Origin of the sequence: Flavobacterium foetidum, assembly GCF_004634245.1 — a bacterium.
GTDB lineage: Bacteria > Bacteroidota > Bacteroidia > Flavobacteriales > Flavobacteriaceae > Flavobacterium > Flavobacterium foetidum.
This window is the reverse complement of record NZ_SJTF01000002.1, coordinates 288,357-346,027: the sequence shown is the minus strand read 5'-3', so window position 1 is coordinate 346,027 and position 57,671 is coordinate 288,357. Positions and strand designations below refer to the sequence as shown.

Sequence of the window (57,671 nt, the reverse complement as noted above, 5' to 3'; positions counted from 1 at the left end):
CTTTTGCAGAAATTATTCTGCCATTTTTTGCATCATCGAGCGATTGGTCAATCTCTTTATTAAATTGCTCTATACTCATTGATTTCATTTCTCGAGCTAGCAATTCAACTTTTTGTGTATGAAGAAGATTTTCAAGACGGATAACTATTTCCTCACTTTGAAGTCTTAAGAATTCTTGGATAAACGATATTTTGCGAGTTTCTAAATCCATGATGTTTAATTTTTTTAAAGATACAAAATCAGACAAAATGTTTTAGGTCTATATTTCTTCTATTGTTAAAGTTCTTTTGGTAGACTTATAAATTTTAAATATTCAAGCGACATTTTAAATTTAATGCCGCTTGAATATTCGTATAACAATGTCTTATCGAATCCCTCCAACAAACTCTTCAATCTTCCTACTTCCGCTTTCGCTTAAATGTTTAATAAAAGCGCTTCCGATAATCGCTCCTTTCGCATATTTTGTAGCTTGATTAAAGGTCTCTTTGTTCGAAATTCCGAAACCAACGATTTGAGGGTTTTTCAAGTTTAATTTTGCAATTCTTTCAAAGTAATTTTCCTGAACGTCTCCAAAACCACTTTGAGAACCCGTAACGCTTGCAGAACTTACCATATAGATAAATCCGTTCGAAACGCTGTCGATAAAACGAATACGTTCATCAGAGGTCTGTGGCGTAATCAAAAACACGTTTATTAAACCGTATTTTTCGAAAATCGATTTGTATTCGTCTGCGTAAACATCAACAGGAAGATCCGGAATAATTAAACCGTCAATTCCGATTTCGGCGCATTTTTTACAAAAAGCCTCAACACCATATTGTAACATCGGATTAAAATATCCCATGATAATCAACGGAATTTTCACGCTTTCGCGGATGTTCTGCAGCTGATCAAAAAGAATTTGAGTGGTCATTCCGTTATGTAGCGCCTGAGTCGAACTCGCCTGAATTGTAGGTCCGTCTGCCAAAGGATCGCTGAAAGGAAGCCCGATTTCGATTAAGTCGACCCCGTTTTTTTCTAAATCCTGAATAATCTGTACCGTATCATTTAGATTAGGATATCCGGCAGAGAAATAAATCGAAAGTATCTTTTTATCTTCTCCTAATTTTTGAGTTATTCTGTTCATTTTTAGTATATTTTTCCCCTGCAAGGTTTTCAAAACCTTGTAGGTATTTTTATGTTTTTTAAGTGATTTATACCTACAAGGTTTTGTAAAACTTGCAGGATTTATGCTAAGCGATAATAACTTTTGTTGTCCAAGTATCATTTACTTTTTCAACCAATAATAATCCAGAGTCTGAATCATTCATCTGGCCAATTAATTCTCCTTTGTTGTTCCAAAAAGCACTTTGTCCTGCTGATGGCGATCCCCAAGATTCTCCGCTGAAATTCGACATCAAAACATTGATTTTGTGTTTTTCGGCATAATTTTGCAGATTTTTATAAGCGCTCGGAATTCCGTTCGGCGAGAAGAAAATACTGGCTATATAAATATCTGTATCTCTGTTGCTTGCTTTTTCAGGATGTTCAGAATGATAAATATCAGCACAAATAGCAAAAGAGATATTTTGATCTTCTATAGTAATCATCGGGTCATAATCAAAGGAGGATTGAAAGAATTCGTCTTCACCTTCATGTAGAAATTGTTTTGTGTAGATTGATACCGAATCATCCGGAGCAATAATAAATTCGCCAATATACATTTTCGAATCGATAACGACTGGAGCTCCAACAACAATTACGATATTATTTCTAACGGCTAATTCTTTTAAATGATCGATTCTATAATCATCTTCTGTAAAAACTAAAGCTTCTGCATGTTCTCTTTCATAGCCAGTAATCGACAATTCTGGAAAGACAATCAAATTTACGTCGTTTTGAGCCGCCAATTCAATAAGATGATAATGATTCAATAAATTAGCAGATATATCTCCGCGTTTTGGTTTTGTTTGTGCTGCAGCTAAAATCATTTTCTATACATTAATTTTCGATATAAACCCAAGCCGTCGCTCCAGACTGTAAAGTTACCTGGACTCTTCTGTAAGCATTTGATTCAAATAAATCTACTTTAGCAAAATCTGCAGTCGTAATATTGAAAACAACACCATGTATAACATCGGTAGGATTTTCGCTTGCTACTGCAACTACATAATCAGCCATTCCAAATTCTTCCTCTATTTTGAGGCTTTTTAACTTATATCCTAACAGCTGATCTGCAGTGCCAGTTAGTATTTTATTAAAAAGACGCATTTGAATTTCTTTTGATCGTAAAGTTCCGTATGAGAATAACTTTTCCATAATTACTTATTTTTCTCTTTAATTGTTGTGGTTTGATACCTATTTTGAGTGTTATTCAAAAGTATAACTTTTATTACAATTTAAAATATTCTATATAATTATCTAAATCTTTATCTCCACGACCAGAAAGGCTGATTACGACAACGTCGGTTGGTTTGAATTTCTTTTGATCTAAAACAGCAAAGGCATGCGCACTCTCGATAGCCGGAATAATTCCTTCCAATTTGGTCAATTGAAGCCCTGCGTTCATCGCATCATCGTCGGTAACAGAGAAAAATTCTCCTCTTCCTGATTGCGCCAAATGTGCGTGCAAAGGCCCAACTCCAGGATAGTCTAATCCTGCCGAAATAGAATAAGGTTCTGTAATTTGTCCGTCTGTAGTTTGCATTAAAAGCGTTTTGCAACCGTGTATAACACCAACTTTTCCTAATTTGCTGGTGGCAGCGCTATGCCCGCTGTCAACACCTTTCCCAGCAGCCTCAACAGCAATGATGCCAACTTCTGGTTCGTGCAGAAAGTGGTAATACGTTCCTGCGGCGTTACTTCCTCCGCCGATACATGCTACCACATAATCAGGATTTTCACGACCCTCTTTTTCTTTTAACTGCCATTTGATTTCTTCGGAAATAATACTCTGAAAACGGGTTACCATATCCGGATAAGGATGAGGCCCAATTGCCGATCCAATGATATAATGGGTATCAACAGGATTGTTGATCCAATCGCGGATTGCTTCGTTTGTGGCATCTTTTAAAGTTCTTGAACCCGAAAGTGCCGGACGAACTTCTGCACCTAGCATTTTCATACGTGCCACGTTTGGTGCCTGACGCGCAATGTCGATTTCGCCCATGTAGACAATACATTCAATTCCCATAAGCGCACAAACTGTTGCGGTTGCCACGCCATGTTGCCCAGCGCCAGTTTCGGCAATAATTCTTTTTTTGCCTAAACGTTTTGCTAGTAAAATTTGTCCAATAGTATTGTTTACTTTGTGGGCTCCGGTGTGATTTAGATCTTCTCTTTTTAGGTAAACTTTGGTATTGTACTTTTCCGATAAACGTTTTGCAAAATACAGCGGACTCGGGCGTCCTACGTAATCTTTCAGCAATTGGTTAAACTCTGCTTTAAAATCAGGCTCGTCCATTATGCTTAAGTATTTCTGGCGTAATTCTTCTACATTTGGATATAACATTTCAGGAATGTAAGCTCCTCCAAATTCTCCGTAATATCCTTTTTCATTGACGTTAAAACTCATTTTTTTATAAATTTTAAATGTTTACAATTTCAAATTTGCGTTTAAAATTGCTTAATAGATTTTTATTTTTTAGCCCTGGTTCGATTTCAAATTTACTATTTACATCGACCGCATAAATCGGCAGTTTGGTTTTTGAAATCTCTTCAATGGCTCTTAATTCGTTCATCCCGATACCGCCACTTAGAAAAAACGGCTTTTGAGAATTGTATTTTTTTAAGATGCTCCAGTCAAAAGTTGTTCCGTTGCCGCCTGGCAGTTTTCCTTTGGTGTCAAATAGAAAATAATCACAGACATTTTCAAACGGTTTTATTGTTTCGAAATCAAAAGTTTCATCAGCCGAAAATACTTTAATAATCTCGATTTTCTTAGGAAGTTTTGCTTTTAATTCTGAACAAAATTCAACTGATTCTTCTCCATGAAGCTGAACGGCTTGTAAATTGTATTTTTCGACTTTCTCTAGAATTTCTTCCTGACTTTGATTGACAAAAACTCCAGTTTTTTTGATTGTTTTTATCAATTCGGGAACATTCCCGTTGCAATATCTAGCGGACTTTTCCCAGAAAATAAATCCCATATAGTCGGGCAGGAGCGAGCCTACTTCGAGGATGTTTTCTGGATATTTCATACCGCATATTTTAAGTTTCATTTTTTATTTGTTTTTTGCCACGAAGGCGCTAAAGACACTGAGTTTTTTTTCTTTTTGCCGCAAAGACACAAAGGCACAAAGTTTTTTTATTTTTTTGCCACGAATTACACTAATCTCCACGAATTGAATTAGCGTAATTTGTGAAATTCGTGGCAAACTAAATTTAAAGCTGTTTAATAAAATCCGTTGCGGCTTGTCCTGCGTTGTCGGTTTTCATGAAGTTTTCTCCAATTAAAAAACCTTTATAACCATAAGGTTTTAATTCTTGAATGGCTTCGATTGATGAAATACCGCTCTCGGAAACTTTTACAAAATCATTCGGAATCTGCGATGCCAATTCTTTGCTGAAATCTAAGCTTACTTCAAACGTTTTTAGGTTTCTGTTATTCACTCCAATCATGTCTAAAGTCGGCATAATTGACTTTTCAAGTTCTTCTTGATTGTGAACTTCCAGCAAAACTTCTAAACCTAATTTCTTCGCAAATTCTGATAAAGATTTGATTTCATCGCGGGTTAAAACCGCTGCGATTAACAAAATCAAATCAGCTCCGTGTGCTTTTGCTTCTAAAATCTGGTATTCGTCTACAATAAATTCTTTTCGCAAAAGCGGAATATTTACTGAAGCTCTGGTCAAAAGCAAATCGTCTAAAGACCCGCCGAAATATTTTCCATCGGTTAAAACAGAAATGCCACAAGCACCGGCATCTTCATACCCTTTTACCACTTCTTCAACCGTAAAATTATTGTTGATGATTGATTTTGAAGGCGAACGACGTTTGTGTTCTGCAATAATTCCGGAATTGCTTTCTTTTAATTTCTGACTAAGAGAAATGGTTTGTTTTCCAAAAAATACTGAAGCTTCCAATTGAGAAACCGGAATAATTGATTTCTTCAGAACAACTTCTCTTTTTTTATCGATTATTATTTTATCTAAAATGTTCATTGTTGTTGTTTTGCCACGAAGTCACAAAGACGCAAATTAATTTGTGCTAATTCGTGAAATTTGTGTTTGTTTTTTATTTACTTAATTCTTGTAGTTTCTGTAAAGCTTTTAATCCTTTTCCAGAAAATAAACTTTCTTTTGCCAATTCAAATCCTTCTTGCGGAGAACATTTGTTAACCGTTGCAATCGCCATTGCTGCATTGGCACAAACCACATTATTCTGTGCATCGTTTCCTTTTCCTGAAATAATATTCGTAAAAATTTCTGCCGATTCTTCAATTGTTTTTCCGCCTTCAATTTCGGTTTGAGATAAAAGGCGTACGCCAAAATCTTCTGGTTTTATCATGCCTTCCATATTGCTGGTGATGATTTTTGTCGGACCTGTCAACGAAATTTCGTCATATCCGTCAAGCGAATGAAGAATGGTAAAGTTCGTATCTGTATTTTGATACAAGTATGCGTACATTCTAGCCAACTCTAGATTGAAAACTCCAACCAATTGATTTTGTGGAAACGCCGGATTTACCATTGGTCCCAACATATTAAAGAAGGTTTTTACCGCCAATTCTTTTCGGATTGGTCCGACATTTTTCATAGCTGGGTGAAATAGGGGAGCGTGCAAAACGCAGATTCCGGCCTGATCGATACATTTTTCTAAGAAATCGGGATCGTTACTGAATTTTATTCCCATTTTTTCCATTACGTTGCTTGATCCAGAAATCGATGAAACTCCGTAGTTTCCGTGTTTTGCCACTTTTATTCCGGCTCCAGCCGAGACAAAAGAAGCTAAAGTCGAAATATTGAAAGTATCTTTGCCGTCACCGCCCGTTCCGCATAAATCGATTGTGTTGTATGCTGATAAATCAACACGAATGCATAATTCTAATAAAGCTTCACGAAATCCTGAAAGTTCATCGATTGTTATGCTTCGCATCATAAAAACGGTCAAAAATGCCGAGATCTGGCTTGGATTGTATTGACCGCTTGAAATATTAATCAAAACGTTTTTTGCCTCTTCTTTAGAAAGTACTTCGTGATTGATTAATTTGTTTAATATAGTTTTCATTTTTTTTTAAGATTCTAAGTTGCTAAGGTTCTGAGATGCTAAGATTTGTTTCAGGTTTCAAGTTTCAGGTTTCAGGTTTCACGTTCCAAGAACCTGAAACTTGAAACAAAAAAAATTAACTCTTAATCCAATTCTCTAAGATCCTTTTTCCGTTTGGGGTTAAAACGCTTTCTGGGTGAAACTGAACACCTCTTACATCATAATTTTTGTGACGCAAAGACATGATTTGTCCATTTTCGTCAACAGAAGTTGCTTCTAAATCTTGTGGTAAATTGGAATCGACAACCCAAGAGTGGTATCTTCCTACTTCGAATTCGGTTCCTAATCCTTCAAATAAAATTTCGTCTGAAACTACTGTTTTTACATTTGTCGAAACGCCGTGATACACTTTATCAAGGTTCGATAGTGTTCCGCCGAAAACTTCACCAATTGCTTGCTGTCCTAAACAAACGCCCAAAATGCTTTTTGTTGGACTGTATTTTTCGATTACTGCTTTTAATAAACCCGCTTCGTCTGGAATTCCAGGTCCAGGAGAAAGCAATATTTTTTCGAAAGAAGCGATTTCATCAATTTCGAATTCGTCGTTTCTGTAAACGGTTACTTCGCAGTTCAAATCTTCTAGATAGTGCACTAAATTGTAAGTGAAGCTATCGTAATTGTCTATAACTAAAATCTTTTTCATTTTTTTTAAGTTTCTAAGTTGCTAAGGTTCTGAGACACTAAGTTTTTTACTGAAAACTGAGACTGAGACTGGCAACTAAATTTTATTTTTCTCGAACGTATTTCTCAATTATAATATGATCTACGCCTAATTTTTCTACTTTTTCTATTCCTTTTTGAATTAGAGTGTCGTTTTGGACTTTCACTATAAATTCGAATTTGTTGTTTTCCCAGTCGCGGTTGTTGAAATATTCCAGATTTTCGGTGTAAATGCTGTCTTTCAAAGTATATTTTCCGCCTCCTGCGAAGTACAATGCTGTGGTGGAATCTTTTCCGTTTTTTAAATCATGATTCAAAAAAGCAAAATGTGTTTCATTTATAATCTTAATCATTTTGGTGTTTGCATTAAAAGTCGAAAAAGTCGAATCCTTATCTGTCGTTTCAGCTGATACTAGACGCCAAGTCCCGATAATTGGATTTTTCTTCTCAGAATTACAAGCTGAAATTGTACTAATTAAAATTAAAACTGAAATTGCTTTTTTCATGGTTTTTGGTTTGTTTGTTAGTTGTTTCAAGTTTCAGGTTTCAGGTTTTGTCAATCTTTGTCTCCAACGGTTGGAAACCGTTGGCTATATTTCTAAATTATTCCTTATAATCTGCTTTTCAAACATAGCTCGTTTCAACCTCAAGGACATATTGCTTATCATGGAGTGATATAGTAACTGCGACTGATAATTTGACTGAACACTAAAAAAACAGAACACTGATTACTAAATTTTCTCTGCCATCTCCAGCGCTGTATTCAAAGCTCTTAATTTATTGTAGACTTCCTGCATTTCGCTTTCTTCATCAGAACTTGCTACGATTCCGGCGCCAGCCTGACAATGCAATTGGTGGTTTTTAGAAAGGAAAGTTCGGATCATGATTGCGTGGTTAAAATTCCCCTCAAAATCCATAAAGCCAATTGCGCCTCCGTAGAAATTACGATTTGTTTTTTCATAATCTTCAATTAACTGCATCGCTCTGTGTTTAGGCGCACCGCTTAAGGTTCCGGCCGGAAAAGTATCGGCAACGACCTGCATGGTTGTCGCTTTTTCGTGCAAATGGCCTGTAACTTTTGAGACTAGATGAATTACATGAGAGAAAAACTGCACTTCTCTGTATTTTTCCACATTTACATCATGTCCGTTGCGACTTAAATCGTTTCTGGCCAAATCGACCAGCATTACATGTTCGCTGTTTTCTTTTTTGTCTTCAGAAAGCTCTTTGGCCAAAAGCGCATCGCGTTCGTCATTTCCCGTTCTTTTGAAAGTTCCAGCGATTGGATGAATTTCGGCTTTTCTGTTTTTTACAATGATTTGCGCTTCTGGAGAAGAACCGAATATTTTGAAATCTCCATAATCAAAGAAGAATAAATACGGAGATGGATTAATACTTCTTAAAGCTCTATAAACGTTGAATTCGTCTCCTTTGAAACCTTGGGTAAAGCGGCGTGATAAGACCAATTGAAAAACGTCGCCACGGAAACAATGTTTTTTGGCTAAAGCCACATTATGCTTGAATTCTTCGTCGGTTAAATTTGAAAAACCTTCGCCTTCTTTGGTAAATTTATAAGAAGCGATATTTCTGGATTGCAGTAATTGCTCGATTTCGGCAATATTATTTTTTCCGTCTACGCTGTGGCAGAAAATGTACGCTTCATTCTTAAAGTGGTTGATGGCAATGATGTTTTGATACACCGCATAAAACACATCTGGAATTGAAGTCGCATTGTCTTTTTTTGCAATCGAAACTTTTTCAAAATAACGAACGGCATCATAAGAAATGTAGCCAAATAATCCGTTGTTTATGAATTTGAAATCGTTTTTCTCTGATTGAAATTTAGCCGAAAACTGCTGGATTACTTCAGGAATATTTGTGGAAGCATCGATTGAAATAGTTTCTGAACTTCCGTCCGGAAATGTTTTTGAGATTACTTCGTTTTCGATTTTGATAGTAGCAATCGGATTGCAGCAGATATAAGAAAAACTGTTGTCATTTCCGTGATAGTCACTACTTTCCAACAATAAGCTGTTTGGGAATTTATCTCTTATCTTAAAATAAATACTTACTGGCGTAATGGTGTCTGCCAGAATTTGTTTGTAGTGTGTGTTGAGTATAAAAGGTTTCAAAGTATATAGATTTTATTTTTTTTCTACTGTTTAGGTGTTTCAATTTTAATCCAAAAAAAAAGGCTTGTCGTGATGACAAGCCTTTTATATTTATAGTTTTTACAATACCATAGGAAGCTTCGTTCACGACGTCTGACGTAAATTACTCCACCACCAAGTATTGTTTAAAATTGTTCTCATTTTTTTTTTTTTTGTTGAAGCAAAGATATAAATGTAATTTTAAATAGCGTATATAAATTTTGAAAAAAATCTATTCGAATTTTTGAAATTTGTTAAATTTTATAGATTAGTTTAGCTTCAACAGCTTAATTACCAATAGCTATTGTATTGTTTACATTCAATCTAAAATCTGGATTTCCTTTGATATTTGGCAATGCAAAAAGCTCGTTATTTTTCATTTTTGTGAATTGTACTCCAAAATCTGGATTGCTGTAATAGCTTTTTAGTCCTGGATTGTTGCTTGCCGATTCGCTGCTTATTTCGCCTGTGCAATTATTGGCAACTACATTTTTCAAAGCAATCTTAGAAAGATTTGCTTCTCCGTTTCCGATGCTTCCTTCTAGCAGAATGAAAGGAGTAAAACCGGAAACCACACTGTTTGAAAGATTAAAAAGCGTGTTTTCTTTTACATAAACAGACTCTCTTACCAATCCTTGATTATTTTCTTCCAAATTGATCAGCGTAATGTTGGAAGCATTTATTTGGGTCATTGGTTTGGTCATATCGGTATTGGCTACTTTCTCATACGAATCTACCTCGAAACATCTTGAGCCCGAAATATCCGAAGAGAAAGGATGACGAATGGCAATACTATTCGTAATGTTGATTTGCGCACCTTGCGTAAAATCGAAGTCGTCGTCTGTAGTTCTATACGAAATTAAATTATTCATATTTAGATTACCGCCGTAACATTCAAAAGAATCGTCATTCGAAAAACTGATTTGTATGTGGCTTACTAATGTCTTTTTGCCTACACCTGCAAGAGAAAGACCGTTTAACTCTTTTTGTGCGCTCAATTTTCTTCCAGCATATTCAATTCTGATATATTTTAAGATTCCTGAATAATCTTCAGCATCTTGACCTCCGTAATGGTTTAAGGTCGGTTCTAAGTCAAACGGAAGTGTTTGTAAGCCTCCCAAAGTATTGATTGGAGCCTTACCCATAACAATAATGCCGCCCCAGTCGCCTGGTTTTCTTTCTGTTTTTTCTTTGTTGGAGGTAAAAATAATAGGATCTGTTTCCAATCCTTCGGCAATAATTTTAGAACCGTTTGTAATCACAAGTGTGCCGCAAGTTTTGTCGTCTCCGCGAATGACAGTTCCGGGCTCGATAGTTAAAGTGGCATTATTGGTAACATACACTACACCAACCAGCTGGTAAGTATTGCGTTTAACCAGTTTGGTATCTTTCTCAATAGTTCCGGCAATTATGTTGGTGGCTTCGTTATATTCGTTAGCGGCAGGTTTAAAATTGGTCCAATTGTTCAGCCAGTTGCTGGTTCCAATAATTCCTTTTGGCTGTTGTTGGGCGTGTAGAAACAGACTGTTAATTAGGATAATAAGAATAACTTGTACTTTTTTTTTCATAACTATGATTTTTAATTTCTAGTTTTTGATTTTTTAATTGACCCAAAATTAGACCGCTTATGTTAATCAAACTCCTGCTGATTATTACCAATATGTTATGTGAGTATTAAGAATGTTATTATTTTGAAAACTTTGCAAAAAAGAAACCCCAATAGCCAAAACTATTGGGGTTTCTTAAATTTATGAACTAGTAAGCTTCTAATATTAGAATTTTAAAGATACAGCTAATTCGAATTCGTCATTGATAGTTTTGTCTCCTAAACCATCAAAGAAACTTCCTGAACCGTATTTAATGTCGTATTTAGTTCTGTCAACTTTGAAAGCAGTTGTAGCAGTGTTTCCTTTTACTGTGATGTCAAAAGATACCGGTTTAGTGATTCCTTTGATAGTTAAGTCAGCAGTTACACTGTAAACATCAGCAGATTTTGCGCTGATAGTTTTGAAAACTAGTTTTGAAGTTGGGTATTTATCAGTTCCGAAGAAATCGTCAGCTTTTAAGTGCCCGTTCAATTTTCCTTGATATTCTCCAGTTAAATCTGTTGCAGTCAAAGATGTCATGTCTACTGTAAAGCTTCCTCCAGTTAATTTTTTTCCTTTAAAAACTACAGCTCCGTCTTTAAAGTTTACAGTTCCAGAGTGCTCTCCTGTTACTTTTTTACCTACCCATTTGATAGTAGACGCTTTTACGTCGATTTTTTTAGTTTGTGCGTTTACTGAAACGCTAGCCACTGCTACGAATAATGCTATTGCAAATGTTTTAAAATTTTTCATTTTGTTAAAATTGATTTTGGATTAATAATAATTATAGAGTGATAAATAATTCTTCGTTTGATTTTCTAACTTTTTTCAGGTGTTGTGACTTGTCTTCGTCGTGTCTGTAGCCTACTGTTGCAATTACTGAAGCATTTAAGCCTAATTTGTCAAAACCTAAAATTTCGTTGAAAGATGCTGCATTATAACCTTCCATTGGAGTAGCGTCAATTTTTAACTCTGCCGCTGCATTCAATAAGTTTCCTAATGCTAGATAAGTTTGTTTGGCTGTCCAGATGTGTTTTGCATCTTCAGTCAAATTTGCGATTACATTTTTCATCATATCGCTAAATCCGCCCAAAGCTTCTGCAGGAACGCCTCTTACTTCACTGATATTGGTGATGTATTTGTCAACAGAACCAGCGTCAAGGTTTAAGTCGTTTGCGAAAATGAATAGGTGAGAAGCATCTGTAATTTGAGATTGTCCCCAAGCGGCTCCTTTTAATTTTTCTCGTAATTCTGGATTTTCAACAATGATTACTTTATAAGGTTGCAATCCGTATGAAGAAGCGCTTAATCTAACGGCTTCTTTTAATGTATTTAAATCTGTGTCTGATATCTTTTTTGAAGCATCAAATTGTTTGGTTGCATATCTCCAATTTTGATTTTCTAAGAAATTGCTCATAGTCTATATTGTTTTATTTATTGGTTCTGTATTTTTCTAATAACTGGTTTAAAAAAACTAATTCATCGGGTTTTAGATTATTAGCAAATGCGCGTTCGTGCTCATCTACTTTTGGATCTAATTCTTCTAAAACATCCAATCCTTTCTGGGTAATCAAGACTTCGATTTTTCTTCGGTTGTCTGGACAAACGTTTCTTGTTACAAAATCCTTTAATAATAATTTGTCTACCAGTCTTGTCGTATTGCTTGTTTTTGCCAGCATCCTTTCCTGTATCACGCACATATTGGCCGGATTTCCTTTTTGCCCTCTTAATATACGCAACACGTTATATTGCTCTCCAGACAGATCATACGGTTTGATTAACTCGTTGAAATGATCCTGAATCACATTCTGTGTGTACATGATATTCAGAATAACTTTTTTCGCATTATCCATCTTAACCGTACTCTTAATAACTTCTTCAATTGTCATAGTCGTAAGTGTATAATTTGTATATACAAATGTAGAATAATTAATAGTTGTATATACAAATGTCATGTTAAATTTTTGTTAATATGTAAAGATCTTATTAGGGAGGATTTTTTGTGTCGATATAAAGTTACTCAATTTTATTTTTTAAATTATTGATATATTGTGATTTAACGTAGAATTAAAATTGAGAAAGTAGATTTTGTTGTTTCTTTTTGGATTAGAGTTTTTGTAAGGTGAATTTTTAAGTTTCCTAAGAAAATAATTAATTTGGAGTCTGTTTTTAAGTCGATTATGAAATTTCTCTAAACTCTGAGAGAAAAAATCCTTTAGAAATCTCTTTAAAGTTGGCAATTTCTTTTCGTATCCAATTTTCATCATGACCTAATTCTATGGCAATAACTTTTGCTATTTTTTCTGAAACGGCTAAAGCTGCTCTGGCATCTAAAAATAATAAGCGAACACGTCTTGCTAAAATATCATCAATAGTTCTAGCCATTTCATAACGAATAGCCCAAATGACTTCTGCCATAGTAAATTCGTAAGCAGGATGAAGCTTTTCTTTTAATTCGGGTTCGTTTTGTTGCAGTTCGATTATTTTCGGAATATCAGAACCATATATATAAAGGTGATTTTCTCTGTCTTGAGAAGTAGTTGTTTTATTTCCATGGATGGAGAGATGTTCTGTACGGCATTCTTTTTTAGGCAATTTTCCAGTTTTGATTGCTTTGTCGATAATGTCTTGGGCAATTTTTCGATAAGTGGTCCATTTTCCTCCAGTAATCGTAATGAGTCCCGTTTCTGATACTATGATTTTATGGCTTCTCGAAACTTCTTTGGTGCTTTTGCCTTCTTCTTTCGGCGCTGCCAATGGACGTAATCCAGCAAAAACAGAAAGTACATCGGCTCTTGTTGGTTTTTTTGCTAAGAATCGCTGGGCTGTTTCCAAGACAAATTCGATTTCGCTTTCCAATGCAATAGGTTCCAGGCTTTGTTTCTTTATTAATGTATCGGTAGTTCCTACTACAACACGGTTGTGCCACGGAACAGCAAACAAAACTCTTCCGTCTTTTGTCTTCGGAATCATTAAGGCATTTTCGCTAGGGAGAAAAGATTTGTCAAAAACCAAATGAATTCCCTGACTCGGAACAATGTATTTTTTATAAACTTTATCATTAAGTTTCATAATGGCGTTGGTAAAAACGCCAGTTGCATTTACAACAACATTGCTTTGAACGTTGTAAGATTTTCCAGTTTCCTGATCAATTGCTGTAACGCCAGTAATTTGATTCCTGTCGTCTTTTAATAAACTGACGACTTTTACATAATTTAAGAGACAGGCACCATTTTCCGCAGCAGTCTGCGCTAAATTTATGGCTAGACGAGAATCATCAAATTGCCCGTCGTGATAAACGACGCCATTTACCAATCCGTTTTTCTCAACGTTTGGAAGCATTTCTATAGTTTTCTTTTTCGAAAGATATTTGGAACTCCCTAAACTTAGGCAGCCAGACAATAAATCGTAAATCTTTAGTCCGATAGTATAGATATAACCGCTTAGCCAATGATAATTCGGAATAACAAATGACTGGTTTTTTACCAAATGATTTGCATTTTGAGCCAACAAACCTCTTTCTTTTAATGCTTCTCGAACCAAATGTACATTTCCCTGTTCCAGATAACGCACACCACCATGAACCAATTTAGTGCTTCGGCTGGAAGTTCCTTTTGCAAAATCTACGGCTTCAAATAAGATGGTTTTGTAACCACGACTTGCAGCGTCAATTGCTGTTCCGAGTCCGCTTGCTCCACCGCCAATAATTATTATGTCCCAATTTTCGGCATTCTGTAATCTGGATAACTGTTCTGAACGGTTCATATTTTGCGTTGCTTTTATGGGACTTATTTGTTTTAAACAAACTTAACAAAAGGAAATTAAAATTGATGAAAAATATTTAACCGCAAAGCACGCAAGATGCTTTCCTAATAAGGTCGTATAAAGCGCAAAGTTCGCAAAGCTATGTAAATAAACTTTGCGAACTTTGCGGTTAAATCAACTTGAAACCTGAAACAAAGAAAACTTGAAACAAATTTTTAGTGTGGCAGTTTATCTTTAATCAAACCATAAACCCAAGTGCCGAAAATAGCACTTACTAAAGTTACTACGATTACCGTCGCTCCTGTACCAATCTGCGCAAAAAGCGGACCAGGACATGCGCCCGTAATTGCCCATCCGAAACCGAACAGAAGTCCGCCATAGATTTGTCCTTTGCTGAAAGTCTTGGGCTGGATTTCGATTTTTTCGCCATCAAGGGTTTTGATATTAAATTTTTTAATCAATTGTACTGAAATTAATCCAACAGCAACAGCGCAACCAATTACGCCGTACATGTGGAATGACTCAAGATGAAACATTTCTTGTATTCTAAACCAGCTGATGATTTCCGCTTTTACGAATACAATTCCGAAAAAGATTCCAACAATTAAATATTTAAGATTTGCAAATCCAGTTTCTTTTTTCTGGCTTGCATTGATTCCTTCTCCGTCGATGTTTTTATTTTCTAAACTCATTTTTGAAATTTTAAAGTGAAAGAATATAAGGCAAAATAAAAAGGGACATTACAAAACCGCCAATCATAAAACAGATGGTAGCTATTAGTGAAGGCCATTGCAGATTTGAAAGTCCCATAATGGCGTGTCCGCTTGTGCATCCGCCAGCGTAACGTGTTCCGAAACCAACCAAGAATCCGCCCACGACAATCATAATAAAACCGCGAATCGTTAGTAAGCTTTCCCAAGAAAATAATTGCGCAGGCACTAGACCGCTGTGGTCTGTGATTCCATAAGTTGCCAATTTCTCTGATAATTCTGGAGCAATTTCTACCGGATTTGGATTTGACAAGAAATAAGCGCCAATAACGCCTCCGAAAAATATTCCAAGAACAAAGAATAAATTCCAGCTTTCTTTCTTCCAATCGTATTTAAAAAACGAAATATTGGCAGGAATACAAGCGGCACAAATATGACGTAAGGACGAACTAATCCCGAAAGATTTGTTTCCGATAATTAACAAAATTGGAACAGTTAATCCAATCAGTGGGCCTGCAACATACCAAGGCCAAGGTTCTCTTATAATTTCAATTATACTCATACTTTAAAATTAAGTGCTTTTTATTTTTAACCATATAAGTGATATAAGGAATTATAAGCTGGAACGTTTTTGCTTATATAACTTAGATAGTGAAAGTAAATATAAGAGTTTAAATTGCGTACAACCTAAAAAGAACTTATATCACTTATATGGTTAAAAATTTATGTCAATGTTTATGCTTTCAAAACTTTACTTTGGCACACAAAATCTGATTTTGGAACTTCGGTTTTCGAGATTGCTCCGAAACCGCCTTCGACTTCAGAGAAATTTCTGAAACCTCTTGCTTGCAAGATAGAAGCGGCAATCATACTTCTGTACCCTCCTGCACAGTGCAAATAAAAATGCTCGTTTGGGTTAATGTCTTTTACCCAGTCGTTAATATAAGCCAAGGGTTTGCTGTAAGCTTCGTCAATATGTTCAGCTTCGTATTCTGTTTCTTTGCGAATGTCTACGACTTTGTCTTCACCAAATTTAAATTCGTTAGCAAATTGTTCTGCTGTAATTCGGTTTACGGTATCAATTTCAAAACCAGCATTTTGCCAAGCTTCAAAACCGCCTTCCAGATGTCCGATGATGGTATCAAAACCAACGCGGCTCAAACGAGTAACCGCTTCTTCTTCCATGCCGATAGCAGTAACCAAAATAATTGGCTGTTTTACATTCGCAATCAAAGTACCGACCCAAGGAGCAAAATCGCCATTGATTCCGATATTGATAGACTGCGGAATAAATCCTTTGCTGAAATCGGCTGCGCTTCTTGTATCCAAAATCAATGCATCAGTTTCTTCAGCAACAGCTTCAAAATCTTTTACATTTATTGCTTTCATTCCGTTATGCAAAACCGTTTCAAAACTTTCGTAACCTTGTTTGTTCATGGCTACATTCATGCTAAAATAGGCTGGGGGAGGCAATAATCCGTCAGTCACTTCTTTGATGAATTCGGCTTCGGTCATATCAGCACGCAAAGCATAATTTGTCGCTTTTTGATTTCCGATAGTAGAAACCGTTTCTTTGCTCATGTTTTTTCCGCAAGCGCTTCCCGCACCGTGCGCAGGATAAACAATTACATCATCAGCCAAAGTCATAATTTTATTTCTTAGCGAATGATACAAAATTCCAGCCAGTTGGTCTTGAGTCATTCCAGATGCTTTCTGTGCTAAATCAGGACGGCCTACATCGCCAATAAATAAGGTGTCTCCAGAGAAAATCGCATGATCTTTTCCGTTTTCGTCAATTAATAAAAAAGTTGTGCTTTCCATGGTATGTCCTGGAGTGTGCAAAACTTTAATGGTAACTTTTCCAAGCTTAAATTCTTGTCCGTCTTTAGCAGAAATGCAATCAAACGCACACGCAGCATTTGGTCCGTAAACAATTGGTGCGCCGGTTTCTTTGCTCAAATCTACATGTCCCGAAACAAAATCAGCGTGAAAATGGGTTTCAAAAATATATTTGAGTTTAACCCCGTCACGTTCCAAACGATCTAAGTAGGGCTGTGTTTCTCTAAGCGGGTCAATAATGGCCGCTTCGCCATTTGAGGTGATATAATATGCACCTTGCGCAAGGCATCCGGTGTAAATTTGTTCTATTTTCATGATAGGTATTATAAAAATGATGGGATACAAAGGTAGCTTTGTTTTTTAAAAAAATAGGTGACTAATGTTACAGAAATTAGGTTTTTGTGTAAAAAAATGTGGAGTTTGTCATAGGATTTGAGATAAATGAATTTTAAGCCGCACAATTACGGTTTAAGCTTTAATTTTGCATATGACGAATGTCATTTCAAAATAAAAAAGAAAATGAACACAAAAGATTTAGCGGATCAAATTGCTTTTATAAAAGAAATTGATAAGGTAAAATACATTCAGCGCAAGACAAAATTATTCAACAGCGACCGATGCGAAAATGATGCAGAACACAGTTGGCATTTGGCATTAATGGCAATTGTTCTGGCAGCACATTCGAATGAACCGATTGATGTTTTGAAGGTCGTAAAAATGGTTTTGATTCATGATATCGTAGAAATTGATGCTGGAGATGTTTTTATTTATGATACTGTAAAAAATCATTGCAATACCGATCAAGAGCGTTTAGCAGCCAATAGGATTTTTGGTTTGCTTCCTGAAAAACAAAAAGAAGAATTTATCAGCATTTGGGAAGAATTTGAAGCTGGCGAAACCAACGAAGCGAAATTTGCCAAGTCAATGGACAGATTGGAGCCATTATTGCAAAATACTTCTAACAACGGCGGCACCTGGAAAGAGTTTGGAGTAAAATACGATAAAGTCTATGAAAAGAAAAGCGTCATAAAACACGGCTCAGCAACTTTATGGAATTATGCAGAAGGTTTGATTAATGAAAGTGTTGAAAAAGGGATTTTGAAGAAATAATATTTCACCATATAAGTCATATAAGTTCATTTATTTCCTGCAAGGTTTTCAAAACCTTGTAGGTATTAAGACTTAAGAGAAAACACCTACAAGGTTTTGGAAACCTTGCAGGAGTTAATCTTAAATAAGCTCATTTGGACGTCTGATGCTATTATATACTTATATCACTTATATGGTTCAAAATTTTAAAAGAAACTAGTATTTTAAAGAGGCTATTCGGGTTGTAATGGTTAAATTTGTAGAACTTCATAAACAAATTACCACTTATGGAAGAAATGCTCTTTTATGACCGAATGCAATTTGCCTTCACCATTACTTTTCATTACCTTTTTCCGCAGCTTACAATGGGTCTTTCGCTCATCATTGTTTACTTCAAATGGAAGTATCTAAAAACTAAAGACGAACATTACAATCACGCCACCCATTTCTGGATGAAAATCTTTGCCCTCAATTTTGCGATGGGTGTTGTAACCGGAATTCCGATGGAGTTTCAGTTCGGAACCAATTGGGCAAAATTTTCCGAATTAACGGGAGGAATCATCGGGCAAACATTGGCAATGGAAGGAATGTTTTCTTTCTTTCTCGAATCGTCATTTTTAGGTTTGTTTTTATTTGGAGAAAAACTCCTCGGACATAAATGGCATTTTGTAACCGGATTATTAATCATGATTGGTTCATGGGCAAGCGGATTTTTAATTATTGCCACTCATTCGTGGATGCAAAATCCTGTAGGTTACGAAATTTTAGAAAACGGAAAATTTGTATTGAATAATTTTCAGGCTTTATTTTTAAATCCGTGGCTTTGGCCTTCTTATTTGCACAATCAGGCGGCTTCTTTAGTGACAAGTTCTTTTGTTGTGGCTGGAATTGGAGCTTTTTATATTTTAAGTAAAAAGAATGTTTCTTTCGGAAAATTGTTCCTAAAAACTGGAGTTGTTTTCGGATTGATTTCGAGTATTGTTGTAGCGGTGCCGACAGGAGATTTAGCGGCAAAAAATGTTGTAAAATATCAGCCAGTAACTTTTGCAGCAATGGAGGGAATTTTTCATACCGAAAAGAAAGGTTCTGAAATTGTCTTAATCGGTCAGCCCGACGTAAAAGACAAAAAACTGGATAATAAAATCGCAGTTCCAAATATTCTAAGTTTCTTGACTTACGGAAATTGGGATCAGGAAATAAAAGGTTTAGACCAGTTTGAAGAAGATTTGCATCCAACAAACATTTCGGGATTGTACTACGCTTATCATATAATGGTCGGATTGGGAACTGTTTTTATTGGTTTGATGGTTCTTTCTCTTTTTCAATTGATAAGAGGGAAGTTGTTTCATACCAAATGGCTTTTGTGGTCGCTCATGTTTATGATGCCGTTTCCGTATATCGCCAATACAACAGGCTGGTACACGGCCGAGTTAGGAAGACAGCCTTGGCTGGTTTATAATTTAATGCGTACAGCATCTGGAGCATCGCCAACTGTTTCGTCAGGAAATACCTTGTTTACGTTACTCGGTTTTATTGGTTTATACCTTCTGCTCGGAATGCTGTTTTTGCTTTTAGTTGGAAAAATTATCAATAAAGGACCTCATCATGTGGAACTTTCAACAGAAAAAATATAAGTATGGAATTTTTTTGGTACGTAGTTTTAATGGGAATTTTGGCCGTTTATCTGGTTTTAGACGGCTATGATTTTGGAGCAGGAATTATTCATTTGTTTTTTGCCGATACAGAAAAAGACAAAAAAGCAATCACCAATTCAATTGGTCCGTTTTGGGACGCCAACGAAGTTTGGTTAATTGCAGCGGGAGGTGTTTTGTTTTTTGCATTTCCGACTTTATACGCTTCTTCTTTCAGCGGATTTTATCTGCCTTTGATTATGATTTTATGGCTTTTGATTTTCCGTGCAATCGGACTCGAAATGCGCGGTCAAATACATAATCATATGTGGGAAAGTATTTGGGATAAAGCTTTCGGAATCGCAAGTTTGCTTTTGGCTTTATTCTTTGGAATTGCCTTAGGAAATATCGTTCGCGGCGTCAATCTCGGAATGGTACAAAACGGAGTTTCAACACAAGAGGCGCATTACTTCTTTCTTCCGTTATGGAATCCAACCTTTAGTCCACAGGCAAATGAATTAGGAATCATCGATTGGTTTACGCTTTTCCTAGGAATTGTGAGTGTTGTGGCTTTAACGATTCATGGCGCTAACTGGATTATTTATAAAACAAATTCTGCTTTAAATCCGAAATTGAAAAAAGTGGTTTTTGCTCTAAACATTGTTTTGCTGGTTTTAGTTTGTATTTCATTACAAATCTGGCACTTTATTGAGCCTAAACCATTTCATAATTTTGTAGAAAATCCGATTCTTTGGTTTTTTCCTTTACTGACCTTTGTTGGGATTTTAGGATTGTTCAAAGTTCGTTCCTTCAAAAAAGACGGTCATGGATTTGTATTCTCGACGTTCTTTTTAGTTGGTGGATTTGCCTCAACTGCCGTTTCGATTTTTCCGAATGTACTGCCTTCAACCAATAAGGTAAATCCGTCCTTGACGATTTATAATACTGCCGCCCACGAATACGGTTTATCTGCCGGAATGAGCTGGTTTTTTATTGCATTGGCTTTAGTAATAGTGTATTTTATTGTTCAGTATAGAGTTTTCAGCGGAAAAATGGATGATATTGGGTATGGGGAACATTGATTTTGTTTGGCCACCAATTACACAAATTTCACGAAATCAATATCTGTATAAAAATTATATCAACGCCTCTAGTTTTTGCTGGAGGTTTTTTTATGCAGGTATTTCATCACCCCTAAATCATATATCGAAAAGTAAAAAGCTTTAAAGCCAATTTATTTTATGTAAAGATTTAATTACAACTCACAGTTATATTCTATAATTTCAATTGTAGGAAAAAAAAGAACATATTACCTAATATTGCGGACCTAAGAGATTAAAGGAAAAGATTTCTCACATAAAACCCGTAAAATTTAGTATTATCCGCAGATTATTTATGTTCATTACACTCACTTCCGAAAAGATTGAATTTCGCTTCAAATCGAAGCAATGGCATTATCATTTTGATGAAATCAAAGAACTTGGATTGGTTCGGAGAAAAAAAATGTTTTATCTACACAATGCCACTTTTGCCGCTGTTACAGCGATTACTTATTACTTTATGATTTTTACCGATGTCAACGATTTGTATTATCTAATTCCGGCAATTTTAGGGTACACAATTCTAGTTAGCAGCAGATTTTACAATACCGAAGAATTTGTATATCTGGTTATGATTAGAGATGTTTATGATAACGAGAAAAGAGTAAAAATTGCATCAAAAGACCGTTTCTTGGTTGGTAAACAAATTGATTCCTTTCTCGAACTTCAGTTCAATCAGAACATTAGGAAAACTGCATAGATTTAAGGAAATAATAATAATGTTTACATCTGGAATCCCGCGCTGCGACTACATTTTGATGATGACAGCGTTTGTATATGGTTTTATTATTACCATGCGAAAAAAGCAATAATTTTTTACTTTATTCATCGCGATAAAGTAACTTTAAAGTTCCCAAAAATAAGTATAGTTATGCTGTTAAAAGGTTTAACAGCGGGCTGTTTTGACTATACATGACCCCCAAATCAGAAATTATATGGCCGCAACAATTAAAAACAAAATTAAAAGCATTAGAGAGTTAAAAAATTATACTCAGGAATATATGGCAGAAAAATTAGGTGTAACTCAGGCGGGTTACAGTAAGATTGAAAAAGGAAAAACTTCCTTGAGTTATGAAAAATTGGTTGAAATTGGAAAAATTCTAGATGTCAGTGTAGAAGATATCATAAGTTTCGACTACCATAGGTATTTCAACAACTTCAATAGAGTTACTGGAAACAACAACGGAAGTATTTTGATAAATACAGAAAATACTTCTATTTTAAAAGAATTATATGAAGACAAAATTCAATTATTAGAAAAACTTCTGAATCAGACTGAAATCGAGCTTGGTCGTTATAAAGACAGGTTTGGGGAACTGTAGAGTAAAGCTCGATTTTTAGTTTCATCTTTGTCAAAGCCTAAAACTTTGACAAAGATTACTCTACAAGTAAAACTAAATTCAAAAAATATTTAAAAATCTGCACTGATGCGCTAACAGTGAGAACATTAAATTCTAAAGCAAAACTTCTTTTGCAATAATGTAAAATCCCATAACGAGTACAAACCAGCCAAAAAGTGGTTTTAGTTTTGTACCGTCTATTTTTTTTGAAAGCTGGCTTCCAATAAACATTCCGATTAGGGCCATTATGGAAACGCTTAGTAAAAAAGTGTAGTTTATGGGTGTGCCGATATACAAATCTCCGGCAAAACCTATAGCTGAATTAATAGTGATGATTAATAGTGAAGTTCCGACTGCCTGCTTCATTGGCAGATTTGCGAAGAATAACAAAGCGGGAATAATTAAAAAACCTCCTCCAGCACCAAGAAATCCCGTTACAATTCCGACCAAAAAGCCAATAAAACTAAGCTGCGCATAATTGGTTTGAGACGATTTTATTTCCGATTGGTTTTTTCGTATCATCGAAAGCGCTGCCGTTATCATTAATACCGAAAAGATAATCATAATCAAAAAATCTTTAGATACAGTATAAGAAGCTATAGAAAACAAGGTTGCGGCAATTTTAGGAAAAATGACTTCGCGGATTATCAAAATCGAAATCACAGACGGAACAGCAAAATACAAGGCAGATTTTAGTTTTAAATTCCCCATTTTGTAATGGCTGTAGCTTCCAGACATGGCGGTTATGCCCACAATAAACAACGAATACGACGTAGCTTGATCCGGATTTACTTTGAATAGATAGACCAGAATGGGAATCGTCAAAATCGACCCGCCACCGCCAATAAGCCCAAGCGTAATCCCGATAATGATAGATGCTAAATAACCTGCAATTTCCATTTGTAATCTTTTCTGCAAAGGTGCTTCGGAAATTACAAACCTACAGTAACATTTATCACAGAAGCTTTTTTTTCGCCACGAATTACACAAATTCGCACAAATTATTTTCACATAGAGAGAATTAGTGTTATTCGTGTAGTTTGTGGCAAAAACTTATTTTAATAACTCAATCTGGTTGCGGTTGAGTTTCACGAGGCCTCGTTGTTCCATTTTTTTGAGCAAGCGGGAGACCACTTCGCGTGAAGTATTCAGTTCGGCCGCAATTTCCTGATGGGATAGATTCACTTCAGAACAGCCACAGGCATCAGAATGTCTTTTTAAGTAAAACTCCAATCGCTCATCCATCGAGCGAAAAGCAATATTGTCGACGACTTCTAAAACTTCTTCAAAACGGTTTCGGTAAGTTTCTATGACAAATTCGTACCAAGAACGGTGTTCCATCATCCATTTGTCCATCATCTGGAGCGGAATCATCATCACCGAGACATCTTCGACCACTTTTGCCATAATTTGGCTTTTTTCACTTTTTGCGGTGCAAATCATCGAAATAGCGCAGGCTTGACCAGGTTGCAGATAATACATCAGAAATTCTCCACCGTCTTCTCCCTCACGATAAATCTTGATTTTGCCTTTTGTAATCAGAACTGTGTTTTTGATGTATTGTCCGGTACGCATTAAAATTGTTCCAGCCTTAAAATCCTGCAAGGCTCCATTTTTTTCTATAGCAGCGATAAGTTCGTTAGAGAAATTAGGAAAAATGGATTTTATTGAATGCTGCATTTTATGGATTTTTTTTGCTTCGAATTCTACTGATTTCCGCACATTGATGAGTGCGGATTTTTGCAATTCTAAGCTGGTGTTTTTGTCAAAATCGAATTGAATGTCGTGATTGTTTGCAAAGATAGTAGTTTGAAATGCTATTAATTGTCAAAAAAATATATTTTAGATTAATTTTATGTAAATGAAAAAATCCTATTTTCTATCGAATTTATAGACTATATTTTTAAAAATAGTAACTAAATTTGTAATTCACTGATTATAATGCTTTCTCTAAAACGTTTTCTGAGAATAATAATCGAAATCGCATTTGAGACGTTTTTTGTATATAGAAACGTCGTAATTTTACAAAAAGACATTTATTATGAATTTATCACAAGAAGATTGGGTAGCGCAGCTTAATGCTGACCAAAATGCAGTTATACTTGATGTAAGAACTGCAGACGAATTTAATGACGGCTACATTGAGAATGCCATAAATATTGATATTCATAAAGGACAGGGTTTTATTTATGAAATCGAAGAACTAGACAAAAATAAAAACTACTACGTTTACTGCCGTTCTGGAGCCAGAAGCGCCAAAGCCTGCCAGATTATGAACGAATTAGGTATAGAAAATGCCTATAATCTGCTTGGTGGAATCCTGGATTGGGAAGGAGAAACCGTACAACCATAAAAACATAAAAAAGAGGCAGAAAAAAGCCTCTTTTTTCTTTTGAAAATAGAATTACCAGACCTATTAAACAACCAAATTATGAGTTTTATACCAGAAGAATATCAGATTAATACGCTGATAAACCAAGATACTTATCTTGTAAATGGAGAATTGAAACAATGGACAGGACAGACCACGCCTGTTTTTTCTACTATTTCCTCAACAGAAAAATATTCGCCGACCTTATTAGGATCAATTCCTTTTATGGGAGAAAAGGAAGCAGCTGAAGTTGTTGAAGCCGCGACAGCCGCCTACGACATGGGACAAGGATTATGGCCAACCATGAAAGTCGTTGACCGTATTAAATGCATGGAGAAATTCGTTACCCAAATGAAAGAAACCCGCGAAGAGGTGGTAAAATACCTAATGTGGGAAATCGGAAAATCATTGGGGGATTCTCAAAAAGAATTTGACAGAACCGTAGAATATATTTACGATACAATTGACAGCTACAAAGAATTGAACGGCCGCAGCTCTCACTTTTCAAAAGTGCAAGGCGTCAACGCCATGATTCGTCGTGGTCCTCTTGGAGTTGTACTGTGCCTAGGACCATATAATTATCCGCTAAACGAAACTTTTTCGCTTTTGATTCCGGCGCTAATTATGGGTAATGCTGTGATTTTCAAACCTGCTAAACACGGTGTTTTATGTATTTCGCCATTATTAGAAGCTTTCAGAAGCAGTTTTCCGAAAGGGGTGATCAATATTGTTTACGGAAGAGGCCGAGAAGTAGCTTCGCCAATTATGAAGTCTGGAAAAATTGATGTTTTGGCTTTAATTGGAAACAGCAAATCGGCTATCGCACTTCAGGACCAGCATCCAAACAAAAACAGATTACGTCTGATTTTAGGTTTAGAAGCTAAAAATCCAGCCATCATTCTTCCGGATGCCGATTTAGACCTGGCTATTCAGGAATGCATTACAGGAAGTTTGTCTTTTAATGGTCAAAGATGTACTGCGTTAAAAGTATTGTATGTTCATGAGTCTATCAGAGAAGAATTCAACAGACGTTTTTCTGAAAAAGTAGATTCGCTGCAATTTGGAAATCCTTGGGAAAAAGGAGTTTCTTTAACCCCACTTCCAGAATCAGACAAACCGAAATACATTCAGGGATTAATTGATGATGCCACTTCAAAAGGAGCAGAAATCCTAAACGAAAAAGGAGGAAAGCATACTGATAATTATATTTTTCCGGCAGTTTTGTATCCCGTAAATCAGGAAATGCGAGTGTATCACGAAGAGCAATTTGGACCTGTGGTTCCGATCATTTCTTTTCAGGATATTAAAGAGCCTTTAAACGATATGGCCGAATCAAACTATGGGCAGCAAGTTAGTTTGTTTGGTAAAGACATTAAAACCCTAGCTCCGCTTATCGATGCATTGGTAAACTTAGTATGTCGCGTAAACCTCAACAGTTCTTGCCAAAGAGGTCCGGATGCTTTCCCGTTTACAGGAAGAAAAGATTCGGCAGTAGGAACTTTGAGCATTCCTGACGCTTTGCGATCATTCTCAATTCGTACTTTCGTGGCTTCAAAAGATATCGATTATAATAATGAAATTCTGCAGGAACTGCTTAACAGCAAAGAATCAAATTTTATTAATACCGATTACATTTTATAGAAATCAAAACTATATAATATTGTAGATTCCGTCTGTTTCTTTGATTCAGGCGGATTTTTTTTGCTAAGGTGCTGAAGGTACTGAGGTGCTGAGGACTGAAGTACTTAGATGCTTAGATTCTGATTTTGATTTTTAACAAATGGCAAACTAAACTATAACAATAAACAATAAATCTGGCAATTCACAATTAATAATTAAATTTGTAACATTGCTTTAAAACAGCAGTCTTATTTCAGTAAACAATTTAAAAAACTTAAAATCATTTATGAAAAAGAGATTTTTGCAATTTGTAGTAATAGCATTTGTTCTTTCAGCCCAAAATAACTTTGCCCAAGAACTTTATATGCCCAGAAATATAAAAGCGGCATATGCAAACGAAACACGTTCTAAAGACGGGAAACCAGGGCGAAATTATTGGCAAAATCACGGAAAATATAATATGGAAATTACCGTGGAGCCTAAGACAAGAATGGTAACCGGTTCAGAAAGTATTATTTACCACAATAACAGCAATGATACCTTAAAAACTATTGTCATACGATTTGTAAACAACCTCCACAAACCTTCTTCTCCGCGAGGGGGTAATGTCAGTGATGATTTTTTGAGCGAAGGACTTACCCTAACTTCATTAAAAATTGATAATGAAATTTATAAAGAAGATGCAAAAAACTGGGGAACCGTAGGAACGGTGAAACTTAAAAAACCAATTTTGCCTCACTCGAAAACCACTCTTAACATCGATTGGAATTATCCATTATCTAAAGAAAGCGGAAGGGAAGGACAAATAGACGAAACGACATTTTTTGTGGCTTACAGTTATCCTCGAGTTTCGGTTTATGATGATTATAACGGCTGGGATAAACTACCTCATACCGATCGTCAGGAATTTTATAATGATTTCAATGATTATGTATATTCTGTAAAAGTACCCAAAAATTATGTGGTGTATGCAACGGGAGATTTGCTAAATCCCGATGAGGTTTTGCAACCTGATTTTGCAACTCGTTTAAAGAAATCGTACACGACAGATGAGATTCTTCATATAGCCAACGAACAAGAAATAAAAAGCGGTATTGTAACCAAGCAATACGATTGGAATGTCTGGAAATTTGAAGCAAAAAACATTACCGACGTCTGCTTTGGTTTGAGCGATCACTATTTATGGGATGCCAGCAGTGTTGTGGTAGACAAGAAAACAAACCGTCGCGCCAGTGTTCAGGCTGCTTATGACGTAAAAGGCACCGATTTTGTAAACTCGGTTAAAAACAATCAGTATGCGTTAGATTGGTTTTCTAATAACTGGCCAGGAGTTCCGTACCCGTTTTCTAAAATGACTGCTTTTCAAGGTTTTGCAGATATGGAATATCCAATGATGTGCAACGATTCGCAGATGGGAGATGCAAAATTTGCACAATTGGTACAAGATCACGAAGTAGCACATACTTATTTTCCTTTTTATATGGGAATTAATGAAACCCGTTACGCTTTTATGGATGAAGGATGGGCAACTACTTTTGAATATTTGATTGGAATTGCTGAACATGGAAAAGAAGCTGCCGACAAGTTTTATAAAAATTTCAGAGTAAAAAGCTATATCAATGATCCTTCGGGAGAACAAGACCAGCCGATTATCACAATGTCAACTCAGGTATCGGGTGCGGGTTATGGAAACAACTCGTACGGAAAAGCTTCATTGTCTTATCTGGCGCTAAAAGATTTGCTGGGCGACGATTTGTTCAAAAAATCATTGCACTTTTACATGGATACATGGAATGGCAAACACCCAATTCCGTGGGATTATTTCAACTCATTCAATACAGCATCTGGTAAAAATCTGAATTGGTTTTTTAATAACTGGTTTTTCACCAACAGTTATCTAGATATAGCAGTAAAAAGCGTTTCTTCAGATAATAAAATAATCACTGTCGAAAATATTGGTGGATTTGCAATTCCGTTTGACGTTGTTGTTACTTATACAGATAATTCAAAAGAAACCTTGCATCAGACTCCGTCAGTTTGGGAAAAGAATCAAAAGACAGCTAAGATTGTTTTAAAAAGCGGAAAGAAGATTAAACAAGTAGAACTTGACGGCGGTATTTTTATGGATGCCACTCCAAAAAATAACAGCTGGCAACTGAAATAAGATTTTCTAATTTGAGAGAAAAAAATCACCTTTTTGACTTAAAAGGTGTTTTTTTGTTTATATCAATTCATATTTATCCAATAAAAGTAAGAATTTGTCAATAAAAAATGTAGGTTTGCAAAAAAACAAATAAACCTACTATTTAATGAGAAACAAATTACTTTTGATTGTTCTCTTATTTACTTCTCAGATTTTTGCGCAGAACGACCCCAAAACCGCATTTCAGAAAGGTAAATACGAAGCAGCAATTTCGTACTACAAAAAAGCTGACTATGTAAAAGCTATTGACTTATTTTCATTGGCAGCAAAAATTAAACCTGAAAATCAGATTGCTCAGGAAGCTGTTAAAAAAGTGGATACTTTAAGAGAGATCTTAAGAAAAAACATTCTTGACCAAGCAATCGGTTCTTGGAAAAAATCGGGAGACCACCCAGTATGGGCATCAACTAATGTAGATAATACCTCTGGAGTCGACGAGATTATCGAAATCAGCAAAGATGAAATTCTATTTTATGAAGTAGACAAAAAAACAAAAGCAAAAACCCTGATTAAAAAAGAGAATTTGATTTACAATGATGAAAACAGTCTAGTATCGTTGTTTTCAGAAATAATCCTCTCAGACGGCACAATCTGGAACTGCCAGATTAACGAAAAATCAAATGTGCTTCATGTAATCAATATAGCTGTTAAAACGGAAAACGGAATTCAGAAAATAAATACCGATAATTTGGAACGGTATTATGTGAGAATCTAAAAATACAAAGGGAATTCTAAAAAGATTCCCTTTTTTTATGCGCTATGGAATCTAATATTTTTAATTGAATTAATTTTGAGGAGTAAATAATAATCCATGAAAATTAAAAAAATTAACGCTTCAGATACTTGGCAGATTCGTCACGAAGTCATGTGGCCAGAACAGCCTTTTGAATTTGTTCAGTTAGAAGAAGACAATTTGGGTGAGCATTTTGGGGTTTTTATAGAAGACAAATTAGTGGCAATTGTATCCTGCTTCATCAATGGTACTGAAATGCAGTTTAGAAAACTGGCTACTTTGGTTTCTTATCAAGGGCAGGGAATTGCTTCAGAATTAATGAATTATATTTTAGAATTCGCAAAAAGCAACAATATTAAAAAAGTGTGGTGCAACGCAAGGACAAATAAAAAATCATTCTACGAAAAGTTCGGGATGCAAGATACAAATCAGGTTTTTGAAAAAGCAGGACAGGAATTCACTGTAATGGAAATTGTTTTATATGTAATTGATTTGTAATTAATTACTGTTTTTTTTTGAAAATCTGATGCTGCTGTTTTAAATTAAAATTAAGATGAAAACGTTTTCGCCTATTTTTAGTTGTTAAGGATTTCTTATTTTATTTTTTTTATTCCGATCTTTTAGTACTTTCGCACCCAAATGAGAAAGTTAATAGTATTTTTAGTATTCATGAATTTGCTTCTGTCAGGCGGAGGCCAATATCTTAATGCAAATACTTTTGGCGGCTCTCATCATCAAATCGAGAAAAAACATCGGGTTAAATTTACAAGTCAGGACCGTGGTTCTTCAATCATTGAAGATGCCGATGTTGATATCGAAGAAGATCTTCTTGGAGGTGATGATGTTGATGGACTTACGAATAAGTTTTTTGCGGCTTCGTATAGTTTGATAGATACCTTGTATCTAGCTCTTTCAGATCAGTCTGTGGCGAAAGAGTCGAATCGTTTTAAATTTTCTACGCCTGTCTTTGGGCATTCAAATCCTTTATACATTACGCAACGAGTATTAAGAATTTGATTTACAAGTATACATTGGCTGCCTAGTTGCGATCCAGCATATCTTGTGATGTATACTTTTTTTACTTCTCCTTATATGAAAATTAAGGTCTGACTAAGGCACTGATGTCTAAAACCATCTAAAAGGAATCTTTGTATTCCAGCATTCAATCGCTTAATTTCCATTAAAAATCATGAAAAGAATTGTCTTGTTCACAGGCTTTATGGCCTTGGTGTGCTTAACCAGTTGTACATCAAAAAAAGAAGAGAAAGAAGAAGTTGAAAAATTTACAGTTACCAATCCGGTAAAAATTGACACTTCGTTTACCAAAGAGTATGTTTCACAAATAAAATCGGTTCGAAATATCGAACTTCGTGCGCAGGAAAAAGGTTTTCTGCAAAATATTTACGTCGATGAAGGACAGTTTGTAAAAGCTGGGCAATTATTGTTCAGAATTATGCCAAACATGTATCAGGCAGAACTCCTAAAAGCTCAAGCAGAACAAAAATCGTCTGAAATCGAATTACAAAATGCCAAACTGTTGGCCGATAAAAATATCGTTTCTAAAAACGAACTGAGTGTTGCTCAGGCAAAACTGCAGTCGGCTAAAGCAGAAGTTTCATTAGCAAAACTACATTTATCATTTACAGAAATCAGAGCTCCGTTTGATGGAACAATCGACCGTATTCCATTAAAACTGGGAAGTCTTATAGATGAAGGCGAGCTACTGACGAGCCTTTCAGACAACAGTCAGATGTTTGCTTACTTCAATGTTTCTGAACCTGAATATCTTCAATACGAAACCAACATCAAAGATCGCGCTGATAACAAAGTGTCTTTAGTTTTGGCTAATGGAGCTATTTTTAAGGAAAAAGGTAATGTGGAAGTTATAGAAAGTGAATTTAATAACGAAACTGGAAATATCGCTTTTAGAGCTCGATTTCCCAATTCAGGAAAACTTTTAAGAAATGGCGAAACAGGACAAGTTCAGATGATTGTTCCTCTTAAAAACGCTATTCTGATTCCGCAAAAAGCGACCTACGAAATTCAGGACAAGAAATATGTTTTTGTGGTAGATAAAAACAATAAAGTAAGTTCAAGAGAAATCACGATTACCGGCGAAATCCCTGATTTATACGTGATAAAAAGCGGTATTACAGAAAATGATAAAATTTTGCTTGAAGGCGTTCAGAAAGTAAAAGAAAACGACAAGATAAAGTTTGATTACGAATCTCCTAAAGAAGTAATGAATCATTTACGTTTGAAAGCAGAATAGTTATTTGTTTCAATAGTTTCAAGTTTCAGGTTTCAAGTTATGTAAGAAACCTGAAACTTGAAACTTGAAAACACTTATAAACTTCAAATAAGTTTAATCATTTAAAAAATATAAAATGTTTAATAAATTTATTCAAAGACCTGTCTTGTCGATAGTAATATCGCTGATTATTGTCTTTTTGGGAGTTCTTTCGGTACTGAATTTGCCAATTACTCAATTCCCTACCATTTCACCGCCAATGGTCAACGTTACAGCCGATTATCCGGGATCTAACGGTGAGCTGATGATCAAATCGGTTATTATTCCTTTAGAGCGAGCTCTAAATGGTGTTCCCGGAATGAAATATATGGCTTCTGACGCAGGAAACGATGGAGAAGCTACCATAAAAGTAGTTTTTAACTTAGGAACAGATCCGAATCAGGCAGCAATTAACGTGCAGAACCGTGTGGCATCTGTTACCAACAAACTGCCGCCTTTGGTAATTAGAGAAGGTATTAAAATTACGCGTGAAGTACCAAGTATGTTGATGTATGTCAACCTTTACAGTACAGACAAAAATACCGACATGAAGTTCCTTTACAACTATGCCGATATCAATGTGCTTTCTGAGTTAAAGAGGGTAAACGGTATTGGTTCTGGAGATATCTTGGGAACTCGTGAATATGCTATGCGTATCTGGCTTAAGCCGGACCGCATGCTTGCATACAAAGTTTCTGCTGATGAGGTTATGGAAGCTTTATCAAGCCAGAGTTTAGAAGCTTCGCCAGGTAAAACGGGAGAAAGTTCCGGTAAACGTTCTCAGGCATTTGAATATGTACTGAAATACTCCGGACGTTTTACTACCAAAGAGCAATACGAGAATATTGTGATAAAGGCAAATCCGAATGGAGAGCTTTTACGATTGAAAGATATTGCTAAAATAGAATTTGGAAGCTCGATGTATGATATCTATTCTAATTTGAATGGAAGACCTTCTGCAGCCATTGTATTAAAACAATCTTTTGGAAGTAATGCCAATCAGGTTATCGAGGAAGTAAAAGCAAAACTCGAAAAAATAAAACAGAAGTTTCCAAAAGGAATGGATTATGAGATTTCGTACGACGTTTCTAAATTTCTTGATGCTTCTATCGAAAAAGTGGTTCACACTTTGGTCGAGGCTTTTATTCTGGTAGGTTTGGTAGTGTTTCTTTTCTTAGGAGACTGGCGCTCAACGGTTATTCCGGCCATTGCTGTTCCGGTTTCGCTGGTTGGAACATTTATATTCATGACCTTCTTTGATATTTCGCTAAACTTAATCACATTGTTTGCTTTGGTGCTGGCCATCGGGGTCGTGGTCGATGATGCAATCGTGGTTATCGAAGCCGTTCACGCCAAAATGGAAGAAGAACATCTTTCTCCCTATAAGGCAACTAAAAAAGCAATGCATGAAATTGCGGGGGCAATTGTCGCCATTACATTTCTTATGGCGGCAGTATTTATTCCGGTAGCCTTTATGTCTGGGCCTGTAGGTGTGTTCTACAGACAATTTTCTGTTACAATGGCCACTGCTATTATTCTTTCGGGTATTGTGGCCTTGACGCTTACGCCGGCGCTTTGCGCTATGATGTTGAAAAACAATCACGGCAAACCTAAAAAGAAAACGCCGATTAATAGATTTATTGATGCTTTCAACGAAAAATTCAATTTAGCGCAAGGAAAATATCAAAATCTTTTGGGGAAAATCGTCAATAGAAGAGCGGTTACGCTTATCGCGCTTCTTGGATTTTGTGCCGGAACATGGTTGATAAGCAGTACAGTTCCTTCAGGATTTATTCCTAACGAGGATCAGGGAATGTTTTATGCCGTGATCCAGACTCCTCCAGGTTCATCATTAGAAAGAACAAATAATATTGCAGAGAGAGTTCAAAAAATCGCTGAGGATATTGATGGAGTAAAATCGGTTTCCTCATTAGCGGGTTATGAGATTCTTTCTGAAGGTACAGGAGCTAATTCAGGAACGTGTTTGGTGAACCTTAAAGACTGGAGCGAACGTAAAGAATCTGTTTTGGAGATTATGCACGAAATGGAGGAAAAATGTAAAGACATTCCGGGTGCCAATATCGAATTTTTCCAACCGCCTGCTGTGCCGGGTTACGGTGCTGCTGGGGGATTTGAGCTTCGTTTGTTGGACAAGACAGGTTCTGGAGATTATAAAAGAATGGAGCAGGTAAACAATGATTTTGTTGCCGAATTGAACAAACAACCAGAATTGTCGAACGTATTTAGTTTTTACAGTTCAAGTTTCCCACAATACATGATGAAAGTAGACAATGATCTGGCGCAGCAAAAAGGTGTTTCTATCGAAAATGCCATGAATACGCTGTCGACACTTGTGGGTAGTAATTACGAAATCAGTTTTATCAAGTTCGGAATCAATTATAAAGTTATCGTTCAGGCGGCACCAGAATATCGTGCACAACCAGACGACATCTTAAAATTATACGTAAAAAACAATCGCGACGAAATGGTACCGTATTCTGCTTTTATGAGATTAGAAAAAGTATACGGGCTTTCAGAAATCACACGTCATAATATGTACACTTCTACACAAATCAGTGGATCTCCGGCTCCGGGATATAGTTCTGGTACTGCAATTAAGGTGATTCAGGAAGTGGCAGAAAAAAAACTGCCAAGAGGATATGACATTGATTGGGCTGGTATTTCTGCCGATGAGGTAGCGCAGGGAAATCAGGCAATCTGGGTATTCCTGATTTGTTTAGGATTCGTTTATCTGGTTTTGGCGGCGCAATACGAAAGTTTTATTCTTCCATTATCTGTTATTCTTTCGCTGCCGGCTGGTATTTTTGGCGCTTTCCTTTTATTAAAGCTGACCGGATTAGAAAACAATATTTATGCACAGGTTGCCATGGTAATGCTTATCGGACTATTAGGTAAAAATGCCGTGCTTATTGTGGAGTTTGCGATTCAGAGACATGCCGCAGGAAAAACTGTTTTAGAAGGTGCGATGGAGGGAGCAAAAGAACGTTTCCGTCCAATTTTGATGACTTCTTTTGCTTTTATTGCCGGATTATTGCCTCTTGCTTTTGCTACTGGTCCGGGTAAAATCGGTAACAGAACAATCGGAACCGCTGCTGCGGGAGGTATGCTTATAGGAACTATCTGCGGTGTATTTGTTATTCCGGGCTTGTATTACATTTTTGCCAAAATTGCCGAAAAACACAAATTGGTAAAACATGAAGAAGAAAATCCATTAACAGAAGAAATAGATAATAATCATGTATAAAATAAAATTATATCAATACAGTATTGCTTTGGGGCTTTGTCTTGCTGTGGTGGGTTGCAAAACCCCTGCGGCGGAGACAAGTGTTGCAAGCGCACCGGTTCCTGAGTCCTTCGGAAATACAAAAAATCAGGATACAGTCACTACAGCATCCATTAAGTGGAAAGATTTTTTTAAAGACCAAAATTTGAATGAACTCATTGATATTGCGCTTAAAAACAATCAAGAGCTAAATATGACGTTGCAGGAAATCGAAATTGCAAAAAATGACATCCGAGTTAGAAAAGGGCTTTTGCTTCCAACTGCAGGTATTCGTGCGGGTGCAGGAATAGAAAAAGTTGGGCGTTATACCAGCCAAGGTGCGGGCGATGCCACTACCGAAATTAAGCCGGGGGTAGAAACTCCAGATCCGCTACCTGATTTTACGGTTGCCGCTTATGCGAATTGGGAAGTAGACATATGGAAAAAACTGCGCAATTCTAAAAAAGCTGCAATAGACCGCTATTTGGCAACTATTGAAGGTAAGAATTTTGTAGTAACAAACCTGATTGCAGAGATTGCCGACTCGTATTACGAATTACTGGCTTTAGACAGTCAGCTTGATATTGTAAAACAGACTATTCAGTTGCAGTCTAATGCACTTGAAATCGTAAAAGTTCAAAAACAGGCAGCAAGAGCAACAGAACTTGGTGTTCAGAAATTTCAGGCTGAGGTTTTGACTTCCAAAAGTTTAGAGTTTGATATTTTACAAAAAATCAAAGAAAACGAAAATAAAATCAACTTTTTGTTAGGAAGATATCCACAGGAAATCAAAAGAAATCATACTGACTTTTTAGCCATGCTTCCAGCAGAAGTTAAATCGGGGATTCCATCTCAATTATTGTTGAACCGTCCAGATCTAAAACAAGCCGAATTAGAATTGGCTGCCGCTAAATTAGACGTAAAAGCAGCTCGTGCCGAATTTTATCCTTCATTGGATATTTCGGCAGCGATTGGTGTGCAAGCTTTTAAGCCATCTTATTTATTGACGATGCCAGAATCACTATTGTATTCGTTAGCGGGAGATTTAGTTGCGCCTTTAATTAACAGAAACGCGATTAAGGCAGAATTTTCAAGTGCCAATGCAAGACAGCTTCAGGCTTTGTACAATTATGACAAAACGATTTTAAATGCCTACTTAGAAGTTTCGACCCAGCTTTCTAAAATCGAAAACCTGCAAAAAGGATACGATCTAAAATCACAACAGGTTGCAGCCTTAAATACATCAATCGATGTGTCTAACGATTTGTTTAAATCGGCTAGAGTAGATTACTTCGAAGTTTTAATGACGCAAAGAGATGCTCTAGAAGCAAAATTAGAATTAATAGATACGAAAAAAGAACAATTAAACGCTGCGGTTCACGTATACAGAGACCTTGGCGGCGGATGGAAATAGTTTTGCCTGTTAATTTGTAGAGAGAAAGCCTTTTGAGAGTAAATCTTGAAAGGCTTTTTTGTGTTCTAGTAAAGTTATCAATTCATCTCAATTTTTAATTGACAAAAACTTATTCTGTTATAAATGTAGCTTTTAATGTCTCTTGGATTGTTTTACTAAATATAGATTTAAAACAATTGTAATTAATTTAAGATGCTAGTTGGTATAGCATAAAAAAAAACAGAGGTTAAGTAAATTTGTTTTGTAAACTAATAAGCAGCACATATGCTTTGTAATTACGTAAGATTAGAAGTTGGATTTATGAGTTGTTTGAGATTATAAGTTCTTATTTTAAAGATTTTTGCTTTGAAATGGAATGGATAACTGATTTATTTACAGTTGCAGTACGCAATACTATACGCATAGCCAACTGCAAAATTCTTAAGAGAAAAAAGGAGAATAAATACAGCTAGTATGTGAAACTATTTTTACGGATTCAAAGTCCAGCCACTCATTACAAAAGACAGAATTCCAATAACATTTTATTTCACACCTAGAGAACCGATAATGCAGAAACATTGGAAAAAATGAAAAACCAATAATTGCTAGTGTTTTTACAACAATATTATATTGCTATTACTTCTTTCTCTTATTCTTATTTTAAAGTTAGCTTACACTATATAGTGTCTGTCTTTCATTTGCTTTATGAATTTGGGAATGTCTATCTACTTCATGTGAATGGTTTATTTGTTAATAATGTCCAATTTGCACAAAAGTGATTAGGATTATCTAAATGCCTTTTTGTTTTCATTTGGATTCTGTTGTACGAAGATAGTGACTTCTATAATACATTTATAAGTGAGATTATTCTTGTTTTATAAATGTTAATTTTTAATTAATTTAATCGTTATTTATTTACGTTTCAATACTGCTAGCATTTAAAAACTTAAATTTTATTTTTATAAAAATGTAGTAATTATAGTAACTATTTGAGTTTTCTAATAGTTAAGACTTTCTTACTTATTTATTATTGTTAAAATATTTTTATATTTTTTATAATTAACCCCTTGTGTTATTTTATTTACAAAAATGTATATATTGCATAATCTATTGTTAAATTTGTAGGAAATAATATTATGTTTTATTTTAATTATGAAAGTTTATTCTTGTTATATAAATTGATAATTTAAATAAATTGCAGTCCATACTTGGATTAAAAATAGAAAGTAAAATACTTCTCTTTTGTCCTAAGTTAATTGTGGTCTATTCTGCATTCTAATATGACCTTGATTTGTTTCAACAAAGAAATGGATTACTTAAAATAATATAAATGCTTATTTCCTACATATTTATGAAAATGAAATTATTATTTATTTCTGATAGAATACTGCACATACTGCTTCTTGTTATGATAGCTTTCACGCTTCTCAATACCAATTATTATTATCTCTCAACAGCTACCGCATATTATGGATTCTGTTTAACTGTTTTTGTTTTTACAGTTATTTCTATTTGTCCTTTAACCACCAACAAACAATTTATCCTAAAAATGCCAATACTCATATTTGCCTTTTGGTGTTTATATGTTTTTTCTAATTATCTGATAAATAGAGCGACACTCATTTTTACAATTTACAGTATTACACTATATTTTTTACTTATTAGATCAACCACAGTTTTTAGTACGTCAAGCTTTAAATTCAAATCATTTTTTATTGGAATTGCAACAATTGCAACTATAGAATCAATTTATTGTATTTTACAGTTTTATGGAGTATTTAAAAGCGGAAATAAATTTTACAACGTTACAGGCAGCTGGAACAATCCCAATATAACGGCGATTTTTTTAGCACTTACCTTTCCTATATTCCTGTATTTATTTAAGACCCAATATAAGAAAATCATTCTCACAGGCTTTTTATCATTGCTCATTGCATTGTTGCTGCTCAAATGCAGGACAGCCTTTATCGGTATAATTTTTTCAGCAATTGTTTTTTATAGTTTAGAATACCAATTTATCAATTGGATAAGAAACCCCAAAAATCGCACTGCTACTAAAGCCTTATCAATTCTGGGGGTGCTGATTATTATTCCTTTAAGCTCTCAATTGTATAACGCCAAAAAGGCTTCGGCAGATGGGCGGAAATTTATATGGAAGGTTTCTGCTGTAATGGCGTTGGAGAAACCATTGGCTGGCCATGGCTATGGTTTTTTTGAGAAAGAATACAACTTACATCAGTCTAATTATATTAAGCAGGGAAAAGCTACAGCAGAAGAAATAGCTAATGCTGGTTCTGTAATTATGCCACATAACGAAATATTGCACAATGCTGTTGAAGGAGGCATGATAGGCTTATTACTGATTTTGCTGTTTTTCGGTTCCATTCTTTTAACATTACGGAGAAGCAAAGTAAATCAAAATGATTTGAATCCCAACACCGATTCTCATTTACAAAACAGCAATTTTATTTTAGCTTATGCCGGAATTGTATCTTTTATCGCGATGTCGATGGTTAACTCAACTATACAGATTGTACCTGCAATGTGTTTGTGCGTCATTTATACTGCCATCATTTGTAGCAGTTCTAAAAAAATGGATTTTTTTGTAAATCTAGATTTAATTCAAAATAAAAAAGCTTTTTCAATATTTTCAAAGGCAGTAATTTTTATTGCCAATTTGTATTTATTCTCTTTGGTTTGTGGAATGGCTTATGCGGACAGGCAAAACAAAAAAGCACAATTACTAAAAGAAGCAGGACAGTATGATCAAGCTTTGCTAATTATGTCCTCTTTAGAACCTTTTTTAAAAGAAGATCCAAATTATTGGAAAAACTACGGAGATATTTATTTTCAAAAGCATTTATACATAAAATCATTAGACTGCTTCAAAAAAGCGCAGATGCGAAGCACCTTGCCCGATGTTTATTATGGAATTGGAGTCTGCTATGAAAGATTAAAGCAATATCCAAAAGCAGTCCAGCACTATGAAACCCTTACGTCCTTACACCCATTAAAGTTTTCTTATCGAATGAAACTTCTAAGAGCTTATTTAAAAAATAATGAAACTTCTAAAGCGACCATCCTTGCAAATGAAATTATTCAGCTCCAGCCAAAAATCCCATCCGAAAAAGCGAATCGATATAAAAAGATATGTCGGATTTTGTTAAACAATCTAGAAAAAACAAATTCCATCCAAAAACCAACGGCTGACTAAACAAAACACTGAGAACAAATCAAATTATAAATTTATAATCAATAAGATGTATGATTAAAAAACGACAAAAAACAAGTAAGTTCCAATGTTCTATCATTCGAATCTCTAAAGTCCTTGCAACATTCTTTCTTATTCCTTTTTTAGCTAAGGCACAATATTCTGCTTATGATGTTGAAAGCGTTTTAAAAAAAGCAGGAAGCAACAGACAGGAATTGGAAAAAGCGTTGGAATACAGTAAAAATACCGGCGATCCGCTAAAAGCAAAAGCCATGCAGTTTTTGATTGCCAATATGGATATCCATTTTTCATCTGATTTCTATTGGGAAGATGCTCAGGGAAGAAAAATAGCTTACAATGAACTAGATTATCCTGATTACGCTCAAGCACAAAAAGCACTAGATATAATTAAACAGCAAAATCCGGGATGCAGAACTAAAGCAATTATTTACAAAGATATCGAAACCATCAAAGGTGATTATTTAATTCGAAATTTAGAAAATGCTTTTAAAGCATGGAACTCTTCGGCAATAAAAAAAGCTTCCTTTGATGATTTTTGCGAATACATTCTGCCCTATAGAGTTAGTGTGGAACCTGTTCAAGACTGGCGTACTGATTATTCAGAAAAGTTTGGGTGGATTAATGATCAGATTACAAAACAAGACTTCAAATCAACTTTATATTATGTAAAAGATGATTACGATATCTGGTTTACTAACACCTGGGGAGAGCAGCGAAAAGAGCCTCTGCCCAGATTAGGAGGTCTGCAGCTATTATTCAGAAAAGCAGGTCCATGTACTGATATTGCTGATTTAAGTGTTCTTACAATGCGCTCTCAAGGAATTCCTGCGTCCGTCAATGTAATTCCCTTTTGGGCGACATCAACGGGAGGACATTTTATGAATACCATTTTTGACAATACAATGAAAGCTTATAATTGCGATTTTGGTTCTAAAAATTTTGGAGAAAATTTACAAAGAGAACCTGCTAAAGTCCTTCGTTTAACTTATTCAAAAAGATCTGAAACATTAGCGAGTTTTGAAGATGTTAACAATATTCCCGAAGGTATTCTGCAACAACAAAATTATATTGACGTAACCAATGAATACTGGGAAACTTCTAATGTCAACTGCCCTTTGTATTCTTCTGCAACTGATCATAAAATTGTTTATGCCACTACATTTAACGGTCTGAAGTGGAGACCTTTTTGGTGGGGAAAGGTTGAAAATGGGCAAACAACTTTTAGCTCAATTTGCAAAAATACCGTTTTAATTCCTCACTATTATAGTAATGGAAAACTGATTCCCGCCGGGGCACCCGTGTTAGTTCGAGATAAAGGCTCAAGAGTATTGGTTCCTGATTTGGAAAATAATAGAGATGTAATAATTAAAGAAGCGGACAGATACCTCAAATTTAAAATTGGAGTAACCTACAAACTCTTTTATTGGAACAACGGCTGGAAACTTGTTGATGCGAGAGAAGTGAAATTACCTACTGCATCAATGCTTTTTACAAAAGTGCCTAAAAATTCTCTGCTTCTTTTTCTTGCAGGTGATTCCAAAAAAAAATTAGAACGTCCTTTTACTGTCGATGATAATGGAGAAAGAACCTGGTATTAAAATTTTGGAGGCAATTTAACAACAATCTTAATTTTTGAAAATGAAAAAACTATTTCTATTACTACTTATGCCTTTATTATCCCAGGCACAGCTAAGCCAAAATCTAAGTAAATATTTTAAAGCTCATATTATTTTAAAGATTGATGAAGTGAATTCAAAAGTGAATTTATCTGAAGACCAACAGTTCAAAATTGGTCAAAAACTATTGATTGCAGATAGCCTTGCCAATATTAATCTTACCAAAAACCTGAATCTTATTAATTTAAGATCTTATTATACCATTGATACTGATTTTTTAAAACCAATTTTATCCCCAGAAGAATTAGATCGCTATGGCTACGCTTTAAATAAAGACAATCGTTATTTAGTAGCACTGCAGTTTGCAATGGAATTAAATCTGGCGCCTTCACAGATTATTGCAATACGAAAACAAAATGACTCTTTGTCTGCCATTGAACAACTGCCGTTGAAAGAAACCATTCAGCTTTATAATAAAAGACTAAATAGCATTCTAGCAAAAGAACAATATGTGTCGCTGATTAAAATTATCTATCAGGAACAATCAACAGAAGACGCAAAAAAAGATTGGGTAAAAATAAAACAGTATAAACTGGTTGAAGATAAAAATGACAAAACTGAATTTACTAAAATTTTTAATTATTACTTGTCGAGAAACAGTTTTTTGGATAAAAAAGCAGAATTGTATGACAAAAAAAAAGGTGACTTTTTTGGAAAAAAAATAGCGCTTAATGAACCATCTGTATTGACACATGTAAATATACTTTCTGATGGCACTTACAAGAATAACAAATATGCGTCTGTGATAAAATATGCTAAAATAATGGAACTCGATAAAAAACAAATAGACTCTCTTTTATTTAAATATAAACAATACGAGCTAATTCGATTTGAGAATTCAGAAACTACTGCTATCCCAAAAATGGTTCCTTCAGAATACAGTGATATAACCCAAATTTTGACACCAGAACAGGTTGATAAATGGCTGATGAATAAAAATATAAGTGAAGCAAGGAAAGAAGCCATAAGAAATTGGGCGCAATTAGAAGCTGAAGGATTAATAAAAGATTTAGACAAGAAAGACACTGTTAATCAATTTTCTAACTATCATCTAAAAGTATTGGTATCCAAAGAAATAGCAAAAATGTATCACACTCCTGAAAACATTTTTAGAAGTCGTGATATAGAGAAAAAAAAGCCCGAACTACTGCAGAAACTTGATGATATAAACAGCAGTCGACTTAAAAAAAACAAAATTAAAAATTCTTTGACGTGGTAAACACAAAGTCTCTTTCAGAGAACAAAAATAAAAAGGAATTGAGTGTTAAGATGCTTAAAGATCACTTTTCTAAACTAATAAAAACTTGGAATAATTACTAACACCTAATATAAACCAATCAATGAAAAAAACTACAAAAAAAAGAGTGTGCGCACTGTTGCTTCTAGGCAGTATGCTGGCCTATTCGCAGGAAAATCAAGATCTTAAGAAAACATTCGCCTCAGCAAGACGGCAGCTTACGGAGGGCAGCAAAACCTACAATCCCAAGGCAGGTTTAGCAGTTTATCAGGAACTCGCTTCTCAGGGAAACGCTGAAGCTATGAACGGATTAGGAGTGCTCTATCTCAAGGGAATAGCTGTTGCTTCAGACGAACAGGAAAGTATTAAATGGCTAGAAAAAGCAGCTGCAAATGGTTATTCCAAAGCCTGGTATAACTTAGGGATACTATATAAAGAAATAGGTAACAACGAAAATGCTTCAAAAGCGGTAGCCTGTTTTGAAAAAGCAGCAAACGCCGGCTATATCAATGCTTATAATTCTTGGGGAAGTATGATTATGAAAGGAAATGGGGTTTCTCAAAATTACCCTTTAGCAAGTAGTATTTTCAGTAAAGGTGCTGAAAAAGGAAGCGCACACTGCCTTTATAACTTAGGATACATGTACTACAAAGGTTTTGGTTTTACGCAGGACTATAATTTAGCAGTTCAGCAATTTGAATTAGCCGCAAAAAAAAATGACCCTTGGGCAATGTATATGCTCGGTTTATGCTACCGTAATGGATATGGGGTCAGCATAGACTTAGAAAAAGCAAAAAACTACCTTAAGAAATCTGCAGCAATGGGCGTAAAACCATCTCAAATGGAACTCGATGACCCTGAAGCCGAAAATGTAAAACCTAATCAGACAAAAACCGTATCAGCGCCTATCTCAGAAATAATAACTATTAATGGGACTGATGAGCCTGGAACTTTCGTGAAAGTAAAACAACAGCCTATTAAGGAAAATATAAGTGGCCATTATTCAGGTTATTTATTGCGTTACGATTGGAGTGGGCAAAACGTCTTAAGCAGGACACCCTTAGATCTAATTCTAAAGCAGGATGGGAAGAAACTCGTTGGGGAGTGGAGGGAAACTGCTGGTGATACAGCGGTCATTAGTGCGGAAATTCAAGATGATGCCGTTGTTTTTCATAATTCTAAAATTGATAGAACAGAGCATTTTTACAAGGGAAGGCTCAATACCTATGAATTTAAGGTAGCAAAACTTCAGTTGTTGCAGATAGAGGGATTATTGTTTATGGCAGGCAATCTGCAGCTATACAACATAAGAGAACGAGAAAACGAAAAACCAATGTATTTAATTTTAGAGAGAAAACAAACCGAGGAATTGCAATCTAATCAAATAATTTCTTCGACTGTTGTTTATCCAAATCCTGTTCTAACGGAATTTAACCTGAGTTTTGATCTTGCAAAATCTGCTGACGTAGATCTGACTATTTATTATATAAATGGCACAAAGCTCTACAGTCAGGAGTGGAAAAATCTGAATGAAGGCCACCAAATCAAAACATTGGCATTAAATGCACCTGTAGGATACTATATATTGCATCTCATTTATGGTAAAGAAGTCAAAAAGCTACTATTAATAAAAAAATAAGAACTATGAAAAAAAATTATATCTTAGCTTTGACGTTCTTATTTTTGTTTATTGGGGCATCAAGTATGTATGGTCAGATAAATGGTGGAGATTTAGACGAGGTTTGTATAAATTGTGATGACGAACCTGATTCTTATAATCCTTGCGACCCGCTCAGTAGCAGTTATGATCCCTGTGTATGTAATCCTCAGAGTTGTGATTCTAACGACCCTTGTGACCTGTTTAGTAACAGTTATAATCCTTGTGTATGTAATCCCCAGAGTTGTGATTCTAACGACCCTTGTGACTACAGTAGTCAAGCTTACAATTATGATGTATGTTATGGGGTTGATAACAATTATTGTTATTATTTTCCTCAGCAATGTTACGGAAATCCAGACCCTCCAACTAATCCAAATCCAGATCCAGATCCTTGTCCAGCTGCTTCGATAGCCGCTGGAGTGGCAGCGACCAACTTGTTCAATAACAATGCAGTAACGACAACTATGTCACAAATGCCAGTATTGTTTCCAAGTAATGAGCCACCTTATTCTCAACAGTTGGAACACGGTTTTAATATTAAGAATGTAAACGGGGTGATTAGTACAACTCCAATAAGAGAGGGAACCGCTACAGGCTTGCCCGCCGCTGATTATACGATTAACGTAGTAGCTGATTTGCACGATCATCCTGCTCCTGGTACTTTTGCTCCTTCGGCGCAAGATTTGTTTGCTCTAAATACTAGAAGAAATCTTATGAGTGGTTTTACAACTTCTTATGTATCATCTTTTGATGGAAACATATATGCCTTGTATATTGATGATCCAAGTAAGTTAAACGATTTTTTTAATAACAATCCAGGATGTGTTGGAAGTGATAATAATTTTAAAGAGGGAACAACTGTTGGAGATTATTTTAGAGATGTAAATTTTGATCTGCAAAGACAAGGATATACACCACAAGAAGCCTACACTAGAGCAACTACCCTGATATTGCAGGATGCTGGGGTATCGCTATTAAAAACAGATGCTACAACAATTAATTTTAAAAAAATCGACATCAAAGTAGTTGGCAATGATATTAATGGAAATACTATTATTATAATAAACGACTGCAATTAAATAAAAAATGAAAATGAAAAAAATATTTTTTATAGTACTAATTGTTTTGGTTTCCTGTAAATCAAAGCAAGAGATTCTTAGCGCTCAACAAGAAAAAACTAAGAGCTCGAAATATAATAATCCAAATTATGAGCCTTTGCATAAATTTGAAGGAGATACGCTAAAATACTTACAAACCAATTTTTTATTGACAAATAAAGATTTTTATAAAGGCAAGCCTCTTAGTGTTTTATTAAACGATTTAGAAATCGATGTAAAAGCTTATTCAGGATCATCCGGCTGGAATATAAATTTTAATAAAAGTATATCATTAAATTTTTATAGTAAGCTACAAAAGAAAAATAAAATAAAAGAAAAAAAGAATCCTCTTGTTTTAATTATTTATTGGGAAGTTGAAATACCTCAACAAAAAGTAGTTGAATTGCTTCGCAAAAATGATGGGCGTTGGACAGAGGAAGAAAAAGAATACTATGGACAACACATCATTAAAGATATAGAAATGGTTGTTCCTAATTATTAATCTAGATTCTAGGCATTAAACAGTGCAATCCTGTTAACCGAAAGGGGTAAACTATAAAAATACAAACAATTCAACACAGGGAAATTATGGAACTCAATGCACAAATTAGAATTATAGTGATACTATTATTCGCATTTATTAGAAATTATACTGCAGCTCAGCATAAGATAGACAAGGATGTTACATTTAGCTTTAAAGGCAAAAATAACTATGCCGTTCTAAATAGTTTCCTTGGCAATTTTAAATTGGATGAAATAATTTCCGAAGACTGTACATCGATTTCGGGAATAATAAAATTTCAGATAACTCCAAACGGGAAAATTGGACCAATAATTGTTGAAGGAAATCTACCCGAAACATTAATTAAAGCTGTTGAAGCGAGGATTAGCCTTACCGAGAATAACTGGGTTTTCAGCGAATCCATTATAAAAAACAATAAAAATATTCAGTTTTACTACCCAATATATATTGAGTTGCCTTCTAAGTGTAATTTCAAAATTCATGAATCATATTATCTCCTAAAACAATTGTTTGAAAATCAAAAAGTTTTACGCATTAAGGATGGGGTTTATTACATAGAACCACTAGTATGGTATGCCGCAGTTAGATAATTATAAGAATCTAAAAAAATATTAAAAGAAGAAAGATGACCACACGGTCGTCTTTTCTGTTTGTTGATTTTAGATATTTCACAAATGCAATAAGTTTGTTAAAATTAAGAGAGAGCAAAATTCCCAGCGCTCGCACGAATCCTTTCATGGGGTAATCAGCTGGTCAAGTTTAGTTTATTTTATAAAAAAAGTAAAAAAAACTTACCACGCAAAAAGATTATTGCGGAAGCGGGTGGAAATAGTTTTACCTGTTAATTTGTAGAGAGAAAGCCTTTTGAGAGTAAATCTTGAAAGGCTTTTTTTGGTTCTAGTTTGGCAGTATTATTTTAGCCTTGAATCCTTTATCAGGTTCGGTTTCAAATTCAATACTTCCATTAACGGCCTGTAAGCGGCTTTCCATGTTTTTAAGACCGCTTTTTACAAGATTGCTTTTTTCGCAACCTTTGCCATTATCAGTATAATTTATTAAAACGACATTTGGAGTACTCTCAAATTTTATAACTACAAGACTTGCATTACTATGTTTTTTCATGTTGACCATGAGTTCCTGTAAAATTCGACTAATGGTAATTTTTTTAATGTCATCAAGAGTTTCCCAATCAATACTTTCCAGATTGCTAATCAAGACGTTTTGCTGATTGGTACTGTAAGCTGAAAGCATTTCTTTTATGCTTTTGGTAAAATCTGCCCCGGTTTCAATGCTGTCGTTTTCTTTAGAAATTCCTCTCACACGAGAATAAATATCATCCAATTTCTGCAACAGGTTTTCTTTTGTATTTTCTTTAGCCAATGGCTGAGATTCAGCAAAAGCAATTACGTTATAAACATCGTTTGCCAATTCGTCGTGAATTTTTTTGGCAATCCGAGTTTCGGTTTCGTAAGAAGTTTTGACCTTGATAGCCTTGTTTTTATTTCTAAAATAACGGATTAAAATAGCAATCAAAATGACCAAGAAAACAAAAACAATTGCAAATACAATTCTTTGGTATTTTGCTTTTTGCAACGACAATAAGTTCTCGGCTTTTTCTAGACGTAGTGTTTCATTTTCCTGTTTTTCTTTTTGGGCATCATATTTTATTTTGGCCGACTTATTTTTAAAGTTATTTCGAACCTTGATTATGCTGTCATTTAATGTGAAATATTGTTGTGTGTATTTAGGGGTTTGATTGGTATTGTCGTTTGAAATTAAAATCTGAAGCGCTTCTAATCTTTCATCAATACTATTTAATTTTGTTGCAATTTTGTAAGCTTCCGTTGCATTCTCATCAGATTTTCGAGGGTCTTTTTTTGCATAATAATCGGCTAAATGCAAATGACTTTCGATGCTTCCGTAAGTATCTTTGATTTCTTTCCTTACTTGCAATGCTTCATTCATTAAACGGAATCCTTTTTCTTCATCTCCTTTTTTAAAATAAGCATAACCTAGGTTGTCTGTAATTCTAGATTTGTCTTTGGCGAGTGAATCATCGTCTAATATTTTTTGGCTTAAGATAGCTTCTAGAATTTCAATGCTTTTATTGTACTTTTTCTGCTGAATATAAACAGCAGCAATATTACTCATAGGACCATATTTATCAGAAAGATTTGAATACTCTTTTATTGCTTCCTTATAATAAAATATAGCATCATCATAAAGAGCAAGTTCTTTATCTGCAATACCCATGATAGTATTTATTGAAGCGGTATATACACTATTTTTTTTGACAAATGGTATGGCTTCTGTTACAGTTTCCTTGCTACCGTAATAATCTCCGTTCACCTGCTGAATATCTGCTATTTCAATGAGTATATAACCTATATTGGCACTGTCTTTTAAGACTTCATACAACTTTTTAGCTTTGTTAAACTGATCAAAAGCCGTGCTGAAGTTTTGTTTTTTGTGATTTTCTATTGCTTGATTGCGTAAATCAAGTGCTTCCTTTGTTAAAGGTTCCGTATGCGTATTTGTAATCTTTTTTTCTTCACAGGAAAGAAGAGAAAGAAAAATAATAAAAAGAAAAAACGGGGAACGAAACATATAAATTTGCTTTCCCCGAAAATAGTAATTTATTAGATACTAAAATAGAATTTTTATTTATCTTCTGGAGGTGGAGGTGGTGGAACCCCATCACCCGGACCACCATCAGCATATCCTGATTTTGAAGGCTTAATATCCTTTTTAGTTTCCTTTTTTACAGGAGTCTCATACTCATCTGGTGTACAAGAAAATATGGTAAACAATAACGCAAAAGCGCTTATAAGTAATAATTTTTTCATTTTGATATTATTTAGAAATTAGACATAGGTATTGCTGTCCGGATCGGATCCAGAATTGTTATTGGCGGCAATACCAATTGATTTAGGGAAGTAGATCGTGTAGAACTGTAAGACGTAATTTATACTTCCCGAATAAACTCGGTCTTACGGATTTCTACATGGATAATTGAACTAGTTTTTGGTTTTTGTTTTAGTCTGCAGACAAAACTTGAACTAATTTCTTGTGCAAAGGAAAGACGCTTTTAGGCTATTGTAGATAAGAAATTCCCAGAATTCCCGCGTTTTCCCAAGATTCCTAAGAATTCCTGAAAATTAAATTGGACACAAAGATTTGCGTATCCAAAAAATGATTTTAAAATGTTTAAAAGTTTGTTGAAGTTGGGTTTTCATCATACTAAAAAAGATTAAGTTTAAGACACGAAAAAGATATTTAAAGCTGAAAACAATCTATGTTTTAATAGATGCAGTAAGTCTGGCAAAAGTTGGCTGGGAACTGTTAAAAAAATATAGAAAAAATATAGAATTGGAATAAAAATTGAAAGTACAGCTACGGATTTAATTGTAGAAGTCAAAAAGAAAGGCATAGAAAAAAATATTTTGGTGAAAAATAAAATTACAGAGTCAAAACAAGTTCCTAAAAATGGCAAGATGAATAATACATTAGAAGAATATAAAAAAGCAATTAAAACTAAATACGAGCTTGAAAAAGAGGGCGAATATTTTGATTTTCTATACAGCCCTTCTCGAGGAAAACTCCGCGATTTGTGCTGGCTGATTTTTGAAAATAATCCGAGTCGGGATGATCTGAATATTTTTAGAAATTTATTCTGCCTTGATTTTGATTATACTCAAAAGAATAAGTTTAAGGAACAGAAAGACAAATTCAGACCCATCGAAACTTTCTTTAAGGGCGAAACCGACCCCTCAAATATAGATGCCATAAACCTTGCCGCAGTACTGGTTGATTTTCAACCGCGGCCTTTCAAAAAATTTGTAGAAAAATGCAGAATCATGGAAGCAAATGAAAAGGAATTTGCAGTTGGGCCAATAGCAGAAGCTGAGCTAAAGAATGAAAGCATAGAAAAAGAAAATTTGGTTAATGAAAATAAAGAGTCTAAAGAATCGCCCGTACTAGGAAATCTTTTGCTTAATTTTAAAGACATATTTTCTAAAACAATAAATCAGAAAATCTATCCCAAAAAAGTAGTTACGATTGCAGTAGGAGCGGCCGCGGTAGTGTCTTCTGTCTGTTTGTATTTTGTGCAGAAAAAAGAGGAAGAATAATTTCTAAATGAAATTGGAAAGCATCTTTAAAATTAAAATGCATTTTGAAGAAAAAAGAATGGCTTTTTAGGTTGTAATTTAAATACTTAAAGAAGTTGTTTTTCGGCATATATTTACTGTTATTTACACTATAAATATAAGAATAATTTTTTGAAAAACCTACTAAAAAGGTGTTGAAAATCACTGAAATGACTGAAATTTTATGCTTTTTTTTCGAGTTTTTTTTTAATTGAAAAATGAATCAATTTCTATTTTTTTGGGAAACCGCTAAACTACGTTTTCGAATGGTTTTAACTGCGATAAAATTGCTTACATTTATAAAACATTCCAATAGATTTTTAGTTTTCTATCTTAATCAGTTTAAAAAATATGTCTTATGAAAAAGTTCTTTTTGCTCTTAATGGTATTATGCTTTTTTGGTTGTAAAAAATATGTGGTAGCATTCGAACAGCCAACGAACAACAAACTTGACAATTTAAAGCTTGAAATACTTCTGGATAAAAGTAAAGTTCAGGAAATCAACCTAAAAGCAACCAATGCACTTCCTACTTACCAAACAGCAGAACTTGCAATATCAGACGAGGGAAAACATCTGCTTCAGATTAAAGCAAAAGATACGACCTTTAGCTATCACATAAATTATCCAGAAGAAAAGTTTATCATGGTTACGGCGCATTTAAAACAGAATGGAAAGATACATATCGGGATTTTAAAGCAGGCATACCAATTTACATTTCACTAACAAAATGTTTAATAATCACCCATTGTTGTAATTCATATTTTTGTTTAGCTCAAAAAAATATACATAGGTTTGCTAATTTTACCAACGGATTAAAAAGCAGAAGTTCGCAAATCCACTTAGGTTTTGCGAACTCCGTATTATGTTTAAATGATTTAAGAAAGAAAATCCTTAAACCACAATCCAGAGTTTTTAATGGTTCTTTTCTGGGTTTCAAAATCAACGTGAATCAGACCGAAACGAGCGTTATAACCTTCGGCCCATTCAAAATTATCCGTAAGGCTCCAAACAAAATAGCCTTCTACATTTAAACCTTCTTTTTTTGCTTTTAGAATCTGCTCCAAATTATCCTGAATAAAATGGGTTCGTTTTATATCGTATACTTTTCCATTGGTAACTACATCAGGAAAAGCGGCTCCATTTTCTGTGATAATGATTTTTCGGATTCCGTCATAATTATTGAATTTTTTCAAAATATGATACAACGCCGGCGGGTAGACTTCCCAGCCCATTTCGGTTGAAATCACATTTCTTTTCTCGGCGCTTACCAGTTCGGCACCAATGTATGGAGTAAGAAGAGAATATTTTACAACTTCGCGCGTGTAACACTGAAGGCCTATAAAATCAAAATCGAAGGCGAGATTGTTTAAGTCGTCTTCTAAAATGTATTTATGCAGTTTTTTTAGAACCGGAAGATCATTTTGCGGATATCCCAATCCTAAAATTGGCTCTATAAAAGTTCTGTTCAATAAAGTATCTACACGTTTTGCGGCATCGATATCTTTTTGGCTTTCTGTCGCCGGCTCGATATGAGTACAAGAAAATGTGGTTCCGATATTGGCATGCGGAATCCTGTTTCGGATTATTTTTGCGCCTGCGGTAGTTGCCAGCGTAACATGGTGCATGGCTTTTAGGTAATTGGTGATTCCTTTTTTTCCCGGTGCATGAATACCGAGAAAATAACCAGCTCCTGTAAATACCGAGGGTTCGTTTATTACCATCCAGTTTTTTATTCGATCTCCAAAATGCTGTACGCAAACCTCGACATATTCCTTAAACCAAGAAACAGATTCGCGGTTTGTCCAGCCGCCTTTTATTTCAAGCGCATGCGGCAGATCCCAATGATAAAGCGTAATCCAAGGTTCGATTCCAGCAGCTATCAATGCATCTATGACATTGTTGTAATAATCGATTCCTGCCTGATTTACAGGATGAACGCCAGTAGGCATAATACGAGGCCAGCTGATAGAAAACCTAAAATTCGGAATGTTTAATTCCTTAATTAAATCAATATCGTTCTGGTAGCAGTTGTAGAAATCGCAGGCAGTCAGAGCATGATGTCCGTTTTTGATTTTTCCTTTTTGAGAAGTAAAAACATCCCAAATAGACGAACCTTTTCCATCAGAATCATGCGCTCCTTCAATTTGGAAAGCGGCGGTAGAAACACCCCACAAGAAATCTTCACCAAATTGGTTTTTGTTCAAAAATGAGCTTTCAATTTTATTCATTCAATCGTAATTTCCTTTTGTTGTGCGTGGTTATTAGTGAAGGAAAGAAGATTGCATAGCTCTTAAAAAAAGCCATTCTTTGAAAGAGATTAGGAATTTTAGGTTAAAGAATTTCATAACGATTAGTTTTTATTCAAATTAATAAAACTAATGTGAAATAATTGTAAAGTCATTATTATCAAACGATTAAAAAAAATAAAGGGAAGATTCAATCTTCCCAGGCGCAAAGTGTTAGGCCGTAACCTTGAGCTTGTTTGAGCGATGTTTTTACAATTTCGCTTCGGCAGGAACTTAAGCCTCGGCAAGTTTCTTTAAGATGGTATTTTTTCGCTCCAGAAGAACCGCACAGGTAAACCTTTTTCTCCTGTGGTCTAAATGAAGTTAAAAAAAATAAAATTAGCAGAATAAGCGTATGTTTCATGTTATTGATTTTTATTTTACGACTAAATTGTATTCGTTTCCTTGTTTGTCAAGTGCTTTAAGCTTTCCGTGCGAAACCCATTCGGTATTGATTTCGATTTCAGCAACCGTATCACCAATTAAAATTCCAGCTCCGTATTTTCCTTCAGTATTAATATTTCCAAAAACAGAATCACCTCTGAGGTTAATTCCTTTTACATCGTAATTGTATTTGTAATGCCCAGGATTTCCGGTTCTGTATTCGTATTTGTAAGTAGTGTTTACATGATATGTTTTGGCTTCTTCCGGCGTGATTGTTTTGCGATCGTCTGCAGTTATTACAGGTCTGTAAAACGAATTGACCTGTAAGGTTGGAGGAGGAGCATCAGCTTTTTTGCAGGAAATGAAGAGGAAGAAAAAAAATAAAAGGGAGTAATTTTTGGGCATAGGCGATATGTTTAAGAATTTGTAACTTTTTGGATAAAAATAAAATACGTTCAAATCAATGTTTAACGGTAAAATTATTATATAAACAATACCATTAAACCATTCAAATTAAATATCAAAAACTGGCATTAATTATTAGTCATATTTATATTTTACATGTAAATTAATATAGGTATTGAGGCCAGAACCTTTTTGAGCAAGTAATTTCATATTATCAACATGTTTTTGTCCGGCTTTTCCAGTATAGCTATATTGATATATTTTTGCATTACCACTGAATTTTACGTGTATGCAGTCCAATCCAATTGAGTAAGCATAAACTCCGGAGCCTCCACTTCTATTTGCATATCTTTCCATAATCATATTTCGTGATAAATTTTAGACATTCCTTTATCTCCGCGCTTATAATCGCTTTGAGGGTTAAAAGTTTCCTCAGAAACCTCAATATTGTCAGCTTTTTCAAGATCGTACATTTTCCATCCCATTTTTCGTGAAGAAGAATAACCATCAATTTGGTAAGCTCTTATAGCTTCATTTCCAGCAGTTGTAAGTCCATAACAATGTGGTTCTACAACTCTCAATTTTCCATCGTAATAAAATTCAATTACATTCTGATTTTTAATTGCTTTAATAATTTGATTGTTCATTGTTTTTGGTAGTGTTAAATCTAATTAGAATTAGTAATTTTAAAATACGTGTTTATACCTGATTTAATTAAAAGTCATTAATTCTGAGTCAATTGGAGAATCAATTTCATAATAAGTATAGTCGTTGTCGTACTTGTACCATTTGTAATTGACTCTAGTAAATCGAAACATTTTTAATGCTTCCTGAAGTGTTTCTTGAGTTTGTGCTTTATTGCCATTATCAGCAAAATACCCTCCTGTGAATTGGATAGTTTTATTCTTTTTACCTAAAATTTCTGTTTCAATATTTTCTTTCCACAATTTTTGGTAAATAGCTTTAGTATAGGCTTTTCTTAAAATTGGAAATTCTCTTATTTGAATGTTTTTTACTTTTTTTTCTAGTTCTTTCCCTAGAGCTTGAACTTCACTGTTTTCTGAGACTAATGCTTCATTAATAGTTTTTGCCCATGCAGCAAAAAGAACTAATTCCATTTGAGCAGCTTCAACTGTATTCCTATAAGTTGAAAAATCAACTCCTTTTTCTATAGAAGCCAGTTCTCTTTTTAATTGAGCAATCTGACTTGGTATGTCTTTTTCTTTTTCCGCAGCTGAAGGAGTTGAAGTCAATGTATCTGTAGAACTTTCTGATTTTGTTTCATCATCTCCACTTCCAAATGCAATCATGATAAATCCTGCAAGGATTAATGCAGAGAATAAGTGTTGTACTTTTCTTTTCATTGTTATATTAAATTTATAGTTATTGATTTTCGATAAAAGACAAAAGGTAATAGTGTCGCAATTATATAAAGTAGGAGATCTGACAAATCGAAAGTTCCTGGAACAAGTTTTAGAATTTGGGCTAATTCAGATGATATAGAGATTGTTGGAATAATAAAAATCCAAAATAGATTTTCCTTTTTTATTTCATTATTCCATAGCAACAAAATGAAACTCATATATGAAAACAACCATAATCCATCAGGAAGCGAGTATAAAATGATGTCAGGTAAGCTCTTTGAATGATGAAATGTGAAACTTCTAAGTCTGTTTATTGTATTTAATAGATTTAATTTTTTGAACCAAACAAACATTTTTAGGTCTGAAGTTCTGAACAAAATGTATATCAGGCTTCCAATAAGTAATGTAAAGATGTGCCCTATATATAGTTGTTTGGTTTTCATTGTTTTTAATTTTAACAATCCAAAAGTAACCCCAATCAAAACCAGTATATTACGGAAAACCATAATCGGAAAAAATTAAAATAAAGAAATAAAAAAAGCTCCCGAAGGAGCTTTTAGTATTGAGAATCAAAAGTTTAGATAATTCCCATGTCTTTGACAATCGAAACCAAATGCACGGTATTATTGGCCTTAAAAAAGTCTTTCAGTTTAGAAAGTCTTTTTTCGACTGCACTTTTGCTGTGGGGTTTTGTATCGGTGCTTTTAAAGATTTCTATTATTTCATCTTGTGAAGTTCCAGAAGCTAAATATTTTAGAATTTTGATATCTGTGTCATCAATTTCGTAATTGTTTTTTTGGTTTAATGCAGAAGCTATTTCGGGTGAAATAAATTTCTCGTCTGAACTAGAAAGTATCTGAATAGCCTTTTTCAAATCTGTGATACTGTTTCTGCCTTTTAGGACAAAAGCATCAATTTCAGAATTTTCGAAAAGTGACTTAATACGAGGATTTTTATCTTCGATAGAGTAGGCAATGATTTTTAAATTGGGTTGTAGCTCACGAACTTTCTGGATTAATTCGTCTCCGCTTCCGAGTTTTACTTCACGATGATCTTTTTTAAACGAAAGATCGCTAATCAATAAATCATAAGGTTTATTGTCTTGAATAGCTATTCTTATTTTGGTTAGAGCATCATCACAATATTTTGCATGCTGAAAATCAACAATATTAAAATCATCTAAAGTTTGTTTGACCGCTAAATTGAATTCTTCAAAATCTTCTGCTAAAATTACTTTTTTGAACATAGGCTTTTATTTAGTCATTGTTATTTTTACTTTAAAACCTTTATCAGGTTCAGTGTCAAAAGTAATAGTTCCGTTGGTAGCCAAAATACGGTTTTCCATATTTTGTAAACCATTTTTTATAATTTTTGCTTTTTCGCAGCCTTTTCCGTTATCCGAATAATCTATTGACAAGTTGTTTGAATTATTTTCAAACTTTACGACAACTACAGTTGCTTCACTATGCTTTTTCATGTTCACCATCAATTCATGCAAAACACGCTGTATGGCGATCTTTTTAAAATCTTCAATAGAGTTCCAATCTATTCTTTCTATGTCCTTGATAATAACATTCGTTTGATTGCTATTATAGGTAGAAAGCATCTCTTTTAAATTAGCGGCATAATTTGGTCCGGTGTCTACATCATTGTTTTCGCGAGAAATACCCCGTACACGACTGTAGATATGATCGAGTTTTTGCAGTAACATTTCTTTATTGTCTTCATTTACCAAAGGTTGCGTCTGTGTATAGGTAATGGTATTGAAAACATCATTGGCTAATTCGTCATGAATATCTTTAGCAATTCTGGTTTCGGTATCATAAGCCGTTTTGATTTTCTCGATCCTATTTATTTTGCGATAGTATTTTCTAAGATAAAATATTAAGATGCCTAAAAAGCAAAAAATAACGATAAATAAAAATTGTTTGAATTGAGCTCTTTCAAGAGACAATTGGTTTTCTGCTTTTTCTAAACGCAGTTTCTGATTTTCATCTTTTTCTTTTTTCGAGTCGTATTTTATTTTGGCAAATTTGTTTTTAAAGTTGTTTCTGATTTTGATAATGCTGTCGTTTAGCGTAATGTATTTTTGTGCATAGTGATTGCTTTCAGTACCCGAATTATTCAAGATTAAAAATTGAAGTCCTCTTAATCTCTCGTCAATACTGTTTAGTTTTGTGGCGGTTTTATAAGCTTCTAAAGCGTGTTGATTGGCCTTTTTAGAATCTATTTTACTAAAATATTCTGCTAAGTGAAGATTGCTTTCAATGCTTCCATAAATATCATCATCTTTTTTTCGCATTTCAAGTCCTTCATTCATTAATGAAAAACCTTTGTCATTTAGTCCTTTTTTAAAATATGCGTAGCCTAGATTATCTTTAATTCTTGCTTTACTTAGTATAGCCGAATTACTATCTTGCACTTTGTTTAAAATAGCTTCTAAAATAGTAATTGCATCATCATATTTTTTTTGTTGAATGTAAACAACTGCAATATTACTAAAAGGTATTTGTTTTGTTATCGAGTCGGTACAATCCTTCATTGCTTCCTTATAATAGTAAATGGCGTCATTGTAAAGTGCAAGTTCTTTATCGGCAATGCCAAAAAAAGTATTTATCGAGACAGTATAAATATCTCTTTTCTTAATGTAGGGTAATGTTTCGGTAAGTGTTTCCTTGCTTCCGTAGTAGTCTCCGTTGATTTGCTGTATAGAAGCCATTTTTGTGAGGCAGAAGACAATATTGGCACTGTCTTTTAACGTTTCGTAGGCTATTTTTGCTTTATTGAAATTATAGAAAGAGACATTGAAGTTTTTCTTATCAAAGTTTTCAATTCCTTTTTGGCGGAAATTAATAGCATCTTTTTTACTGGGAGGTATTTTGGTAACAATGGTTTTTTTCTCCTCACAAGAAAGAAGAAAAATGAAAATTATAAAATAAAAAATCGGGGATCGTAACATAAAACTTACTTTCCCCGAAATTAATGATAATTTATATATTATCGTTTTATTTTATTTATTCATCTTCTGGAGGCGGTGGCGGTGGTGGAACAGTTCCATCTCCAGGACCGTCTGCATAATTTGGTACTGCTTCTTTTTTAATTTTTGCTGTCGAATCATCTTCGTCAGCGCTGCAAGAGAATAACATAGTTGTCAATAGGGTACAAGCTCCCCAAAAAAATATCTTTTTCATGTTGAAATTTTTTAGATTGTTTAAAGGCATGCCTGTCCAGAACTATTCTGAATCGTGTTTTTGCAATGCCATTTTTGGCGGGAAGTGAAGTATGTCAAACAGTAAGATTTTTGTTTATACTTCCCAGATAAACTCTGTCTTACGGTTTTCCATACTTTTTAAACAGACTAGTTTTGTACATTTGTTATTGACCTGCAGATCAAAGCGCTAACTAATTTTGTTGATGCAAACTTAGATCCGATTTAAGCCTGCATCGAGATGAAAGTCGGGAAAGTCGAATATGTTTTTGTAAAGTCGGAATAAGTAATGAGAAGTAATTAAAAGTCGAATAAAGTACTTTGTAAAAAGTTTTAAAAAGTCCGAAATGCCTATGCCAAACTATACTTTTGAAGATTATAAAAATGCTGTTAAGGCAAAATATGAGGAAGAAAAAAAAGGTGAATATTCAAATAATTTGA

General features: G+C 34.6%; 56 protein-coding genes and 1 pseudogene (2 of these 57 cut by a window edge). 25 read left to right on the top strand and 32 right to left on the bottom strand.

The window, feature by feature from the left end; all coding sequences use genetic code 11:
- From E0W73_RS03840 to E0W73_RS03750, 19 genes are all read right to left on the bottom strand, one after another.
- Positions 1–211, bottom strand: the 5' portion of a protein-coding gene (locus E0W73_RS03840; protein WP_135220776.1) for a hypothetical protein. It extends 32 nt beyond the left edge of the window; the window shows 211 of its 243 coding nt (coding positions 1–211); it begins with the start codon at positions 209–211; its stop codon lies off the left edge, out of view.
- A gap of 153 nt (positions 212–364) precedes the next feature.
- Entirely contained in the window at positions 365–1,126 is a 762-nt protein-coding gene (trpA, locus tag E0W73_RS03835) for a tryptophan synthase subunit alpha (protein ID WP_135220775.1), read from the bottom strand.
- Positions 1,127–1,232: 106 nt separating this feature from the next.
- On the bottom strand, positions 1,233–1,970 hold the full coding sequence (locus E0W73_RS03830) for a carbon-nitrogen hydrolase family protein (protein ID WP_135220774.1): 738 nt from the start codon (positions 1,968–1,970) through the stop codon (positions 1,233–1,235).
- 10 nt (positions 1,971–1,980) lie between these two features.
- Positions 1,981–2,298 (bottom strand): gamma-glutamylcyclotransferase family protein, encoded by a 318-nt coding sequence (locus tag E0W73_RS03825; protein ID WP_135220773.1) that lies wholly within the window; start codon positions 2,296–2,298, stop codon positions 1,981–1,983.
- Between the two features lie 73 nt (positions 2,299–2,371).
- On the bottom strand, positions 2,372–3,553 hold the full coding sequence (trpB, locus tag E0W73_RS03820) for a tryptophan synthase subunit beta (protein WP_135220772.1): 1,182 nt from the start codon (positions 3,551–3,553) through the stop codon (positions 2,372–2,374).
- A gap of 13 nt (positions 3,554–3,566) precedes the next feature.
- A complete protein-coding gene (locus tag E0W73_RS03815; protein ID WP_135220771.1) occupies positions 3,567–4,199 on the bottom strand; it encodes a phosphoribosylanthranilate isomerase in 633 nt (210 codons plus the stop codon).
- Between the two features lie 163 nt (positions 4,200–4,362).
- Positions 4,363–5,142 (bottom strand): indole-3-glycerol phosphate synthase TrpC, encoded by a 780-nt coding sequence (trpC, locus tag E0W73_RS03810; protein WP_135220770.1) that lies wholly within the window; start codon positions 5,140–5,142, stop codon positions 4,363–4,365.
- A gap of 73 nt (positions 5,143–5,215) precedes the next feature.
- Positions 5,216–6,208 carry an anthranilate phosphoribosyltransferase gene (gene trpD / locus E0W73_RS03805; protein WP_135220769.1) on the bottom strand — a complete coding sequence of 331 codons (993 nt, stop codon included), beginning with the start codon at positions 6,206–6,208 and terminating at the stop codon, positions 5,216–5,218.
- Positions 6,209–6,323: 115 nt separating this feature from the next.
- Positions 6,324–6,890 carry an anthranilate synthase component II gene (locus tag E0W73_RS03800; RefSeq protein WP_135220768.1) on the bottom strand — a complete coding sequence of 189 codons (567 nt, stop codon included), beginning with the start codon at positions 6,888–6,890 and terminating at the stop codon, positions 6,324–6,326.
- Between the two features lie 82 nt (positions 6,891–6,972).
- Entirely contained in the window at positions 6,973–7,413 is a 441-nt protein-coding gene (locus E0W73_RS03795; protein WP_135220767.1) for a hypothetical protein, read from the bottom strand.
- Between the two features lie 225 nt (positions 7,414–7,638).
- Positions 7,639–9,039, bottom strand: coding sequence for an anthranilate synthase component I family protein (locus tag E0W73_RS03790; protein ID WP_135220766.1), 1,401 nt, complete (start codon positions 9,037–9,039; stop codon positions 7,639–7,641).
- A gap of 305 nt (positions 9,040–9,344) precedes the next feature.
- Entirely contained in the window at positions 9,345–10,625 is a 1,281-nt protein-coding gene (locus tag E0W73_RS03785; protein ID WP_135220765.1) for a hypothetical protein, read from the bottom strand.
- A 204-nt stretch (positions 10,626–10,829) separates the two neighbouring features.
- A complete protein-coding gene (locus E0W73_RS03780) occupies positions 10,830–11,396 on the bottom strand; it encodes a YceI family protein (RefSeq protein ID WP_135220764.1) in 567 nt (188 codons plus the stop codon).
- A gap of 31 nt (positions 11,397–11,427) precedes the next feature.
- A complete protein-coding gene (locus tag E0W73_RS03775; protein WP_135220763.1) occupies positions 11,428–12,060 on the bottom strand; it encodes an NAD(P)H-dependent oxidoreductase in 633 nt (210 codons plus the stop codon).
- Positions 12,061–12,073: 13 nt separating this feature from the next.
- Positions 12,074–12,532, bottom strand: coding sequence for a MarR family winged helix-turn-helix transcriptional regulator (locus tag E0W73_RS03770; RefSeq protein ID WP_135220938.1), 459 nt, complete (start codon positions 12,530–12,532; stop codon positions 12,074–12,076).
- Between the two features lie 289 nt (positions 12,533–12,821).
- Positions 12,822–14,408, bottom strand: coding sequence for a glycerol-3-phosphate dehydrogenase/oxidase (locus E0W73_RS03765; protein ID WP_135220762.1), 1,587 nt, complete (start codon positions 14,406–14,408; stop codon positions 12,822–12,824).
- Between the two features lie 215 nt (positions 14,409–14,623).
- Positions 14,624–15,100: a DUF6691 family protein gene (locus tag E0W73_RS03760; RefSeq protein WP_135220761.1), complete on the bottom strand. Its 477-nt coding sequence runs from the start codon at positions 15,098–15,100 to the stop codon at positions 14,624–14,626.
- A 10-nt stretch (positions 15,101–15,110) separates the two neighbouring features.
- Positions 15,111–15,680: a YeeE/YedE family protein gene (locus E0W73_RS03755; protein WP_394345983.1), complete on the bottom strand. Its 570-nt coding sequence runs from the start codon at positions 15,678–15,680 to the stop codon at positions 15,111–15,113.
- Between the two features lie 173 nt (positions 15,681–15,853).
- Positions 15,854–17,272 (bottom strand): MBL fold metallo-hydrolase, encoded by a 1,419-nt coding sequence (locus E0W73_RS03750; RefSeq protein ID WP_135220760.1) that lies wholly within the window; start codon positions 17,270–17,272, stop codon positions 15,854–15,856.
- Positions 17,273–17,476: 204 nt separating this feature from the next.
- Here E0W73_RS03750 and E0W73_RS03745 point away from each other — a divergent pair, with 204 nt between their 5' ends.
- From E0W73_RS03745 to E0W73_RS03725, 5 genes are all read left to right on the top strand, one after another.
- Positions 17,477–18,067, top strand: a complete 591-nt coding sequence (locus E0W73_RS03745; protein ID WP_135220759.1) for an HD domain-containing protein — start codon at positions 17,477–17,479, stop codon at positions 18,065–18,067.
- Between the two features lie 266 nt (positions 18,068–18,333).
- A complete protein-coding gene (locus E0W73_RS03740) occupies positions 18,334–19,680 on the top strand; it encodes a cytochrome ubiquinol oxidase subunit I (protein ID WP_135220758.1) in 1,347 nt (448 codons plus the stop codon).
- A gap of 2 nt (positions 19,681–19,682) precedes the next feature.
- Positions 19,683–20,759: a cytochrome d ubiquinol oxidase subunit II gene (cydB, locus tag E0W73_RS03735; protein WP_135220757.1), complete on the top strand. Its 1,077-nt coding sequence runs from the start codon at positions 19,683–19,685 to the stop codon at positions 20,757–20,759.
- A gap of 421 nt (positions 20,760–21,180) precedes the next feature.
- Complete coding sequence (locus E0W73_RS03730) at positions 21,181–21,477, top strand: hypothetical protein (protein WP_244248428.1); 297 nt, start codon at positions 21,181–21,183, stop codon at positions 21,475–21,477.
- Positions 21,478–21,712: 235 nt separating this feature from the next.
- Complete coding sequence (locus E0W73_RS03725) at positions 21,713–22,099, top strand: helix-turn-helix transcriptional regulator (RefSeq protein WP_135220755.1); 387 nt, start codon at positions 21,713–21,715, stop codon at positions 22,097–22,099.
- Between the two features lie 132 nt (positions 22,100–22,231).
- On the opposite strand, the gene E0W73_RS03720 is transcribed toward E0W73_RS03725, so the two are convergent.
- Together E0W73_RS03720 and E0W73_RS03715 are read right to left on the bottom strand one after the other, a co-directional pair.
- Positions 22,232–23,017, bottom strand: a complete 786-nt coding sequence (locus E0W73_RS03720; RefSeq protein ID WP_135220754.1) for a sulfite exporter TauE/SafE family protein — start codon at positions 23,015–23,017, stop codon at positions 22,232–22,234.
- Between the two features lie 153 nt (positions 23,018–23,170).
- Positions 23,171–23,797 (bottom strand): Crp/Fnr family transcriptional regulator, encoded by a 627-nt coding sequence (locus tag E0W73_RS03715; protein ID WP_135220753.1) that lies wholly within the window; start codon positions 23,795–23,797, stop codon positions 23,171–23,173.
- 361 nt (positions 23,798–24,158) lie between these two features.
- On the opposite strand from E0W73_RS03715, the gene E0W73_RS03710 reads away from it, so the two are divergent.
- From E0W73_RS03710 to E0W73_RS03635, 17 genes and pseudogenes are all read left to right on the top strand, one after another.
- Positions 24,159–24,470: a rhodanese-like domain-containing protein gene (locus tag E0W73_RS03710; RefSeq protein WP_135220752.1), complete on the top strand. Its 312-nt coding sequence runs from the start codon at positions 24,159–24,161 to the stop codon at positions 24,468–24,470.
- Positions 24,471–24,548: 78 nt separating this feature from the next.
- Positions 24,549–26,129 (top strand): NADP-dependent glyceraldehyde-3-phosphate dehydrogenase, encoded by a 1,581-nt coding sequence (locus E0W73_RS03705; RefSeq protein WP_135220751.1) that lies wholly within the window; start codon positions 24,549–24,551, stop codon positions 26,127–26,129.
- A 265-nt stretch (positions 26,130–26,394) separates the two neighbouring features.
- Complete coding sequence (locus tag E0W73_RS03700) at positions 26,395–28,272, top strand: M1 family metallopeptidase (RefSeq protein WP_135220750.1); 1,878 nt, start codon at positions 26,395–26,397, stop codon at positions 28,270–28,272.
- A 145-nt stretch (positions 28,273–28,417) separates the two neighbouring features.
- The gene (locus tag E0W73_RS03695) at positions 28,418–29,026 is read left to right on the top strand and encodes an outer membrane protein assembly factor BamD (protein ID WP_135220749.1); all 609 of its coding nucleotides are present in this window, start codon (positions 28,418–28,420) and stop codon (positions 29,024–29,026) included.
- 96 nt (positions 29,027–29,122) lie between these two features.
- Positions 29,123–29,542, top strand: a complete 420-nt coding sequence (locus E0W73_RS03690) for a GNAT family N-acetyltransferase (RefSeq protein ID WP_135220748.1) — start codon at positions 29,123–29,125, stop codon at positions 29,540–29,542.
- Positions 29,543–29,683: 141 nt separating this feature from the next.
- Complete coding sequence (locus E0W73_RS03685; RefSeq protein WP_135220747.1) at positions 29,684–30,061, top strand: hypothetical protein; 378 nt, start codon at positions 29,684–29,686, stop codon at positions 30,059–30,061.
- A 172-nt stretch (positions 30,062–30,233) separates the two neighbouring features.
- Complete coding sequence (locus E0W73_RS03680; RefSeq protein ID WP_135220746.1) at positions 30,234–31,316, top strand: efflux RND transporter periplasmic adaptor subunit; 1,083 nt, start codon at positions 30,234–30,236, stop codon at positions 31,314–31,316.
- A gap of 115 nt (positions 31,317–31,431) precedes the next feature.
- Positions 31,432–34,599: an efflux RND transporter permease subunit gene (locus E0W73_RS03675; protein ID WP_135220745.1), complete on the top strand. Its 3,168-nt coding sequence runs from the start codon at positions 31,432–31,434 to the stop codon at positions 34,597–34,599.
- A complete protein-coding gene (locus tag E0W73_RS03670) occupies positions 34,592–36,031 on the top strand; it encodes a TolC family protein (protein ID WP_135220744.1) in 1,440 nt (479 codons plus the stop codon). Before E0W73_RS03675 ends, E0W73_RS03670 begins: the two co-directional genes overlap by 8 nt.
- A 296-nt stretch (positions 36,032–36,327) precedes the next feature.
- Positions 36,328–36,565: pseudogene (locus tag E0W73_RS21760) on the top strand (IS982 family transposase); the annotation flags it as partial.
- A gap of 775 nt (positions 36,566–37,340) precedes the next feature.
- Entirely contained in the window at positions 37,341–39,224 is a 1,884-nt protein-coding gene (locus E0W73_RS03665; RefSeq protein WP_135220743.1) for an O-antigen ligase family protein, read from the top strand.
- Positions 39,225–39,274: 50 nt separating this feature from the next.
- Positions 39,275–40,840, top strand: coding sequence for a transglutaminase domain-containing protein (locus tag E0W73_RS03660; RefSeq protein WP_135220742.1), 1,566 nt, complete (start codon positions 39,275–39,277; stop codon positions 40,838–40,840).
- Between the two features lie 40 nt (positions 40,841–40,880).
- On the top strand, positions 40,881–42,137 hold the full coding sequence (locus E0W73_RS03655) for a hypothetical protein (protein ID WP_135220741.1): 1,257 nt from the start codon (positions 40,881–40,883) through the stop codon (positions 42,135–42,137).
- Between the two features lie 121 nt (positions 42,138–42,258).
- Entirely contained in the window at positions 42,259–43,794 is a 1,536-nt protein-coding gene (locus E0W73_RS03650) for a T9SS type A sorting domain-containing protein (RefSeq protein WP_135220740.1), read from the top strand.
- 29 nt (positions 43,795–43,823) lie between these two features.
- Positions 43,824–44,894 (top strand): hypothetical protein, encoded by a 1,071-nt coding sequence (locus E0W73_RS03645; RefSeq protein ID WP_135220739.1) that lies wholly within the window; start codon positions 43,824–43,826, stop codon positions 44,892–44,894.
- A gap of 13 nt (positions 44,895–44,907) precedes the next feature.
- Positions 44,908–45,414 carry a hypothetical protein gene (locus tag E0W73_RS03640; RefSeq protein WP_135220738.1) on the top strand — a complete coding sequence of 169 codons (507 nt, stop codon included), beginning with the start codon at positions 44,908–44,910 and terminating at the stop codon, positions 45,412–45,414.
- Positions 45,415–45,500: 86 nt separating this feature from the next.
- On the top strand, positions 45,501–46,025 hold the full coding sequence (locus tag E0W73_RS03635) for a hypothetical protein (RefSeq protein WP_135220737.1): 525 nt from the start codon (positions 45,501–45,503) through the stop codon (positions 46,023–46,025).
- Positions 46,026–46,332: 307 nt separating this feature from the next.
- On the opposite strand, the gene E0W73_RS03630 is transcribed toward E0W73_RS03635, so the two are convergent.
- Together E0W73_RS03630 and E0W73_RS03625 are read right to left on the bottom strand one after the other, a co-directional pair.
- Positions 46,333–48,042 carry a tetratricopeptide repeat-containing sensor histidine kinase gene (locus E0W73_RS03630; RefSeq protein ID WP_135220736.1) on the bottom strand — a complete coding sequence of 570 codons (1,710 nt, stop codon included), beginning with the start codon at positions 48,040–48,042 and terminating at the stop codon, positions 46,333–46,335.
- Positions 48,043–48,095: 53 nt separating this feature from the next.
- Positions 48,096–48,281 (bottom strand): hypothetical protein, encoded by a 186-nt coding sequence (locus E0W73_RS03625; protein ID WP_135220735.1) that lies wholly within the window; start codon positions 48,279–48,281, stop codon positions 48,096–48,098.
- 648 nt (positions 48,282–48,929) lie between these two features.
- Between E0W73_RS03625 and E0W73_RS03620 the strand changes: the two genes are divergently transcribed.
- Together E0W73_RS03620 and E0W73_RS03615 are read left to right on the top strand one after the other, a co-directional pair.
- Positions 48,930–49,565, top strand: a complete 636-nt coding sequence (locus tag E0W73_RS03620; RefSeq protein ID WP_135220734.1) for a hypothetical protein — start codon at positions 48,930–48,932, stop codon at positions 49,563–49,565.
- A gap of 376 nt (positions 49,566–49,941) precedes the next feature.
- Entirely contained in the window at positions 49,942–50,307 is a 366-nt protein-coding gene (locus E0W73_RS03615; RefSeq protein ID WP_135220733.1) for a hypothetical protein, read from the top strand.
- 152 nt (positions 50,308–50,459) lie between these two features.
- Here the strand turns inward: E0W73_RS03615 and E0W73_RS03610 are convergent, their stop codons facing one another.
- From E0W73_RS03610 to E0W73_RS21370, 9 genes are all read right to left on the bottom strand, one after another.
- Positions 50,460–51,812, bottom strand: a complete 1,353-nt coding sequence (locus E0W73_RS03610; protein ID WP_135220732.1) for a GH1 family beta-glucosidase — start codon at positions 51,810–51,812, stop codon at positions 50,460–50,462.
- A 208-nt stretch (positions 51,813–52,020) separates the two neighbouring features.
- Positions 52,021–52,233 carry a hypothetical protein gene (locus tag E0W73_RS03605; protein WP_135220731.1) on the bottom strand — a complete coding sequence of 71 codons (213 nt, stop codon included), beginning with the start codon at positions 52,231–52,233 and terminating at the stop codon, positions 52,021–52,023.
- 11 nt (positions 52,234–52,244) lie between these two features.
- Positions 52,245–52,658, bottom strand: a complete 414-nt coding sequence (locus E0W73_RS03600) for a hypothetical protein (protein WP_135220730.1) — start codon at positions 52,656–52,658, stop codon at positions 52,245–52,247.
- A 135-nt stretch (positions 52,659–52,793) separates the two neighbouring features.
- Complete coding sequence (locus E0W73_RS03595; protein ID WP_135220729.1) at positions 52,794–53,015, bottom strand: hypothetical protein; 222 nt, start codon at positions 53,013–53,015, stop codon at positions 52,794–52,796.
- A gap of 2 nt (positions 53,016–53,017) precedes the next feature.
- Positions 53,018–53,305 carry a WYL domain-containing protein gene (locus E0W73_RS03590; protein ID WP_135220728.1) on the bottom strand — a complete coding sequence of 96 codons (288 nt, stop codon included), beginning with the start codon at positions 53,303–53,305 and terminating at the stop codon, positions 53,018–53,020.
- Positions 53,306–53,368: 63 nt separating this feature from the next.
- On the bottom strand, positions 53,369–54,022 hold the full coding sequence (locus E0W73_RS03585) for a hypothetical protein (RefSeq protein ID WP_135220727.1): 654 nt from the start codon (positions 54,020–54,022) through the stop codon (positions 53,369–53,371).
- Positions 54,023–54,599: 577 nt separating this feature from the next.
- Positions 54,600–55,268: a response regulator gene (locus tag E0W73_RS03575; protein WP_135220725.1), complete on the bottom strand. Its 669-nt coding sequence runs from the start codon at positions 55,266–55,268 to the stop codon at positions 54,600–54,602.
- A gap of 6 nt (positions 55,269–55,274) precedes the next feature.
- Positions 55,275–56,981: an ATP-binding protein gene (locus E0W73_RS03570; protein ID WP_135220724.1), complete on the bottom strand. Its 1,707-nt coding sequence runs from the start codon at positions 56,979–56,981 to the stop codon at positions 55,275–55,277.
- Positions 56,982–57,036: 55 nt separating this feature from the next.
- Positions 57,037–57,213, bottom strand: coding sequence for a hypothetical protein (locus E0W73_RS21370; RefSeq protein ID WP_162847653.1), 177 nt, complete (start codon positions 57,211–57,213; stop codon positions 57,037–57,039).
- 370 nt (positions 57,214–57,583) lie between these two features.
- On the opposite strand from E0W73_RS21370, the gene E0W73_RS03565 reads away from it, so the two are divergent.
- Positions 57,584–57,671, top strand: partial view of a hypothetical protein gene (locus E0W73_RS03565; RefSeq protein ID WP_135220723.1) — the 5' portion only. Its footprint extends 824 nt past the window's final position; only the first 88 of its 912 coding nucleotides appear in the window; the start codon lies at positions 57,584–57,586; its stop codon lies off the right edge, out of view.

What these genes read in the sequence shown, in the direction of transcription:
- E0W73_RS03720 (WP_135220754.1), bottom strand. Translation starts at nt 23,017, where the DNA reads ATGGAAATTGCAGGTTATTTAGCATCTATCATTATCGGGATTACGCTT.
- E0W73_RS03730 (WP_244248428.1), top strand. Translation starts at nt 21,181, where the DNA reads ATGTTTTATCTACACAATGCCACTTTTGCCGCTGTTACAGCGATTACT.
- E0W73_RS03575 (WP_135220725.1), bottom strand. Translation starts at nt 55,268, where the DNA reads ATGTTCAAAAAAGTAATTTTAGCAGAAGATTTTGAAGAATTCAATTTA.
- E0W73_RS03605 (WP_135220731.1), bottom strand. Translation starts at nt 52,233, where the DNA reads ATGAAACATACGCTTATTCTGCTAATTTTATTTTTTTTAACTTCATTT.
- trpB (WP_135220772.1), bottom strand. Translation starts at nt 3,553, where the DNA reads ATGAGTTTTAACGTCAATGAAAAAGGATATTACGGAGAATTTGGAGGA.
- E0W73_RS03675 (WP_135220745.1), top strand. Translation starts at nt 31,432, where the DNA reads ATGTTTAATAAATTTATTCAAAGACCTGTCTTGTCGATAGTAATATCG.
- E0W73_RS03815 (WP_135220771.1), bottom strand. Translation starts at nt 4,199, where the DNA reads ATGAAACTTAAAATATGCGGTATGAAATATCCAGAAAACATCCTCGAA.
- E0W73_RS03755 (WP_394345983.1), bottom strand. Translation starts at nt 15,680, where the DNA reads ATGAGTATAATTGAAATTATAAGAGAACCTTGGCCTTGGTATGTTGCA.
- E0W73_RS03680 (WP_135220746.1), top strand. Translation starts at nt 30,234, where the DNA reads ATGAAAAGAATTGTCTTGTTCACAGGCTTTATGGCCTTGGTGTGCTTA.
- E0W73_RS03770 (WP_135220938.1), bottom strand. Translation starts at nt 12,532, where the DNA reads ATGACAATTGAAGAAGTTATTAAGAGTACGGTTAAGATGGATAATGCG.
- E0W73_RS03795 (WP_135220767.1), bottom strand. Translation starts at nt 7,413, where the DNA reads ATGAAAAAAGCAATTTCAGTTTTAATTTTAATTAGTACAATTTCAGCT.
- E0W73_RS03765 (WP_135220762.1), bottom strand. Translation starts at nt 14,408, where the DNA reads ATGAACCGTTCAGAACAGTTATCCAGATTACAGAATGCCGAAAATTGG.
- E0W73_RS03775 (WP_135220763.1), bottom strand. Translation starts at nt 12,060, where the DNA reads ATGAGCAATTTCTTAGAAAATCAAAATTGGAGATATGCAACCAAACAA.
- E0W73_RS03725 (WP_135220755.1), top strand. Translation starts at nt 21,713, where the DNA reads ATGGCCGCAACAATTAAAAACAAAATTAAAAGCATTAGAGAGTTAAAA.
- E0W73_RS03690 (WP_135220748.1), top strand. Translation starts at nt 29,123, where the DNA reads ATGAAAATTAAAAAAATTAACGCTTCAGATACTTGGCAGATTCGTCAC.
- E0W73_RS03740 (WP_135220758.1), top strand. Translation starts at nt 18,334, where the DNA reads ATGGAAGAAATGCTCTTTTATGACCGAATGCAATTTGCCTTCACCATT.
- E0W73_RS03640 (WP_135220738.1), top strand. Translation starts at nt 44,908, where the DNA reads ATGAAAAAAATATTTTTTATAGTACTAATTGTTTTGGTTTCCTGTAAA.
- E0W73_RS03590 (WP_135220728.1), bottom strand. Translation starts at nt 53,305, where the DNA reads ATGAACAATCAAATTATTAAAGCAATTAAAAATCAGAATGTAATTGAA.
- trpC (WP_135220770.1), bottom strand. Translation starts at nt 5,142, where the DNA reads ATGAACATTTTAGATAAAATAATAATCGATAAAAAAAGAGAAGTTGTT.
- E0W73_RS03705 (WP_135220751.1), top strand. Translation starts at nt 24,549, where the DNA reads ATGAGTTTTATACCAGAAGAATATCAGATTAATACGCTGATAAACCAA.
- E0W73_RS03595 (WP_135220729.1), bottom strand. Translation starts at nt 53,015, where the DNA reads ATGGAAAGATATGCAAATAGAAGTGGAGGCTCCGGAGTTTATGCTTAC.
- E0W73_RS03665 (WP_135220743.1), top strand. Translation starts at nt 37,341, where the DNA reads ATGCTTATTTCCTACATATTTATGAAAATGAAATTATTATTTATTTCT.
- E0W73_RS03700 (WP_135220750.1), top strand. Translation starts at nt 26,395, where the DNA reads ATGAAAAAGAGATTTTTGCAATTTGTAGTAATAGCATTTGTTCTTTCA.
- E0W73_RS03695 (WP_135220749.1), top strand. Translation starts at nt 28,418, where the DNA reads ATGAGAAACAAATTACTTTTGATTGTTCTCTTATTTACTTCTCAGATT.
- E0W73_RS03570 (WP_135220724.1), bottom strand. Translation starts at nt 56,981, where the DNA reads ATGTTACGATCCCCGATTTTTTATTTTATAATTTTCATTTTTCTTCTT.
- cydB (WP_135220757.1), top strand. Translation starts at nt 19,683, where the DNA reads ATGGAATTTTTTTGGTACGTAGTTTTAATGGGAATTTTGGCCGTTTAT.
- E0W73_RS03630 (WP_135220736.1), bottom strand. Translation starts at nt 48,042, where the DNA reads ATGTTTCGTTCCCCGTTTTTTCTTTTTATTATTTTTCTTTCTCTTCTT.
- E0W73_RS03750 (WP_135220760.1), bottom strand. Translation starts at nt 17,272, where the DNA reads ATGAAAATAGAACAAATTTACACCGGATGCCTTGCGCAAGGTGCATAT.
- E0W73_RS03660 (WP_135220742.1), top strand. Translation starts at nt 39,275, where the DNA reads ATGATTAAAAAACGACAAAAAACAAGTAAGTTCCAATGTTCTATCATT.
- E0W73_RS03715 (WP_135220753.1), bottom strand. Translation starts at nt 23,797, where the DNA reads ATGCAGCATTCAATAAAATCCATTTTTCCTAATTTCTCTAACGAACTT.
- E0W73_RS03610 (WP_135220732.1), bottom strand. Translation starts at nt 51,812, where the DNA reads ATGAATAAAATTGAAAGCTCATTTTTGAACAAAAACCAATTTGGTGAA.
- E0W73_RS03710 (WP_135220752.1), top strand. Translation starts at nt 24,159, where the DNA reads ATGAATTTATCACAAGAAGATTGGGTAGCGCAGCTTAATGCTGACCAA.
- E0W73_RS03655 (WP_135220741.1), top strand. Translation starts at nt 40,881, where the DNA reads ATGAAAAAACTATTTCTATTACTACTTATGCCTTTATTATCCCAGGCA.
- E0W73_RS03745 (WP_135220759.1), top strand. Translation starts at nt 17,477, where the DNA reads ATGAACACAAAAGATTTAGCGGATCAAATTGCTTTTATAAAAGAAATT.
- E0W73_RS03785 (WP_135220765.1), bottom strand. Translation starts at nt 10,625, where the DNA reads ATGAAAAAAAAAGTACAAGTTATTCTTATTATCCTAATTAACAGTCTG.
- E0W73_RS03800 (WP_135220768.1), bottom strand. Translation starts at nt 6,890, where the DNA reads ATGAAAAAGATTTTAGTTATAGACAATTACGATAGCTTCACTTACAAT.
- E0W73_RS03620 (WP_135220734.1), top strand. Translation starts at nt 48,930, where the DNA reads ATGAATAATACATTAGAAGAATATAAAAAAGCAATTAAAACTAAATAC.
- E0W73_RS03650 (WP_135220740.1), top strand. Translation starts at nt 42,259, where the DNA reads ATGAAAAAAACTACAAAAAAAAGAGTGTGCGCACTGTTGCTTCTAGGC.
- E0W73_RS03825 (WP_135220773.1), bottom strand. Translation starts at nt 2,298, where the DNA reads ATGGAAAAGTTATTCTCATACGGAACTTTACGATCAAAAGAAATTCAA.
- E0W73_RS03670 (WP_135220744.1), top strand. Translation starts at nt 34,592, where the DNA reads ATGTATAAAATAAAATTATATCAATACAGTATTGCTTTGGGGCTTTGT.
- E0W73_RS03585 (WP_135220727.1), bottom strand. Translation starts at nt 54,022, where the DNA reads ATGAAAAGAAAAGTACAACACTTATTCTCTGCATTAATCCTTGCAGGA.
- trpD (WP_135220769.1), bottom strand. Translation starts at nt 6,208, where the DNA reads ATGAAAACTATATTAAACAAATTAATCAATCACGAAGTACTTTCTAAA.
- trpA (WP_135220775.1), bottom strand. Translation starts at nt 1,126, where the DNA reads ATGAACAGAATAACTCAAAAATTAGGAGAAGATAAAAAGATACTTTCG.
- E0W73_RS21370 (WP_162847653.1), bottom strand. Translation starts at nt 57,213, where the DNA reads ATGAAAAAGATATTTTTTTGGGGAGCTTGTACCCTATTGACAACTATG.
- E0W73_RS03780 (WP_135220764.1), bottom strand. Translation starts at nt 11,396, where the DNA reads ATGAAAAATTTTAAAACATTTGCAATAGCATTATTCGTAGCAGTGGCT.
- E0W73_RS03830 (WP_135220774.1), bottom strand. Translation starts at nt 1,970, where the DNA reads ATGATTTTAGCTGCAGCACAAACAAAACCAAAACGCGGAGATATATCT.
- E0W73_RS03625 (WP_135220735.1), bottom strand. Translation starts at nt 48,281, where the DNA reads ATGAAAAAATTATTACTTATAAGCGCTTTTGCGTTATTGTTTACCATA.
- E0W73_RS03685 (WP_135220747.1), top strand. Translation starts at nt 29,684, where the DNA reads ATGAGAAAGTTAATAGTATTTTTAGTATTCATGAATTTGCTTCTGTCA.
- E0W73_RS03600 (WP_135220730.1), bottom strand. Translation starts at nt 52,658, where the DNA reads ATGCCCAAAAATTACTCCCTTTTATTTTTTTTCTTCCTCTTCATTTCC.
- E0W73_RS03615 (WP_135220733.1), top strand. Translation starts at nt 49,942, where the DNA reads ATGAAAAAGTTCTTTTTGCTCTTAATGGTATTATGCTTTTTTGGTTGT.
- E0W73_RS03635 (WP_135220737.1), top strand. Translation starts at nt 45,501, where the DNA reads ATGGAACTCAATGCACAAATTAGAATTATAGTGATACTATTATTCGCA.
- E0W73_RS03760 (WP_135220761.1), bottom strand. Translation starts at nt 15,100, where the DNA reads ATGAGTTTAGAAAATAAAAACATCGACGGAGAAGGAATCAATGCAAGC.